Source organism: Yersinia massiliensis, assembly GCF_003048255.1.
Lineage (GTDB): Bacteria > Pseudomonadota > Gammaproteobacteria > Enterobacterales > Enterobacteriaceae > Yersinia > Yersinia massiliensis_A.
In genome coordinates this window covers 3,744,987-3,802,657 of record NZ_CP028487.1, presented here as the reverse complement: position 1 = coordinate 3,802,657, position 57,671 = coordinate 3,744,987, and the positions used below count along the sequence as shown (strand labels likewise).

Here is a 57,671-nt window from a genome sequence, read left to right as displayed (position 1 = left end):
ACCATTTTTACCCAAGGTATGGGCAGGGAAATGGGCGTCTGAGAAGATGATTTCATCACCGTGTCCCATTTCCGCTAATGTTTTTAGCAGTTGTGGTGACAGCAACGGCGAGAGGGTTTTAAGCATGACATTCTCCTTCCAAGGGCTGAGTTTCAGTTATCTGAGTCGGGCTGGCGATGAGTGCCTGATAAAGAGGCTGCTGTTGGCCCGGCTGATAATATTGGTAGCGATAATTCACCTGCGATCGGGCTTCTTCTGCGCTGGCGTAGTAGCCGGTGGCATGCCAAGCAAACAGTGCTGCACCCAACACCGTGGTTTCCGCTTCATCAATCACTTTTATCGGCAAGTTGAGGACGTCAGCTTTGATTTGATTCCATAACCCATTGCGGCTACCTCCGCCAACCAGCAGTAACTCTCGGGTACGAAACTCACCAATCTTTTCCAGCACGGCTAAGTTACGTTTTAATTGCCACGCCAGTGCTTCTAGTGCCGCGCGATAAAAATGCCCGCGCCCACTCGACAGTGAGACGCCTTGCCAGCCCCCCGATAAATGATGGCGTGTGTTACCCAGCAAATTGCAATCCATACGGACACCTTCTGCTCCCGGTGCGATAAGTTCTGCCTCGGCAATCATTTGCTGATAGACGTCAGTGCAGGCGGCATCGTGCCAATACAACTGCCGAACCCACTCTAAGACGCCTGAGGCGAGCCATTGCAAACCGGGGTTAAACAGTCGCTGGCAACTGTCTAACTCACAGGTGGAACCGGCAAATTTCGGCAGCAGGGCGGTGTTAACCTGCGGCGTGCGGACCATCAAAATTTCCCAAGTCCCCGATGACAGCACAGGTTGATCACACTCGGCACCGGAACCGAACAACGCGAATTGGGTGTCGTGACCGGCCGAGATCACTGGGATACCCGCCGGTAACCCCAATTTAGCAGCACTGTCGGGTAGCAGCGGGCCGATGATGTCACCGGCGGCTACCATCGGTGGGAATAAATCGGCGTGAACCCCTATTTTTTGTAAAATTTCACGGCTGAATTGTTCGCGTTTCACATCCAACAACTGGCTGGTGCCCGCCATAGTGCGGTCGGTGGTGAATTCCCCTGTGAGGCGCTGGTTGATTAAAGACGAAATAAAGAGCCAGGCATGGGCTTGCGCCACTAAATCTGGGCGGTTTTCTTGCAGCCAAATCAGTTTGTACAAGGTGTTAAAACTAAACTGACCGATGCCGGAGATTTGTTGTAGCTTTTCGGCGGGCATATAGCGGGCGATATCGTCCATGATGGCCACCGTTCTTGGGCACTTCCAACTGATTATCGGGTACAGCATGTTGCCCTTGGCATCGACTAACGCACCATCCACACCGAAGGTGGTGACTGTGACGGCATGAATCTTATCCTGATGAATTTGTGGCAATAATTGACGGCAACATTGGGCGAAACTGTCCAAAATACCGTCCAATGGCCAGAGTTGCCAATGGGGATTAGCCGGATCCGGTAAACTCTGGTTGGGCAAAACGGCTTTGGCGATGACGACGCCTTGAGGATCGACCGCAATCGCCCGGATATTGGTTGCGCCGCAATCCAAAACAATGACCACATCGCGCTTCATAAATGCTCCTGCTAACCGCAAGGATGATGAGCTGACTCAGGTATACGTTAGCGACACCTGAGTCAGGTTATTTCACTGATTTTTATTTATTGCACTGACTGCTATTCGCGCGACACATTATTTTTTGTATAACGGGCCGTAGTTCTGGCAAGCGCGATAATCCTGCCCTTCGATATCCATGCCGTGTGCGCCCCAAGCCGTTGGCCGATAGACACTTTCTTCTTCCACGTTGTGCATACAGACCGGAATACGCAGCATCGAGGCCAAGGTAATTAAGTCCGCGCCCACATGGCCGATGGTCAATACACCGTGGTTTGCTCCCCAGTTTGCCATCACGGAATACACATCACTGAAAGGCCCTTTACCGGTTAGGCGTGGCGCAAACCAAGTCGTCGGCCAGCTTGAGTCGGTACGTTTATCCAAGGTGTCATGGACCGATTTCGGCAATTCAACACTCCAACCTTCGGCAATTTGCAGTACGGGGCCGACGCCCTTAATCAGGTTGATACGGCTCATGGTGAATGGCACGCCGCCACGGGTGAGGAAGCGAGAAGAGAAGCCGCCGCCCCGGAAGTATTCATGGATAGCGGGGCACCATTCGGTCGCCGCTAAACAGGCATCGGCTTCTTGTTGGCTGACTTGCCAATGGGGCTTAATGGTCGGTTTGCCCTGAGCGTCGTTTTGGCGGCAAGTCCCGTCCAGCGCAGCGGAACCCGAGTTGATCAAATGAATGATGCCGTGCTGCGCTTCACCTTCCAGTTGATGCCCTGTGACCCGTTGTACTGCTTCGGGTGACCAGTAAGTGCGAACGTCGGCAAAGATTTGCGCGGTGCCCGTCAAGGTATGACCAAATAGCATCGCAACGCCATTGAGACTGTCATTTTCAGTGGCGATCACCATTGGCTCGCGCACCCCGTTCCAGTCAAATGAACTGTTGAGCAACGCTTCTGCGGTATCGCCGTTTGGATATTGATCCGTCCAGTGGCGTTGCCCTTGGAAACCGGCCGCAATGGCGTTATAGCCGAGTGCTTCTTCACCAAAACCTTTGGCCGCCAGTGAGGGATTACCCTGCATCATGTCGCGGATACAGATGGCCATTTGCAGACTTTCACGCAGTACTGTTCGGCTACTTTCGGCGGAACGACGGTACTGTTCGGCGTTTTTATCCGGCCCGTATTTGAAGTTGCTATCCGCCCATGACAGCGCCAGTTCTAACTCTTTTTCATCATAAATTTTGTTATCAATGCGGCGGCGCAATTCAGTCATATCAACCGCTTGTACTTTCATCCCTAACCAAGACTCAAAGAAGTTATGGTCAACAATTGAACCGGCAATCCCCATTGAAACCCCACCGAGGGAGAGATAACTTTTGCCTTTTAAGCTGGCAACCGCTAAACCTGCACGGGTAAAGCGCAACAGTTTCTCCTGCACATCGGCTGGGATACGGGTGTCGTTAGCATCTTGAACGTCATGGCCGTAAATAGAAAAAGCAGGTAAGCCTTTTTGATTATGCGCCGCCAGTGCCGCCGCCAAATACACCGCGCCCGGACGTTCAGTACCATTGAAGCCCCAAATGGCTTTTGGGCGGAACGGGTCCATATCAATAGTTTCACTGCCGTAGCACCAACAAGGTGTCACGGTGATGGTCAGCCCGATATTTTGTGCGCTGAACTTATCGTCGCAAGCAGCAGCCTCAGCCATTCCGGCGATGCAGGTATCGGCAATGACACATTCCACCGGTGTCCCGCAGGGATGGCGCACGACTTCTTGCAGAAATTCAGCCGTGGCGCGGGCCATTTTCATCGTTTGTTCTTCTAGTGATTCTCGCACCCCCATTCTGCGTCCATCAATTACAGGGCGAATACCAATTTTGGGTAATTTAGTGGTCGTTTTCATCATTGATCCTTGTGTTCTTTAGCGAAATTTAATTTTTCAGTAACCGATGGTATTAATTTATCGGCGCAGTTTTGAATTTGGCGAAAATAAAGATAATGGCGAAGCACAGTGCCGGAATTAGTTCGGCTGTTGGAATATTCCCCGCAGCATCACTGACCAGACCCATAATCGGGGTGACAATACCGCCACCGACAATGGTCATGACAATAATAGAAGCGCCATATTTTGTATCTTGATTCAGGTTCTTAATGCCTAATGAGAAAATAGTCGGATATTGTATCGACATAAACATACTGCATAATGTGAGCGCCAATAATCCGATGTGACCGCCAAATGCGGCAGAGACAATACATAACAACATGGAAATAAACGCATATGCCGCTAATACTTTTTCTGGTGCGAATCGAGTAATTAACCAAGTGCCGCTAAATCTACCGATAAAGAAACATACCATGGTCGCCGTGAGATAATTAGCAGCATAGCCTGGAGTGATATTCGGTAATTCTTCAATGGCATAACGAATTAAATAACTCCAGCAGGCGGTTTGAGCACCAACATAACAAAATTGTGCTAATACGGCCCAACGCCAATGACTTATTTTTAATAACCGTGGTAATGAAGAAAAGAAGGAACCATTATGAGTGTCGTCAGATTCACTTTTTATCGTTGGGAAACGGGTAATCAGAATTAATAGGGCAACAAAAATGACCACCGCCACAATAATCAGATAAGGTAATTGAACCGCTTTCACCAAACTATGATGGTAGCTATTTAAATCCTCGGCAGAGAGTTTATCTAAGACTTCCTGCGTTTGATGAGGAACATTAGACAGAATTAAACTTTGCCCGAATACCACGGCAATAATGGCACCGAAAGAGTTAAAGGTTTGGGCCAGGTTGATACGGAAATGACCGGTTTTCTCTGGCCCCAACACGGTAACAAAGGGGTTAGCTGCCGTTTCAAGGCAGCCTAATCCCGCTGCGATGATAAATAAACCGATTAAAAACAACGTGTAGTTCATGGTTTCAGCGGCGGGCCAGAATAGCGCGGCACCAAAAGCATAGAACAGCAAGCCGGTGATGATCCCTGCTTTGTAGCTGAATCTTTTCATCAAGATCCCCGCAGGAATCGGAATCAAAAAGTAGCCAAAATAGAAGGAAGATTGAATCAAACCAGCCTGAAAGTTCGTTAAGGTAAATGCCTGTTGAAACTGGGGGAGTAAGATATCGTTTAAATTATTTGCGACTGCCCAAAGGAAGAACAGTGAGCAAAGCAATGCAAAAGGAATCAGATACCTTTTTTTGTTGGCCGACTCGTCACTTACCGAGGCGGAAATTTTGGCACTATCTGTTTGTATGAGTATGTTTGCCATGATGCCCTCGTCAGATGTTTCACTATACCTTTCGTGCTTGACGTGTTTTTTGCTTCCCACCCGTCACGCCAATGTTTCGGGGTATAATTCGAAAATACTTAATGTTCGACAGAAGTTTTTTATTTAATGAATGATATTTCTGTTTCTCTGACGAATGGATATCGTCTGAATGACAACATTGAAAATATCCTCATTGCGTTAAGTCCCGTTCTTTATAAGGTAAAAATCGTTAAAAAGTATGAGCTGAATCACATAGGTAACTCAATGCTGATATTTTGTGATGATAGTCACTTTAAATAAAAACAATTCATGACCGTTTGAAATAAATTATGTTTCAAACACACAATGAGAATGACCGATTTATCTATTTCCATCACAAACGGTCAACAATGCTAAATAACAATTATTTAACCCGTAAACTGGGTGTTGACCGTTTAAATATATTGTTTTTTCAAACGGACATTTTATAAAAATAAATCATCATGAGTTTTTATTGGAATGCTGAATAGTCATGACATGGCTCACATTTTTATGTGATTTAGTTTTCACCTGAATTAAATAGGCGAAAGATAACGCCCATACTCACCATCATTAATGATCCTGAGCTCATATCCATTATTGAATTTATTTTATATTTCGGTATCTGCATCCAAAGAGAGGAACAAATGAAGAGAGAAGCACTGGCGCGCGATATTATTAATACTTGTCTGGAAATGACCCGCTTGGGTCTGAATCAGGGAACCGCCGGCAATGTTAGCGTGCGTTATCAAGATGGGTTTCTCATTACGCCATCCGGAATCGCCTACGACAAACTCACCGAGTCACACATCGTTTATATCGATGCGGACGGTCATCATGAGGAGGGTAAGGTCCCTTCCAGCGAGTGGCGTTTTCATCAGGTGGTCTATCAGACTCGGCCTGATGCTAATGCAGTGGTCCACAACCATTCCGTACATTGCACTGCCGTGTCGATTCTTAACCGCCCCATCCCCGCGATTCATTACATGATTGCCGCCGCGGGAGGCAACGATATTCCCTGTGCGCCTTATGCCACATTTGGCACCAAAGCGCTGTCGGAACATGTTGCCGTGGCAATGAAACACCGCAAGGCGACGTTACTGCAACACCACGGGCTGATTGCCTGCGAGGAGAATTTGGCGAAAGCATTGTGGCTGGCCCATGAGGTTGAAGTGCTGGCAACACTGCTATTGGCCATCCTGCCGATTGTCGATGAGGTGCCGGTGCTATCCAAAGAAGAGATCAGCGTGGTGTTGGAGAAATTTAAAACCTACGGCTTGCGCGTCGAAGCGTAAATTTGGGGCTAAAACGTGTGAGCCACAGATTAGCTTAGGGTTAAAAATACCGAGGAATCAATCATGAACAGAATGATTTTAAATGAAATGTCGTGGTTTGGTCGGGGATCATTAGCAGCACTGACCGATGAAGTTGAGCGGCGCGGCTATCAAAAAGCGTTAGTGGTGACGGACAAAATGCTGCTCGAATGTGGCGTTGCAAATCGCCTGCTCGACAGATTGACACAAGCGGGCTTGGATTTCGCCGTGTTTGATGCCGTGAAGCCCAATCCTACCATCAGCATTGTGCAACAAGGTGTCGCGGCCTTTCGCCACAGTGGCGCTGATTATCTGATAGCGTTGGGTGGCGGCTCACCGCAAGATACCTGCAAAGCGATTGGTATCATCATTAACAACCCTGAATTTGCCGATGTACGCAGTTTGGAAGGCGTCGCTGATACCCGTCAACCTTGCGTGCCGATTCTGGCGATTCCGACTACCGCAGGCACTGCGGCAGAAGTCACCATTAACTATGTGATTACTGATGAAGAGCGGCGGCGTAAGTTTGTTTGCGTCGATCCTCACGCCATTCCCGCCGTCGCGTTTATCGATGCCGACATGATGGACAGTATGCCACCCGCTCTTAAAGCCGCGACGGGTGTCGATGCGTTGACCCACGCCATTGAAGGTTATCTGACGAAAGGCGCATGGGAGCTGACGGATGCGCTGCATCTTAAAGCCATCGAAGTGATCAGTCGTTCATTGCGCGCCTCGGTAAAAGGGGAGGCTGCTGCGACAGAAGATATGGCGCTTGGGCAATATATCGCGGGTATGGGGTTTTCCAATGTGGGATTGGGGCTGGTGCATGGTATGGCGCATCCGCTGGGGGCGTTTTATAACATGCCTCATGGCGTCGCCAATGCCATTTTATTGCCTTATATCATGCGCTATAACGCGGCCTTTACCGGTGAACGCTTCCGCTATATTGCCATGGCAATGGGCGTCGAGAATGCATTGAGCTCACCATTGGAACACGTCCGAGAAAACACCATTGAGGCGGTCATCGCCTTAAATCGTGACATCGGCATTCCGTCCTCGTTGAGTGCGGTGGGGATGGTGGCGGAGGATATTCCGGCACTGGCAGAAGCTGCATTTGCTGATGTCTGTACGGGAGGTAACCCGCGTGATGCAACGGTAGATGAGATTAAGGCGCTATATCATCAAGCTTGTTGACTAGAACGGTTATTCATCACAAATCCAGCATAAAGCAGTGAGATAAGGACAATCCTCATTGCTTTATTGATACCAAACAACACCCGCCCCACCCAAAAGGGTTAGGTTCGAATGAGCGGGCGGTATTATTCATAAATCCTAAATATAACAACTGCTGTCGTGGCACTCTGCCGAAGATGCTCCCCCTCCCGCTGAATTACTCATTTTTTTGAATTAATCGGTGTTTATCTCTTACGGAGAAAGCCCCTTTTCTGGAATGCAACCAAGTGGGAATCATTATGAATGAGACCAACGAATCCCGGCTGTTAACGGCAGAAGTCACTCGCCGAAAACTGGTCCAAACAACTCTGGTCGGCGGCCTTGCCGTGGCAACGGGGGCGTTTTCGCTCCCCTTTAGCCGCACCGCGCAGGCTGTTCAATCCGCCATTAATCCAAGCAATGCCAACGATAACAAAGTGATCTGGAGTGCTTGTACCGTCAACTGTGGTAGCCGTTGTCCGCTGCGCATGCATGTGGTTGATGGCGAAATAAAATACGTCGAAACCGATAATACCGGCGATGACGATTTTGATGGACTGCATCAGGTGCGCGCCTGCTTGCGTGGGCGTTCTATGCGCCGCCGAGTCTATAACCCCGACCGATTGAAATACCCGATGAAACGCATTGGCGCACGTGGCGAAGGCAAGTTCAAACGAATTTCGTGGGAAGAGGCTTATGACACGCTGGCTGCCAGCATGCAGCACATCATCAAAGAGTATGGTAACGAGGCTATCTATCTGAACTATGGCACGGGGACCTTGGGCGGCACCATGACCCGTTCTTGGCCACCGGGTTCAACGTTAATTGCGCGTTTGATGAACTGTTGCGGTGGTTATCTGAATCACTATGGTGATTACAGTACCGCGCAGATTGCCGCCGGTCTGAATTACACCTATGGCGGCTGGGCAGACGGTAATAGCCCGTCCGATATTGAAAACAGCAAGCTGGTGGTGTTGTTCGGTAACAACCCCGGCGAGACACGTATGAGTGGTGGTGGAGTCACTTATTATCTTGAACAGGCGCGGGAAAAATCCAACGCCAAGATGATTGTGATTGATCCCCGTTATACCGACACCGCCGCAGGCCGTGAAGATGAGTGGATCCCCTTGCGGCCCGGTACCGATGCTGCGCTTGCCTCGGCTCTCGCCCATGTGTTGATCAGTGAAAACTTGGTGGATCAACCCTTCCTCGACACTTACTGCGTGGGTTATGACGAGAAAACGTTACCGGAAGGTGCGCCGGCCAATAGTCATTACAAAGCTTATATTCTGGGGCAAGGTGCCGATAAAACGGCCAAGACCCCGCAGTGGGCAGCCAGTATTACCGGTATTCCAGCGGCAAAAATCATTCAGTTGGCGCGGGAAATCGGTTCGGTCAAACCGGCTTATATCGCGCAGGGATGGGGGCCACAGCGCCACTCTAACGGTGAAAATACCAGCCGTGCCATTGCGATGTTGGCTATTTTAACCGGTAACGTAGGGATTAATGGCGGCAACTCCGGTGCCCGTGAAGGCTCTTATGGTTTGCCGTTTGTCCGCATGCCCACATTAGAAAACCCCATCAAAACCAGCATTTCCATGTTCTTGTGGACGGATGCTATCGAGCGTGGCCCAGAAATGACGGCGCTACGCGATGGGGTACAGGGGAAAGATAAACTGGATGTACCCATTAAGTTTATCTGGAACTACGCCAGTAACTGCCTGATTAATCAGCATGCTGAAATCAATCGTACCCATGACATTCTGCAAGACGATAAGAAATGCGAAATGATTGTGGTTATTGATAATCATATGACGTCCTCGGCCAAATACGCCGATATCATTTTGCCCGATTGTACCGCCTCAGAGCAGATGGATTTTTGCCTTGATGCCTCCAGCGGCAATATGGCGTATGTCATTTTTGCCGATCAGGTGATCGCGCCGCGCTTTGAATGTAAAAACATTTATGAAATGACCTCTGAGCTGGCGAAACGCATGGGGGTTGAGCAGCAGTTCACCGAAGGGCGCACGCAAGAAGGCTGGTTGCGTCATCTCTATCAGCAGTCGCAGCAAGCCATTCCTGAGTTACCCTCTTTTGAAGCATTCCGCGAACAAGGTATTTTCAAAAAACGCGATCCGGCAGGGCACCATGTGGCCTATCAAGCCTTCCGCGCCGATCCTATCGCCAATCCGTTAACAACCCCGTCGGGTAAGATCGAGATTTATTCTGCTGCGTTGGCGCAAATTGCCGCGACTTGGGAATTGCCACCAGACGACGTTATCGATCCACTGCCGGTGTATGCCGCCGGTTTTGAGAGCTTTGACGATCCCCTTAATCAGCAATATCCATTACAGCTCACCGGCTTCCATTACAAAGCCAGAACCCATTCTACTTACGGCAACGTTGACGTACTAAAAGCGTCCTGCCGCCAAGAGATGTGGATTAACCCGATAGATGCGAGAGAGCGTGACATCAAAAATGGCGATATCGTGCGCATCTTCAATGGGCGCGGTGAAGTGCAGATTAACGCCAAAGTGACGCCACGCATGATGCCGGGGGTTGTCGCGCTGGGTGAGGGGGCGTGGTACAGCCCCGATGAGAAACGCATTGATCGGGCGGGCAGCATTAACGTCCTGACCACGCAACGTCCTTCTCCGTTGGCGAAAGGGAACCCATCCCACACCAACCTCGTTCAAGTTACCAAGGCATAAGGAGCTAACTGATGACGCAATATGGTTTTTACATCGACTCCAGCCGTTGTACAGGGTGCAAAACTTGCGAGCTGGCGTGCAAGGATTTCAAAAACTTATCTACCGATGTCAGTTTCCGGCGTATCTACGAATATGCCGGCGGTGACTGGCAACAGGATAACGGCACATGGCATCAGAATGTGTTCGCTTACTACCTATCAATTGCTTGCAATCACTGTAGTGATCCGGCCTGCACCAAAGTCTGCCCCAGTGGTGCCATGCATAAACGGGACGATGGGTTTGTGGTGGTGAGTGAAGATATTTGCATTGGGTGCCGATACTGTCATATGGCCTGTCCATATGGTGCACCGCAGTATGACGAAACAAAAGGGCATATGACCAAGTGTGACGGCTGCTACGAGCGTGTCGCCGCCGGTAAGAAGCCTATTTGTGTCGATTCATGCCCACTGCGAGCGCTGGATATGGCCCCGATTGATGAGCTGCGAGAAAAATATGGCGAGTTGGCTGAAATTGCACCACTGCCTGCCGCCCATTTCACGCTGCCAAATATCGTCGTGAAACCGAATGCCAATAGCCGCCCGGTGCGTGATACCACCGGTCATTTAGCCAATCCGGAGGAGGTATAACATGGGTATGGGATGGCATGAGTGGCCACTGATGGTCTTTACCGTTTTGGGGCAGTGCGTAGTGGGGGGCTTTATTGTTCTCGGCTTGGCATTGATATTGGGCGATTTGAATCGTGGGCAGCAGCAGCGATTACATCGCAGTATGTTCGTATTGTGGGTGCTGATGGCGCTGGCCTTTATTGCCTCGACGCTGCATTTAGGCTCCCCGATGCGCGCGTTCAACTCACTGAATCAAGTGGGGGAATCTGCACTCAGTAATGAGATCGCTGCGGGTTCAGCCTTTTTCGCCGTGGCGGGGATTTACTGGTTGTTGGCGGTATTCGATAAAATGCCCGTCGTGCTCGGCAAGATATGGTTGGTGATTGCGATGATCTTGGGCGTGGTATTTGTGTATGCCATGTGTCGCGTCTATTCCATAGATACGGTGCCAACCTGGGACAATCTCTATACGCCGCTGGGCTTCGCATTAACTACGCTGATTATTGGGCCGATGTTGGGGTATCTATTGCTGCAATGGTCGGGGGTTAATGGCTACATGATGCAGCAACTGCCGCTGATCAGTGTATTGGCGGTGATTATCAGTGTCGCCAGTGTCATCATGCAGGCAGCAAGTTTGCCGATGATTTACAGCTCAGTCCAGCAGGCTACGGATCTGATCCCCTTGTACGGTACGCTAATGGTTTGGCGATTGGTGTTGTTGGTCTTGGGGCTAGGGTGCTGGATTTGTCCGCTGATCAGAGGGCGCGCGCCAATGACTCTCGGTATGGTCTTTGCCGTGCTGTTGATGATGGCCGGTGAGCTGATTGGTCGTGGTGTGTTTTATGGGCTACATATGACGGTTGGTATGGCGGTGGGTGGGTAAGTACTCACTGGGGGGATATTTTCCATTCTGGGTTGCGTGCTGCGCGCCCAGAATGGTTTTGCTGGTGATGGGCTGAACAGGGCATGTTTATCAATCATTTCATTCAAGGTGGTCATGAGTCATGGGAACGGATTTCAATTATCAACAGATTGCGCTGACAGGGCGGGTACTGGGTGCGCTGTTCTATTGTGAACCCGATAGCCCAGCATGCAGCGAGATTGTGGCGCAGTTACAAGCGGGCACATGGGTGAGCGAGTGGCCCTATGGCCTCGAGACCGAACTGATGCCTATTGCGGCGCGTTTAGCGCAAGTCTCGCCAGAAGAGACATTAGAAGCAGCATGGCAGCGTCTGTTTATCGGCCCCTATGCGCTGCCCGCGCCACCTTGGGGTTCGGTCTATCTGGATAAAGAGAATGTGCTGTTTGGTGATTCCACGGTAAAACTGCGCGATTGGATGGCGCAGCAGCAAGTGGAGGTCACTTTGGCGCAGCAAGAACCAGAGGATCATATCGGCTTATTGTTGATGATGGCCGCTTGGCTAGCCGAGCATCAGCCCGCAGATTTGCCCGTTTTACTGGCTGATCACTTGCTCCCTTGGGGGTATCGTTATTTGGCTTTATTGCAAGCGGATGCCAACCACCCGTTTTATCAAGGGTTGGCAGCGTTGACGACGTTGACGCTGACGCATTGGCAGCATCAGTTGCAGGTCACGCCAACGGTGGTTGAGTTATATCGTTGAATATTTATTTGCTGAGCTATTCGATCACGAGTGTGACTTTTTTACCAATATTTCCAGCCATGCTTATCAATGAATCAAGGGTGAATTTCTCAGTTTTTTGATTAACGACATCGGAAACTCTAGGGCGCGAAACATGTAAGAGTGTTGCTGCGTCCACTTGTCGTATTCCTTCTGATTTGATCCAACTGGCAATGGACGCCATCAGGGCTATTTTCATTGCTAAAGCCTGTTCAATTTCGGCATTTGATTCAGCCAATAACTGAGTCGCCTCTACATCAGAGAAACCTAAGTCAGTAAAAATGTTGTCTTCAGCCGTCGTAATATGACGTGATGCTGTATCAATTTTATCTGTCATTTTTTGTTCTCCGCTCATGAATAACTTCTTTGTAACGTGTTTTAATAATGTTGACATCTTTCTGGCTGGTATTTTGTGATTTTTTTTGAAAACTGTGCAAAACGTAAATTTTCTCTTCAAATTTAGCAATATACACTACGCGATAAGCTTTTGAATTATCGTCCAAACGTATCTCAATAACACCGGATCCCCAATTATTAATGGGTTTGAAGTCGTTAGGTTCTAGGCCATATTGGATATTTCGTAATTGCCTCCCCGCAACGGCACGTGCACTTTCCGGAAAAACCTTTAAATCTTCAAGTGCGCTGCCACGCCAATCTATTACTTTTCTACTCATTCATCACTCCTTGATGTTTGTATAAAATTTTATACATTAATGAGTGCCAATCAATTCATTTTTTCTCTGGTTATCGGCCCACAAAGCAAATTTTCGCCAACCTATCCCCACCCATAGTTGACCAATTTGTGACCGGCTTCTACTTTCCTTGCTCTCAGATTGGACAAGCAGAGCGGGGTTTGTATTATTAGATTGAATATAAATTTAATAGTGAATATATATTCAATGCGGAGAAAAATAATGAAAAATACCCTACTGAAATCCTGTCTTACCGCAGCATTGATCTCAATGGCGGGTGTTGCTGGTGCCGCCAGCAACGGTCTGATCGCCATCATCACCCCCTCACACGATAATCCTTTCTTTAAAGCTGAAGCGGAAGGTGCCAAAGCCAAAGCGACAGAGCTGGGATACACCGTACTGGTGGCTTCTCATGATGACGATGTGAACAAACAGAACCAATTGTTGGAAACGGCTATCGCGCGCAAAGCGAAGGCCATCATTCTCGATAACGCGGGATCTGATGCCACCATCGGGCCATTGAAAAAAGCCAAAGCAGCAGGGATCCCGACTTTCCTGATTGATCGCGAGATCAATGAAACAGGGATTGCGGTTTCACAGATCGTGTCCAACAACTATCAAGGCGCGCAATTGGGCGCAGAGAAGTTTGTCACCTTGATGGGCGGCAAAGGCAAATATGTTGAATTGCTGGGCCGTGAATCTGACACCAACGCCCATGTTCGCTCGCAGGGTTATCACGATGTGATTGACGAACATAGCGACATGAAAATGGTCGCCCAACAGACGGCAAACTGGAGCCAAACGGAAGCCTTCAACCGTATGGAGTCCATTTTGCAGGCTAACCCAGATATTACTGGGGTCATTTCCGGTAACGACACCATGGCATTAGGCGCTGAAGCCGCATTAAAAGCTGCGGGCCGTAATGATGTCATCGTGGTCGGTTTTGACGGCAGCGATTATGTCCGTGACTCCATCATCAACAAGGGCAACATCAAAGCGACTGTGCTTCAACCAGGTTGGGCACAAGCCCAGATGGCGGTGGTTCAGGCGGATAAATACCTGAAAACCGGTTCAACGGGTCAGGAAGAAAAACAACTGATGGATTGCGTATTGATTGATGAAAACAATGCCAAAAACCTGAATGTCTTTGCGCTGAAAGAGTAACCCTCTGAGTGGGTTAACTAAACGCGCGATGTAAAGGCTATGAGGGGCGTCACAGCCCCTCCTGACAGGAGGCAGTATGTGGTTCAGTACCCTATCGAAAGCAGGCGGTTTGTTGGTGATTAGCGCCGTGCTGGTGGCTTGTACTGTGGTGGATTTGGATGAAAACGGCAAACCGATCTTGCCGGTTGATCCCAATGCCGTCGTCAGTGACTACAACCAGCCCTCAGACAAAGTCGCCTCCACTATTTGGGTCAGCAAAGTCATGCCGTTCGCCAACAGCAATGCGCTCAGTTGGCAACAAGTGAAGCAACAAAGCCAGCCAGCAACAGGGAAAAATAGCCAAAGTCATTTTGTTCGCTTTAGCGGAAAAGTGGTGGCGGTAGACACAGAAGGGCGGGAAGGAACGATTAAAATCGCGGTGGAAGGCGATGAACAAGCGCTGCAATTGGGGCCAATCGTCAAAGGCAATGCTATCCGTGATGCGTCCACCTTTATCCGCTTCGAAGATTTTAAAAATCAAGTGCAATACGCGCAGCTTTCTAAGGCGCTCAGTAAACGTGCTTTGCAGGATGTGCCAAAACCAGATGGCAGTTGGGTGGGGCAACAAGTTGAGGTCTTGGCGGCGGTCACAGTAACCCCTACCGGCCTGAGCAATGCGGTGCCGCTCAGTTTGAATAAGGAGAACCCCTAATGGACCACAGACCTGACATCGTCATGCGTGCTGAGGACATTTCGATGCGTTTTCCCGGCACATTGGCACTCGATTCCGTGAGTTACAATGTTTATCGCGGCAAAGTGAATGTCATCATCGGTGAGAATGGTGCCGGCAAATCGACGCTAATGAAGATCCTCGCAGGGGTGCAGCAACAGACCTCTGGGCAAATCTACCTGAACGGGCAATTAGTGACGATTGCCAATACCCGCGAGGCGGCAGCGCTGGGTATCGGCATGGTGCATCAGGAATTAAATTTATCGGAAAACCTGAACGTCGCGGAAAACATCTTTCTAGGACGCGAGATCCAACAAGGGCTAAAACCGATTAATCAGGCTGCGCAGGAGTTGATCGCCGAACAATTGATGGTGCGTTTGGATCAGGCCATTTCCCCGAAAGAGATGGTGTCCAACCTGAAAGTAGGCCAGCAACAATTGATTGAAATTGCCAAGGCGCTGGCTGAGCAAGCGGACATTTTGATTCTGGATGAACCGACCTCTGCGTTGAGCAAAACCGAAGTCGACATTCTGTTTCGGGTGATCCGTGAACTGACTCGGCAAGGGGTTTCCATCGTCTACATTTCGCATCGACTGGAAGAGTTAATGGCGATCGGCGACTACATCACCATCTTACGTGATGGTCGTTTTCAGGCTGAAGCAGCCGTCAAAGACATCGATGTACCGTGGATTGTGCGCGAAATGTTGGGGAGCGATCCGGTATCGAGTTTCCTTCATCCCGACCGGACTTTTGGCGCACCCATGATGGAAGTGGATAACGTCACATTGATCAATGAGTCCGGTAACACGGTGGTGAATCAAGTTTCACTGCAAGTGCGGGCGGGGGAGATTGTCGGTATTTACGGTCTGATGGGGGCGGGGCGCACTGAATTATTTGAATGCTTGCTCGGTACTCAGCAGAACTATCTCGGCACGATCCGGCTCAATGGGACGGCGATTAATGGCAAAACCTCCACCGCAGAGCGTATTCGCTTGGGCATGAGTTTGGTGCCAGAAGACCGCAAAAAAACTGGGATTTTCCCTGTTTCTTCGGTGGCAAATAACCTCACCATTTCCAGCTTGTGGCGTCGGTTAAAGAACCGTTTCGCGATCTGGCAGGAAAGTGAATCGCAAGTGGTGGCGACGGTGATCGGTGACCTCTCCATCAAAGTCTCTTCGCCGGAGGTGGAGATTCAGGCACTCAGTGGCGGCAATCAACAGAAAGTAGTGATTGGCCGTTCGTTACTCACCAGCCCCAATATCTTGCTGCTGGATGAGCCGACGCGAGGGATTGATGTCGGTGCGAAAGCAGATGTGTTTGAAATGATGGTGAAACTCTCTGAGCAGGGGATTGGCATTCTCTTTTCTACCTCAGATCTGAAAGAAATCATGGCGGTATCTGACCGCATTTTGGTGATGTCGAACGGCAAATTGACGGCAAATGTCTCTCGTCAGTTAGCGAATGAATCGGCATTGGTTACGGCAAGCGCACAAGGGTTTGAATGATGAAAGCAACAACTGGCACTGCGTTGGCGAGTCACCAGCCCGGTGGAGCGTCGTGGTCACGGGAAAATATGCTGCTGCTTCTGCTCAAGATGCGCACCTTTATTGCCCTGTTCCTGATTCTTGGTTTCTTCTCGGTGATGGTGCCGGGCTTCTTGGCAACCGGTAGTTTGATCATCATGGTGAAGCATATTGCGATCAATGCTTTCCTCGCGTTGGGCATCACCTTTGTCATTATCACTGCCGGCATCGATCTGTCTATCGGTGCGACCTTGGGACTATGCGGCATGATTGCCGGCTGGATGATCACCCAAGGCATTGTATTACCGATGTTTGGCATTGCTATCTTCCCCAGTGTTTGGGTCGTGGTACCGGTGGTTTTGGTTATCGGCGCGCTGATTGGCGCGGTCAATGGCTGGATCATCACGCGCTATAACGTTGCCCCGTTTATCTGCACCCTCGGCACCATGTACGTGGTACGCGGCGCAGCGATGCTGATTTCCGGTGGCGAAACCTTCCCCGGTTTACAAGGGAATCCACAGCTGGGAAATACGGGGTTTGACTGGCTGGGTTCCGGCACGTTGTTGGGGTTGCCCATTGCCATCTGGATCATGTTCGTGTTGGCACTGGTGATTGCTTATGTGGCACGTCGCCTACCTTTTGGCCGCCACGTATATGCCATTGGTGATAACGAACGCGCCGCAGAGCTTTCTGGCGTCAAAGTTCGGCAGGTCAAAGTCTGGGTTTACACCATCTCTGGTTTTTGTGCTGCTATCGCCGGGATCATCGTTTCTGCGCAACTGGTGGCGAGCCATCCCGCCAATGGCAGTGGCTTTGAAATGAACGCCATCGCCGCCGTTGTTCTCGGTGGGACCTCACTCGCAGGGGGCCGTGGCACTATTCTCGGCACGCTGATTGGCGCATTTGTTATCGGTATCTTGGCTGACGGACTGGTCATGATGGGCGTCAGTGAATTCTGGCAAATGGTCATCAAAGGTATCGTCATCATTGTGGCGGTCATCATCGACCAAATGCAAAACCGCATGCAGCACAAAGCGGCGATCGTCTCGCAAAAATCAACCGCAGTGCCACCCGTAGGTAAGGGAGAGCAGCTAAAAAGTGAATAGGCGGGTCACACATCGGCAGCCATAACGAAAAAGCACAGCAGCAGAAAGTGTACGAACAGCCAGAAATGAACAAATAGCAGCAATGAACAAATAGTAGAACGCATAACGGGCAGACGGGTGATGCCGTGACCTGTAAGGCCACAGAGCACTGAAGATGTCATGCCGGAGGGCGTTTCCGGACAGGCTTGATGAAAGCTATTTTTTAGTGCCATCAGGAATAAATATTCGGTAATGAGTAAAAATTCATTGTCGGATGAAAATTAAAGAGAGGTAATGTCATGAATCCGTATTCACTGTCAGTCGATGAGCTGGTGAGAAAGGCGCGCGCTATCCGTCGCCGGATCGTCCTGCTTAATGCGAACAGCCCCGCAGGGGGGCATACCGGTGCTGATCTTTCGCAGGTAGAGATTCTGACCGCACTCTATTTTCGCCTCCTCAATTGTGCACCTGATCGTCTTGCTGATCCTGAGCGCGATATCTATGTGCAATCTAAAGGCCACGCGGTGGGCGGCTATTACTGCTGTCTGGCTGAAGCAGGCTATTTCCCTGAAGAGTGGCTGGCGACTTATCAGCACGCCAACTCTCATCTGCCGGGTCATCCGGTAAAACACAAAACGCCGGGCATTGAGCTTAATACCGGTGCGCTGGGTCATGGTTTGCCGGTTGCGGTGGGCATTGCGCTGGCGGCCAAGCGCGCCAACAGCAAACGCCGGGTCTTTGTCCTGACCGGTGACGGCGAACTGGCCGAAGGGAGCAACTGGGAGGCCGCGTTAGTCGCTGCTCACTACCAGTTAGATAACCTGATAATCATTAACGATAAAAACAAACTCCAGCTTGCGGGCACCACAAAATCAATCATGAACACCGATCCACTGGCAGATAAGTGGCAAGCATTTGGCCTACAAGTCACTGAATGTCAGGGCAATGACATGCAATCAGTGGTGGACACGCTGGAAGGGCTACAACAAAACGGTAAACCCAATGTGGTGATTGCTAACACCGAAAAAGGTGCAGGCATCTCCTTTATTCAAGGGCGTGTGGAGTGGCACCACCGGGTGCCAAAAGGTGCTGAAATTGATCTGGCACTGGAGGAATTAAATGATGAGTAATGCAGAACATTTGGCTTCAGTGATGGTGGAGCAGTTTATTAAAGCGGTGGATAACGGTGTCGATCTGGTGCCGGTGGTGGCTGACTCTACCTCGACAGCCAAAATCGGGCCGTTTATCACTCGCTTCCCTGACCGGTTAGTGAACGTGGGTATTGCCGAGCAGGCGATGGTGGGAACGGCAGTGGGGTTATCGATGGGCGGCAAAGTGGCCGTGACCTGTAACGCTGCACCCTTCTTGATTTCACGCGCCAATGAACAGCTGAAAATTGATGTTTGCTACAACAACAGCAACGTAAAACTGTTTGGCCTTAACTCAGGGGCCAGTTATGGGCCGTTGGCCAGTACTCATCACTGTATCGATGACATTTCTATCTTGCGCGGCTTTGGCAATATCGAAATCTATGCACCTTCTGATCCGCAAGAATGTCGCCAGATCATTGATTACGCCATTGCGCATCAGGGGCCGGTTTATATCCGTCTGGACGGTAAAGCACTGCCATCGCTGCATGATGAACACTACCAATTCACACCCGGTCAAATTGATGTTTTACAGCAAGGGCAGGATATTGCTCTGGTAGCGATGGGTTCAACAGTGCATGAGGCTGTCAGTGCAGCAGCCGTGCTGGCAGACAACAACGTTTCTGCTGCGGTGGTCAATGTTTCTTCGATCAGGCCGTGTGATACTCAACAGCTGTTAAGCATCCTCCAAAACAGCCAGCGGGTGATAACCATCGAAGAGCACAATATCAATGGCGGTGTGGGGAGTCTGGTGGCTGAAGTATTGGCCGAAGCGGGCTGTGGCATTCCGCTGGTCAGACTCGGTATTCCTGATGGCAGTTATGCGATAGCGGCCGATAGAGCCGATATGCGCGCCTATCATGGTTTTGATACGGCAGGCATTGTCGCGCATGCTCTGCGGTTTTGCCGAGGAGAGTAATGATGTCGATGCCGATTATTCTGGCGATTGATGAAGGAACCACCAATGCGAAAGCCATCGCGGTAGATACGGCTGGGCAAATTCTGGCGAAATCATCGGTGCCATTACAGTTGGACCACCCTAAACCCGGCTGGGCAGAGCAGGACCCGCTGGCTATCTGGCATGCGGTTGCGCAAGCAATAGAAGGCTGCCTGAGCCAATTAGCGGGGGCGCGGATTGCTGGCGTGGCTATCAGCAATCAACGCGAATCGGTACTGATTTGGGAACGTGAAACGGGAGTCCCATTAACGCAAGTCGTGAGTTGGCAATGTCGCCGCTCTGAGGCGTTCTGTCAGGCGTTAAGTCAGTTACCCGAAGCGGCCATTATCGCCGAGCGTACTGGCTTGCAGATTGATCCCTTGTTCCCTGCCGCCAAAATCCACGGCCTGCTTGCTGACATCCCACGGGGTGTTGAGCGGGCGGCTCACGGCGAATTGTGCGTCGGGACCATTGATTGCTGGCTGACTTGGCAACTCACGGGGGGACAAAGTTTCTCTACCGACTTTTCCAACGCGGCGCGTACTCAACTGTTTAATATCCATTTGGGGCAATGGGACCCTGATCTGCTGGCGTTATTTGGTATTCCAAGTCTTTGCTTGCCAGCAGTGTTGCCCTCGGCGGCGATTCACGGACACACCGGAAATACCGGTATTTTCGGTTTACCTCAGGGTGTCCCGATTGTGGCGCAAATTGGCGATTCACATGCAGCGCTGTATGGGCAAGGCGGTGACCGTGCCGGTGAAATCAAGGCCACTTATGGCACCGGTTCTTCCTTGATGACGACAATCAAACAAGCCGTCACACAGAATCATGGTCTGAGTACCACCATTGCGTGGCACGACGGCGAGTTACGTTATGCCCTTGAAGGCAATATCACGCATACCGGCTCCGGTGTGGCATGGGTTTCACGCATGCTGGGCATCACCGATTTCGCTCGCCTCACTGACATGGCGCAAAGCCAATCGGGTAATCAAGGGGTTTACTTCGTCCCAGCGTTATCGGGGTTAGGTGCACCTTATTGGGACAGTCAAGCGCGGGGAATGTTTTGTGGCCTGACCGATGCGACGACACCGGCAGTGCTCGCGCGCGCAGGATTAGAATCCATCGCTTATCAAATCGCGGATGTCTTTTTTGCCATGGAGCGGGCAGGGAATCATCGCCTTGAACGGCTGCGAGTCGATGGTGGTGCTACCAGCAACCACTGGCTGATGCAATTTCAAGCCGATTTATTGCAACGCACATTAATACGCAATCACACCGCAGAAGTGTCCGCATTGGGGGCGGCTTATTTAGGCGGGAAAACCCTTGGCTGGTGGCAGGACAGCCAGCAACTCGCGGCGCTCCCCCGCGAAGTGGAATACATCGAACCGCGCGCTCAAAGTGCGGAGATGCAAGATAACTATAGCCTCTGGCAAACGGCCATCGCGCGTGCGCGTTTTCAGCCGAAATAACCCACACTAGGAGTCAGCATATGTCAGCAATACCTCGTCAGTTAACTTTCGCGGTGATTATCGGCAATCGGGGTTTCTTTCCAAGTTATCTGGTCGCCGATGCGCGCCGTGATGCACAGGCGCTGTTTGAAAGATTAGGTATCAACATCATTATGCTCAATGAAGAGCAAACACCGCTGGGCGGCGTCGAAAACTGGCGGGACGCTAAAGTTTGTGCTGATTTGTTCCGCCAGCACAGTGAAGAGATCCACGGTGTGGTTGTGATTCTGCCTAACTTTGGCGATGAAAAAAGTGTCTCTGATGCTATCCGCCTGTCTGGCCTGAAAGTCCCCGTCTTGGTACAAGCAGAAGAAGATGCCCTAGACAAAATGGGATTGGCGACTCGCCGTGATAGTTTCTGCGGTAAAATTTCTCTGTGTAATAACCTGCGCCAATATGGCATTCCGTTCACCCTGACTAAACAGCATGTTTGTAGCCTGAACAGTGAGGTGTTCAGTCAGGATGTCGAGCAATTCGTGCAGTTGTGCCGTGTGGTTCACGCCATGAAACGGGTACGTGTTGGGGCTATCGGTGCGCGTCCGACTAACTTTAATACGGTGCGCTACAGCGAAAAGTTATTAGAGAATTTGGGGATTACAGTTGAAACCCTCGATTTATCTGAAGTGTTCTTCCGCGTCGCTAATCTCAGCGATGACGATATCCGTGTCGGGGAAAAATTGGCGCTATTAAAAGCCAATGGTGACACCCGCGCGATCCCACAAGATAAGCTGCACACCATGGCGAAGCTGTTCGTGGTCATCAGCGAATGGATTATCGCCAATGATATCGATACGACCGCGATGCAGTGTTGGACCTCGTTGCAACAGAATTTGGGGATCAACGTCTGCTCAATCATGAGCGTGATGTCGGGGCAGTTGATGCCAAGTGCTTGTGAGGTTGATGTGATGGGGGCGCTGTCGATGTATGCGCTAGCCAGTAGTTCGCTGGCACCGGCATCTATTGCTGACTGGAATAACAATTTTGGCGCTGAACGCGATAAATGCGTACTTTTCCACTGTGGTAACTTTGCCAGCGAAAGTTTGGAGAGCTCAACCATGGGGACGGCCGATATTATCGGTACAACGGTGGGTTGCGAGAATACCTGTGGGGCCGTCCATGGCCGCATGAAATCGGGTCCATTGACCTATTTCCGTCTCTCGTCTGATGATTTTACGGGGCAGGTACGGGCTTATGTGGGTGAGGGGCGTTCGGTCAGTGATGAGCTGGATACTGTGGGCTGCCGTGCCGTGGTGGAAGTGCCGCAACTGGAAAGTTTACTCACGCATATCTGTAACAACGGTTTTGAGCACCACGTGGCAATGAATCATTCTGCGACAGCTCAAGTGCTCCAAGAAGCCTTCAGTAAGTATTTGGGGATTGATTGCTACTGGCATGGCAAGTAAGGGCAAGGGCGCGAAACTGAAAGGTTAATTTACAGGGATTACGCAATAGCGCACCAAGGAGGGTGCGGCTATTCAGTAGGCGCTATTGAGTTGAGTGGACCGTTCTTTATTGGACTACAGCAAGCTCTCGGCTGTGACGCGATCGGTAATCAAAACATCAATATAATGGCCGGTGAGTGCACCGCGAATCGCCGCGCTTTTTCCTATTCCTCCAGCGAGTGCCACGACGCGTGGGCAAGCACGTAATTGCGGTAGAGACATGCCGATCACCGGATCTTCTTCGTCACTGAGAACGGCATTGCCCGCAGCATCAAAATAATGCAGACATAAATCCCCCACGGCGCCCCGTTCTGCCAGTAATTTAAGCATCTCTTCATGGTAATAGTTGCCCGAGTTTTTCAGCAACTGTGATGGCTCCAAATCACCAATCCCTACCAAGGCCAGATCAACTTCAGCAAATTTATTGACCACATCGGCAACTTCGCCGCTGGAGATAAGGCGTGCGCGGTCTTCGGTCGAGCGTTCAATGCTTTGTGCGGGGAGCAAGTAGGCCGGGCAATTTAAGATATTGGCTAAGGCTTGCGTTAATAAGGTGGCTTGCACGTTACCGTTCGGGCCTACGCCACCTAACAACTGAATCACACCGCTGGTTTTAATGTTAAGGGGGTGCAGATTATCGACCATCGCCCGAATAGTGCTGCTCCATGAGGAAATACCCACCATGTCATTGGGTCGAATACTGGTTTGCATGTAGTGGGCAGCCGCAGAGCCAATAGCCTGTTTTAACTGGGCGGGGCTGGCGTCATCAGCGACATCAACCACAATGGCCTGATCGATGCCGTAACGCTTTTGAATTTGCGATTCGATGCCAATAAACATATTGGGGGGTTGGATGACGCTGATTTTCACGACGCCTTCTTTGACGCAGCGGGTTATCGCGCGGGAGACGAAAGACTGAGACAAATGCAGGCTATCAGCAATCTCAGATTGCTTCATGCCTTCGGTGTAATACAGCGTCGCTATTTTCACCAATAACCGTTGTTCATCTTGTCTCGACATGGTTCCATCCCGCTAAATACCTGAGTCGGTATTTTTATTCAAAGCCGAATAAATAACAAGCAGTACCGAATTGTCACTTATCGACGCGGCAATCTGCAATCTGCAATCTGCAATCTGCAATCTGCAATCTGCAATCTGCAATCTTTACACTGTTTCGAGCCTGTTATCTGTCAGTACCTATGCTTACGAATTCAGAGGCTTGATAACGACCCTGACATCCATCAATAAAGACCACTACACCTCATTCATGGGGATCAACACACCTCTATCACGGCTCGAGGTCTTGCGCTTTACTTGTCCCAGCAACGGAATTGTTTTCCGATTCTTCAGTGATATCAGGTTGATCGAGCGGCGGCATGACATCGTGAATCATCTGTTCGTCAAAGCTGGGGTTCAGTGCGGGAGACAGTGGCGAACTGACGAGGCTATCGGGTATGGCCATGTGTGGCAGTGGCGCATCGTTAACAAACTCATCTTGATCTTGCTTCACGGTTCGACTGAGCGCGATTAAGCCCAAACCACACAGAGCAAAGAATGCGTACAGAATATTGCCCCCTAGCGGCGCAATCAGGGCACCAACAGCAAGTGGGCCGATACTGGCACCGACACCGAATGACATCAGTAAACATGCTGCCAGTGACACTCGCCGCTCTGGCGCAATAAGGTCATTCGCCAACGCGACGACCAGTGGATACAGCGTAAACTGCAGCATACTGACGATAAAACCCAGCACGAGCAGGAAATGAAATGCAATATGTGGCACCAGTGCTAGGGGGAGGGCGGTTAACGCTAACAATAACGCATTAATTCTGATCAATAACGTCCGGTTATAGCGATCGGATAACCAACTGAGTGGTAGTTGGGCCACTAAACCGGCAAAAATAGATAACGCCATAAACAGCCCGGTCTCTTGTGTTGATAGCGATTGTAGACTGGCGTAGACCGGTGCTAACCCATAAAACGAACCGACGATCATGCCCACCACTAAGGTTGACGCCAGTATTTTAGGAATTGAATGGATAAAAAATCTCAACTCCATGGGGGCTGGAGACATTTGCTGAGCATTGCTGCGAGTGGTGAGTGCGACAGGGACCAGACAAAGGGCAAAAAATAGCGCGATAATCATTAATGTGCTCAACCCTAACTCAGGCTGAAGCATTAAGACCACCTGACCTAATGCCATACCGGCGTAGGTCGCAGCCATATAAAAGCCAAATACTTTTCCGCGCTGACTAGATTCTGCCTGATCGTTAAGCCAGCTTTCCAGTACCATAAACTGGCACATCATACACAGGCCAATAATCAAGCGTAGAACGACCCATGCCGGGATATATTCGGTCAGCCCGTGAGTCAGCACAGCAGCAGTGATAATACCGGCACAAGCCACATAGGCACGGATATGGCCCACCCGAGCTATCAAGAAGTGACCGACTTTGCCGCCGATCACCAAACCAATATAGTTTGCGGCAATGATTGCCCCGATCAATGCCCCTGAGACATGGATAGCTGTCAAACGCAGCGAGATATACGTCGTCAGCAAACCAGAGCCAAGTAACATCAATACGGTCGCACTATAGAGAGGGAAGAAGGCGTTAAGAATTTTTTTCACTGTCACGTCCTTAGTTCATCATCCCGAAAAAGCTCATCATCCCGAAAAAATGACCGGCACCACAGATGTCGCCAACGGGAACCCTTTGTTTTGATACTAACAGCTGAGACCCTGAGGTAAAGCTTTGTCCCGAAAAGTACTTTTTTTCTTTATCTCCTGCGAAGTGTTTCGCATATCTGACAGCAGTTGTCGTTTGGGGCTAAAGAAGTGCTACTATCGGCGGCGATAGATTTAATGACTGCGGGGGCAACAATGAGCAAAACACAACTACGCCAACTCAGTATTGCAGTCGGTGATAAGTTGAAAGCGCGTGGCGCTTGGGTGACTTGTGCTGAATCTTGTACCGGCGGCTGGGTGGCTAAAGCGCTGACGGATATAGCAGGCAGCTCAGCATACTTTGACCGTGGCTTCGTCACTTACAGCAATGCCGCAAAACATGATTTGCTGGGTGTCGATGAAACCACGTTGGCAAATTATGGTGCGGTGAGTGAACCCGTGGTACGAGAGATGGCGCAAGGCGCATTAAGTGCTGCCAATGCAGATTTTTCAGTATCGATCAGCGGTATTGCGGGGCCAGAGGGTGGCAGCGTAGATAAACCGGTGGGGACAGTCTGGTTTGCTTTTGCCACGCGTGAAGGGCAGATTGAGGCGCATAAACAGGTTTTTTCTGGCGATCGTGATGCCGTGAGACTGCAAGCGACTGTTTTTGCACTACAAACACTGCTTAATGATTTTCTGTAAAAATAGGCTTGATACTGTATGATTGTACAGTATAATTAGCGTTAATTTCCTGTACAAAACAATATTCAGTGGTGATGGTTGGGGCAACCCTAGCATCCCAGAGAGGGAGTAAAAATGGCTATTGATGAGAATAAACAAAAGGCGTTAGCAGCAGCACTGGGCCAAATTGAAAAACAATTCGGCAAAGGCTCTATTATGCGTCTTGGCGAAGACCGCTCAATGGATGTTGAAACCATTTCTACTGGTTCACTTTCTCTTGATATCGCATTGGGGGCGGGTGGCTTACCAATGGGGCGTATTGTTGAGATTTACGGGCCTGAATCCTCAGGTAAAACGACGCTGACATTGCAGGTTATCGCTGCTGCACAGCGTGAAGGTAAAACCTGTGCATTTATCGATGCAGAGCATGCGCTTGATCCAATTTATGCCAAAAAATTGGGCGTAGATATCGATAACCTATTGTGTTCTCAGCCAGATACCGGCGAGCAAGCATTGGAAATCTGTGATGCATTGACCCGCTCAGGTGCCGTTGACGTTATCATCGTTGACTCCGTGGCTGCATTGACGCCAAAAGCTGAAATTGAAGGCGAAATTGGTGACTCTCACATGGGTCTGGCAGCGCGCATGATGAGCCAGGCGATGCGTAAATTGGCCGGTAACCTGAAGAATGCCAATACATTACTGATCTTCATTAACCAGATTCGTATGAAAATCGGCGTGATGTTTGGTAACCCTGAAACCACAACCGGTGGTAACGCGCTTAAATTTTACGCTTCTGTTCGTTTGGATATCCGCCGCATTGGTGCCGTCAAAGACGGTGACGTGGTAGTGGGTAGTGAGACTCGCGTCAAAGTGGTGAAGAACAAAATTGCTGCGCCATTTAAGCAAGCTGAATTCCAGATCCTGTACGGCGAAGGCATCAACATTAACGGCGAGCTGGTTGATTTGGGCGTTAAGCACAAACTGATCGAGAAAGCGGGCGCATGGTATAGCTATAACGGTGACAAGATTGGTCAGGGTAAAGCGAATGCCAGCAACTATCTAAAAGAAAACCCAGCGGTTGCTGCGGAGTTAGATAAAAAGTTGCGTGAACTGTTGCTCAACGGCGGTAACGGTGAACAAGCTGTTGCCACCGCAACAATTGCTGACGAGACGGATGAAACCAGCGAAGAGTTTTAATTCGTAGGTTTAACGGCATCAGTAAGTTGAATAGTTAACAAATGGCCCAATCTCTGGGCCATTTCAGTCTCTAGTGGTATAAAGCAGTCTTCCCCATCCCCGCATTCACACTCAAGACAACAAACCACCGCTATTTCAATCAGTCAGTGATTAGGGTAAATGAGAGTTACTAACACAGCTGCCACTTCAAGTAAGAAGGGTATTACCCAAAGTAATTGGAGTGACAGCAAGGCAGCAAACGAATAAATCCCGATGAGCTGACACCCGTCAGTGATTCGGGTGAATGAGAGTAGCTAACGCAGCTGCCACTTCAAGTAAGAAGGGTATATGAATGACCTACTAAATCGTGCCATGAGACTCCTCTCCTTGCGCGATCACAGCGAAGCTGAACTACGACGAAAACTTGCGATACAGCCATTTTCAGCAAAAGGAAATTGGGGTAAACGCACAACCAGTGACAACGCCAAACTCGCTGACGAGATTGACCCAAAAGTTATCGATCAAGTTATTGCCTATTGCTACCAACATGATTGGTTAGACGATGCGCGCTTTGCGACCCAGTATATTAATAGTCGCAGTCGCAAAGGATATGGCCCGCAACGTATCCGCTCAGAATTGATGCAAAAAGGGGTCGATAAAGATAAAATTCAGACCGCTTTTGAAATCAGTGAAATCGACTGGTGTATCCTCGCAAAAGAAGTCGCACAACGTAAATTTAGTGAAACTTTACCGGTTGAATGGAAAGAAAAGGCCAAAGTTCAGCGTTATCTTCTCTATCGCGGCTTCTTCCAAGAAGAAATTCAGTCGATTTACAATGATTTTGGCGAATGAATGCACGCGGGATTTTACTTCCCCTCGAAGAAAATTTATCTTATTCCCACTTTTTGTTCGTGAGCTTACACATCGTGTTGCCCATAATCGGTACGCGATAGCGTTCACGGACTATTCTTTTAGCTTGTTTCCGGGACAATTATGAGCAAGAGCACCGCTGAGATTCGTCAAGCGTTTCTCGATTTCTTCCATAGCAAGGGACATCAGGTTGTATCAAGCAGCTCTTTGGTCCCTAATAATGACCCTACGCTGTTGTTTACCAATGCCGGGATGAACCAGTTTAAGGATGTATTCCTAGGTTTGGATAAACGGGCCTATTCCCGTGCGACGACATCTCAGCGCTGTGTACGAGCGGGTGGTAAGCATAACGACCTAGAAAACGTCGGTTACACCGCGCGTCATCACACTTTCTTCGAAATGTTAGGTAATTTCAGCTTTGGTGATTACTTCAAGCATGACGCTATCAGTTTTGCTTGGGAGTTATTAACCGGTGAGCAGTGGTTTAATTTACCTAAAGAGAAACTTTGGGTCACTGTTTATGAAACTGACGATGAAGCGCATGAAATTTGGGCTAACGACGTAGGAATACCTCGCGAACGTATCATCCGTATCGGTGACAACAAAGGTGGCGCTTTTGCCTCAGATAACTTCTGGCAAATGGGCGATACCGGCCCTTGTGGCCCATGTACAGAGATTTTCTTTGACCATGGCGATCACATTTGGGGGGGCCCTCCAGGCTCAGCAGAAGAAGACGGCGACCGTTACATTGAGATCTGGAACATCGTCTTCATGCAGTTCAACCGGCAGTCAGATGGCACCATGTTGCCATTACCGAAACCGTCAGTTGATACCGGTATGGGGCTTGAGCGTATTGCCGCGGTATTGCAGCATGTTAACTCTAACTACGATATTGACCTGTTCCGTGATTTGATTGCTGCGGTAGCTGAAGTCACTGGTGCTACCGATCTTTCAAGTAAGTCACTGCGTGTTATCGCGGACCATATCCGTTCTTGTGCCTTCTTGATTTCCGATGGTGTGATCCCATCAAATGAGAACCGTGGCTATGTCTTACGCCGCATCATTCGCCGTGCAATTCGTCATGGCAATATGCTGGGCGCAAAAGAGACATTCTTCTATAAATTGGTTGCGCCACTGATTGCCGTAATGGGATCTGCTGCGGATGAATTAAAGCAGCAACAGGCCATGGTTGAGCAAGTCCTGAAAACTGAAGAAGAGCAGTTTGCACGGACATTAGAACGTGGTTTGACGCTGCTGGATGAAGAGCTCAGCAAATTAACTGGTGACACCCTCGATGGTGAAACTGCCTTCCGCTTATATGACACCTATGGCTTCCCGGTTGATTTAACCGCAGATGTCTGTCGTGAACGTAATCTTAAAGTGGATGAAGCCGGCTTTGAACAAGCGATGGAAGCTCAGCGCCGTCGTGCTCGTGAGTCTAGTGGTTTTGGCGCAGATTATAACAGCTTGATCCGTGTTGATAGCGCCAGCCAATTCTCCGGTTATGACCATGTTCATCAGCAAGCAACGGTTACCGCTTTGTTCCGCAATGGTGAATCAGTCGATGAAATCCATGAAGGCGAAGAAGCGGTTGTCGTACTGAATCAAACACCATTCTACGGTGAGTCTGGTGGGCAGGTCGGTGATACTGGTGAGCTGAAAAATTCGACCGCCACCTTTGCCGTCGCTGACACTCAAAAATATGGTCAAGCCATTGGGCATTTGGGGAAATTAACTCAAGGCACATTACGGGTTAACCACAGTATTGATGCTCAGGTTGATACTACTCGTCGTAACCGTATTCGTCTGAACCACTCAGCAACGCATTTACTGCATGCAGCATTACGCAAAACGCTCGGTGAGCATGTTGCGCAGAAAGGCTCTTTAGTGAATGACAAGTATCTGCGTTTCGACTTCTCGCATTTTGAAGCGATGAAGCCAGAACAAATTCGCTTGGTTGAAGATTTGGTTAACGAACAAATTCGCCGTAACTTGCCAATCCAAACTGAAGTGATGGAACTGGATGCGGCGAAAGAAAAAGGCGCGATGGCCTTGTTTGGTGAGAAGTACGATGATCAAGTGCGAGTCTTGAGCATGGGTGACTTCTCAACTGAACTTTGTGGTGGCATTCACGCCAGTCGTACCGGTGATATTGGCTTGTTCCGCATATTGTCAGAGTCTGGCACGGCTGCGGGTATTCGCCGTATTGAAGCTGTCACGGGTGAAGGCGCAATTGCACTGTTGCATCAGCAAAGTGACTTGCTTGAGGATGTTGCTCATCTGGTTAAGGGTGATACTCATAACCTGGCCGATAAAGTCCGTGCGGTGCTCGATCGCAGCAAAATGCTTGAGCGCGAGCTACAGCAACTCAAAGATCAGCAGGCGGCTCAGGAGAGTGCATCACTGTCATCCAGTGCAAAACTGGTTAATGGTGTGAAACTTCTGGTTAGCCAACTGGATAACGTTGAGCCAAAAATGCTGCGTACTATGGTTGATGATCTTAAGAATCAGCTAGGTTCGGCTATTATCGTGCTGGCAACAATAGCAGATGATAAGGTCAGCCTGATTGTTGGCGTCACCAAAGACCTAACGGGTAAAGTGAAAGCAGGTGAGTTAATCGCAGATATCGCCCAACAGGTAGGCGGTAAAGGCGGTGGACGCCCTGATATGGCTCAAGCAGGCGGTACGGATGTGCAAGCATTGCCATCAGCATTAGCCAGCGTAGAGGCATGGGTAGCATCTCGCTTATAAGCAAAATAATGATCGACTAAATCAATACGCCATATCACTGTGTTGGATATGGCGTTTTTCAATTTTCCTGTCATAGTTCGATAACAAAGTTAAACGCAAAGTTGTTTGCTTCAGCTAAACTTGCATTAGGTATTAGTTAAAGACTCGACCAAGCTACTTACATTTTATGTGAATGTGATAGCTTACGTTTTCACGGTGTATGATGGATAATGGCGGGGAAACTGAGAGACCCGACTCTTTTAATTTTTCAAGGAGCAAAGAATGCTTATTCTGACTCGTCGAGTTGGTGAAACACTCATGATTGGCGATGAGGTTACGGTTACTGTATTAGGAGTTAAAGGCAACCAAGTTCGAATTGGTGTAAATGCTCCGAAAGAAGTTTCTGTTCACCGTGAAGAAATCTACCAGCGCATCCAAGCAGAAAAGTCTCAACCGACGACTTACTGATTTTGAAGCAGCGTCTCGTGTTTCACGAGGCGCTACTGCTGTTTACTCCCCCCGTTCTGATGCTTTACTCCCTTTTTGTGTTTATCTTCTCGTTATCATTCCTTTTCTCGCTCCATTTAGTGAGCAATACGGATAATTTTATTTTTTATCCATGCCGCATGCATTTCAATAAACGCTATCTTGTCTGTTGATAAAACACTCTTTTAGCCGTCAAACTAGTCATGTTGCGTGCGAATTGTGCAAATGGACGTGAGTTGGGAAAAATTGTTTGACTTATAAGTGCGGGAAAGTAATATGTGCGCCACGCAGTGCCGATGAGCTTCTTCAAAAGCAAGTTAGGCACAATTCGAAAGAAGCGTATGGTGAGGTGGCCGAGAGGCTGAAGGCGCTCCCCTGCTAAGGGAGTATACGGTCAAAAGCTGTATCGAGGGTTCGAATCCCTCCCTCACCGCCATTTACTATGCACCCATAGCTCAGCTGGATAGAGTACTCGGCTACGAACCGAGCGGTCGGAAGTTCGAATCTTCCTGGGTGCACCATATTTTGCAGTATGGTGAAATAGTCAAATGAACATCAGGTAGTGTCAAAGAATTAATTGCACCCATAGCTCAGCTGGATAGAGTACTCGGCTACGAACCGAGCGGTCGGAAGTTCGAATCTTCCTGGGTGCACCATCTTCTAGGTCATACATCTTGTTGTTAAGTTTCACTCGCTGAAACGCCTCCGTAAAAACAGAAATAAAAATCGCACCCATAGCTCAGCTGGATAGAGTACTCGGCTACGAACCGAGCGGTCGGAAGTTCGAATCTTCCTGGGTGCACCATATTAAGAAACCTCGCTACGGCGGGGTTTTTGCTTTCTGAGCTTCGTATCGCTCAACTGTTTGAAATCATTTAACTCTCCTATCCTGCTACCTACTATCAAACCCACTGTTTTACCTAAAATAAATACGGCAACCCGACAATGAAAATGACTTTTTCTTCATAAAATTCATGTGATTATACAGTGAGCGACAATTTAGTTAGTTTGCGATAAAGTAGCTTTTCATTTTCTCCTTGGTCGTGGGGTCACGATGTACGATCATTATGATGGCCTGATTTTTGATATGGATGGCACCATACTGGATACAGAGTCCACGCATCGTCAGGCATGGCGTCAAGTATTATCACCTTATGGGATGCATTTCGACGAACAAGCCATGGTCGCTTTAAATGGTTCACCTACTTGGCAGATTGCTCGTGTCATTATCGCGAACCATCAGTCAGATCTGGATCCCCATGTACTGGCTGCGGAAAAAACTGCGCTGGTAAGAACGATGCTTTTGGATAATGTGAAGCCTCTACCGCTCATAGACGTGGTTAAAGCCTATCATGGGCGTAAACCTATGGCTGTGGGGACAGGAAGCGAACACGCGATGGCTGAGATGCTTTTACGGCATCTGGGGCTACGTGACTATTTCGATGTGATTGTTGGCGCAGATGATGTCACCCAACATAAACCAGAGCCTGAGACATTCTTGCGTTGCGCGCAATTGCTTGGCGTACGTCCGGAACAATGCGTGGTCTTTGAAGATGCTGACTTCGGCGTTGAGGCAGCGAAAAGGGCGAAGATGGCAATAGTTGATGTGCGCCTACTGTGAGTAGTACGCTAGCGATTGCTTCATTGTTTGGGAGTAGTTTTCTCAGCGCGACGCTCTTACCCGGAAATTCTGAAATTCTGTTAGTCACCCTATTAACCGCGGGCAGTGCACCCGCCATGATGCTGGTGTTATCTGCCACCGTCGGGAACACCTTAGGGGGGCTAACAAATGTTGTTATAGGCCGTTTATTACCGGAATTAAAGCCACAACGTGGGATGAGCACAGCACTTGGCTGGCTTCAACGTTTTGGCCCAGCAGCTTTGCTGCTGAGTTGGCTACCGATAGTGGGCGATTTGATGTGTGTGTTGGCAGGCTGGTTGCGTATGCCCTGGGGTCTTGTGGCTTTTTTCCTGTGTTTGGGAAAAGCGGTGCGTTATATCGTGTTAACGATAGTGACGCTGCAAGGCATTGCTTGGTGGCAGTAAAGAGTATGATAAACGTACATAGTCATCTCTATGCAGCTTCAGTATGCTGGCGAGTTATGGTTTTCAAGAGCGGGAGGTCGATTTGATCCCGGATGTATCAAACGCGCTAACTTGGTTGGAAGCGCACCCTAAAGCCCTAAAAGGGATCCGTCGCGGTATCGAGCGGGAAACATTGAGAGTGACTGCCGATGGCCAATTAGCCTCGACGGGCCACCCAGAATCCTTGGGTGCCGCACTTACACATCAATGGATTACCACTGATTTTGCTGAGGCATTACTGGAATTCATCACACCGGTTGATGGTGATATTGACCATCTGCTGACATTTTTACGTGATATACACCGTTATACAGCACGTAAATTGGGTGATGAGCGTATGTGGCCACTCAGCATGCCTTGCTTTATCGGCGCTGAGCAGGATATTGAACTCGCTAAATATGGCTCTTCTAATATTGGTCGCTTTAAAACGCTTTACCGTGAGGGTTTAAAAAACCGATACGGTGCGTTGATGCAAACGATTTCAGGTGTGCACTATAACTTCTCCTTGCCGCTGGAGTTCTGGCAGGCATGGGCGGGTGTCACCGATGAAAAAAGCGGTAAAGAAGAAATTTCAGCAGGCTATTTCCGCCTAATTCGAAACTACTACCGCTTTGGTTGGGTCATTCCTTATCTCTTTGGTGCATCACCCGCGATTTGCTCATCATTCCTGCAAGGGCGTGAAACCGCGTTGCCATTTGAACGTAATGATAAAGGGATGTGCTATCTACCTTACGCCACCTCATTACGGTTGAGTGACTTGGGGTATACCAATAAATCGCAAAGCAACTTGGGGATTACATTTAATGATCTTAATACCTATGTTGCTGCGCTGAAACGTGCGATTAAAACACCTTCAGAAGAGTATGCAGCGCTGGGGCTGAAAGATGGTGATCGTCATCTGCAACTGAATACCAATGTATTACAGATTGAAAATGAGCTGTATGCCCCTATCCGGCCTAAGCGGGTAACTCGTGCGGACGAGTCGCCTTCTGATGCGCTCTTGCGTGGTGGCATTGAATACATCGAAGTACGCTCACTGGACATTAACCCCTTCTCACCGATTGGTGTGGATGCGGTTCAAGCACGTTTCCTCGATCTATTCCTGATTTGGTGTGTGCTGGCTGATGCGCCTGAAATGAGCAGTGATGAGTTACTGTGTACTCGCAAAAACTGGAATCGAGTCATTTTGGAAGGGCGTAAGCCTGGGCAAACGATCGGCATGGGATGTAACGATACCCGTGAGCCACTGGAAAAAGTCGGCAAAGATCTGTTTGCGGATTTACGCCGCGTTGCAGAAGTATTGGACGGTAAAGAGAGTACGCAATATCAACAGGTTTGTGACGAATTAGTCGCATTCTTTGATGACCCGAGCCTGACATTCTCTGCACGTATTTTGCAAGCGATGAAAGACGGTGGCATTGGTGGTGTTGGCCTTGATTTAGCTGAGCACTATAGAACAATGCTGCAAAGTGAGCCTTTGGAATTGCTGACAGAAGAGCAGTTGGCCGAAGAAGGTGAAGCATCATGGCAACGTCAACGTGAGCTGGAACTGAAAGATAAGCTAAGCTTTGAAGAGTATTTGGTGTTGCACGGCGGCCAGTAAAAAGAAAAGGCCACATAACTTCTGTGGCCAAATTAACATCTCTGGTAAAACAGGGATGATGATAACAAATGCGCGTCTTTCACATATTAAGACGCGAGGGATAGAAAAAAGTTTCACTGGTTGCGAAAAAAGATCGAATAAAAATTACTTTTTTTATGAGGAGGTGACTAAATGCCATTATTGGATAGCTTTACCGTAGATCATACCATTATGAAAGCACCGGCAGTGCGTGTTGCTAAGACGATGAAAACCCCTCATGGCGACGAGATAACGGTATTTGATTTACGCTTCTGCGTGCCAAACAAGGAAGTGATGCCAGAGCGTGGGATTCATACGCTGGAACATCTGTTCGCTGGTTTCATGCGTAACCATCTTAATGGTAACGGTGTTGAGATTATCGATATCTCGCCGATGGGATGCCGTACCGGTTTTTATATGAGCCTGATTGGTACGCCGGATGAGCAACGGGTCGCGGATGCTTGGAAAGCGGCGATGGCCGATGTGCTGAAAGTAACTGATCAACGGAAGATCCCTGAACTGAATGAATATCAGTGCGGGACTTATCATATGCACTCGTTGGAAGAAGCGCAGGAAATTGCCAAAGGTATTATTGACCGTGGTGTTCGTATTAATCACAACGAAGAATTGGCATTGCCGAAAGAAAAACTGACTGAGTTGCATATCTAGTCTTCAGTCAATGTTGGTTTGATCGTGAGTTTCACGATGTGAAAAGACGCTGAAAAGCGTCTTTTTTATGGATATCAAAACTCGTGCTGCGCGCTTACTCTGCGTTGTTTATAGAACGGAATGCTCTTGATGAACAATCGGTTTTACCCTGACACGCTTAATCATATTTTCTTGTACATCCAGCACATCAATTAAATAGTGACCTATATGTACTTGGGCGCCAACTTGTGGAATATCTTCCAGTGCTTCCAATATCATGCCATTGATTGTGCGAGCATCGACGGGCAACGACCAGTTAAAGGCTTTATTAAGTTCTCGTACGCTGGCACTACCATCAATTAATACTGAACCATCACTTTGCGGGTTAACTTCTTCGGCAAGTGTCGGGGACATTGATGTCGTGAAGTCACCGACGATCTCCTCCAAAATATCTTCAACAGTAACCAACCCTTGAATATCGCCATACTCATCGACAATCATGCCGACTTTCTCTTTATTCCGCTGGAACTTCACCAACTGCACATTTAACGGTGTTCCTTCAGGAATAAAGTAAATTTCATCTGCTGCTCGCAGCAGATTTTCTTTGTTGAATTCTTTCTTTTCCGTCATGAGTCGGTAGGCTTCTCGCACTCGCAGCATGCCAATCGCATCATCTAACGATTGACGATATAACACGATACGCCCATGGGGGGAGTGGGTGAGCTGACGCATGATTGATTTCCAGTCATCATTGATATCAATACCAACCACCTCATTACGGGGAACCATAATGTCACCCACCGTGACTTTTTCCAGATCAAGTACGGATATCAACATATCTTGATTACGGCGAGAGATTTGGGATTGGGATTCATTCACGATGCTGCGTAATTCATCTTTGCTGACCGCATCACTGCTGTGCACATTTCCACGTATGCCACACAAGCGCATCAGCCCACGAGTGATGGTATTGAGCAACCATACCAGTGGCAGCATGATTTTCTGGAGAGGAGCTAGCAGAACACTACTGGGGAACGCAACACGTTCAGGATAAAGTGCTGCAATGGTTTTTGGCATCACTTCGGCGAAAATGAGTACCACAAAGGTCAATACCCCTGTCGCGATGGCAACCCCTGCATTTCCGTATAATCGGATACCGACAATCGTTGCAAGTGCTGAGGCCAGAATATTGACCAGATTATTACCAATCAACACTAAACTAATTAAGCGGTCAGGACGGCGCAGTAGTTTCTCAACTCGGCGAGCGGCGCGGTTACCTTGCTTAGACAAGTGGCGCAGACGATAACGATTAAGCGTCATCATGCCGGTTTCAGAAGCAGAAAAATATGCCGAAACCACGACCATGACGACAAGAATAATGATCAGCGTGCTAGTTGAAACATGATCCAACACAGTGTTCCTTTATGACGATAGGGACCCTGCAGGTCAAAGAGGGTCATGAACGATGGGTTAAGATAATAATTAAGGAACCATGATTTCCTGAACTAGGCGGCTGCCGAAATAAGCGAGTGTCAGGAGGAATGCACCTGCAAAACTAAACCAAATCACCCTACGCCCACGCCAGCCTTCATGGTAATGGCCCCACAATAAAACAATATAAACAAACCAAGCCATGATCGATAACACCGCTTTATGAACATTTTCTTTGCTGAATATGTCGTCCATGTAGAGCAAGCCAGTGCACAGCGTTAAAGTAAGCAACACGACGCCAATCTGAGTTATGTGGAACATTTTACGCTCAATACTCATTAATGGTGGCATGTCGCCATTAAAGGTCACTTTCTTATTTTTTAACTGGTAATCAAGCCAAGCCAATTGCAGGGCGTAAAGTGCTGCAATGATCAGTGTTGCGTAAGCAAAAAGTGCCAGCCCAATATGGATAAATATTGTTGGGCTCGTTTCGAGGTGGGTAATAAACTCACCAGGCAGTAAGCTGGCGAGCGCCAGATTGATCATGGCAAAACTATAAACAATCGGCAGCAGGAACCAACCCCGACCCTGCGAGGCGACGATGGTCATGATTGAACAGATCATCAACCCGACGATCGAACCGATATTTAACAAAGTGAGGTTTTGACCACCCCCAACATCAAATATCTGATGCTTCAGTGCAATAGCGTGGCACACTAGCGCTACGACAGCAGAAATCAGCGCTAACCGACGGTAAGCACTGTTTTTTTGCACCAGACTTGGGACAATCAAGCCCAAACTGAGTGAATAAGCGATCAAAGCCAAAATAGAGAACACGGGCATAGCGTTATATGAACATCGGCTAAGTGAATAATATTGCCAGTATAGCGTTGAGCGCGTCTCGCTCCAACCGTTCTCCGACGAGAGGGCAGAGATCGTTTAAGCTTCGTGTTATAATCCCCCCATTGTGTCGCCCGAGCGGCCTGTTTCCACGTTGAGTATGAGCCAATGTTTGAGAACTTAACTGATCGATTGTCGCGCACATTGCGCAATATCAGCGGCCGTGGCCGGCTGACAGAAGAAAATATTAAAGAAACGCTACGTGAAGTGCGCATGGCGTTACTGGAAGCTGACGTTGCTCTACCGGTTGTTCGTGATTTTATCAACCGGGTAAAAGAGCGTGCTGTTGGTCACGAGGTGAATAAAAGCCTTACGCCAGGGCAGGAATTCGTCAAAATAGTTAAAAATGAACTTATTGCCGCGATGGGCGAGGTCAATAACGAACTGAATCTGGCTGCGCAACCGCCAGCAGTGGTGTTAATGGCGGGTCTGCAAGGTGCGGGTAAAACCACCAGTGTGGCCAAGCTCGGTAAGTTCCTGAAAGAAAAGCACAAGAAGAAAGTACTCGTGGTGTCTGCCGACGTTTATCGCCCTGCGGCGATCAAGCAGTTGGAAACCTTGGCGCAACAGGTTGGAATTGATTTCTTCCCGTCTGATGTAAAAGAAAAGCCGATTGAAATTGTTAATCGTGCCCTCCAGCAGGCGAAGCTTAAGTTCTATGATGTCCTGATTGTCGATACCGCCGGTCGTTTACACGTCGATGAAGCGATGATGGACGAAATCAAACAAGTTCATGCCGCGATTAATCCGGTTGAAACCTTGTTTGTCGTTGATGCCATGACCGGCCAAGATGCTGCCAACACGGCAAAAGCTTTCAATGAAGCATTGCCCCTCACTGGTGTGGTACTGACCAAAGTTGATGGTGATGCCCGTGGTGGTGCTGCTTTATCCATTCGCCATATTACCGGCAAGCCGATTAAATTCCTTGGCGTCGGTGAGAAAACTGAAGCGCTAGAGGCGTTTCACCCTGATCGCGTGGCTTCCCGTATTTTGGGGATGGGCGATGTTATCTCTCTGATTGAAGATATTGAAAGCAAAGTTGACCGCGCTCAGGCGGAAAAACTGGCGACCAAGCTTAAGAAAGGCGACGGCTTCGATCTCAATGACTTCCTCGACCAACTCAAGCAAATGCGTAACATGGGTGGTATGGCCAGCATGTTAAGTAAAATGCCGGGCGCAGGTCAGTTGCCAGATAACGTAAAATCGCAAATGGATGACAAAGTGACCGTGCGCATGGAGGCCATCATCAATTCGATGACGCTGAAAGAGCGCGCTAAGCCAGAAATCATCAAGGGTTCGCGTAAGCGCCGTATTGCCACCGGTTCGGGAGTGCAGGTGCAGGACGTGAACCGCCTGCTTAAGCAATTCGACGAAATGCAGCGCATGATGAAGAAAATGAAAAATGGCGGGTTGGCCAAGATGATGCGTGGCATGAAAGGCATGATGCCACCGGGTTTCCCAGGCCGCTAAGCGTTATATTGCTCTGTGGGTCCACCAGAGTGATATGAGCAAAGATTTCCCGCTGAAAACAGTGGTAAACGAAGAAAATAGTACTCATTACAAAACTAGCGCGCAGGAATCTACGCTTTAGATTGCTTTTTGCGCCAAAATGAGTAAAATTTTCGGGCTTTTTATATTGCAACTGGACCCCGTTCCCCGATGGGGTCCAGTTGTTTTATTAACTAAAGAGGATGTTATGGTAACAATTCGTTTGGCTCGTGGCGGCGCTAAAAAGCGTCCGTTCTATCAAGTAGTAGTGACCGACAGCCGTAATGCTCGTGACGGTCGTTTTATCGAACGTGTAGGCTTCTTTAACCCGATCGCATCTGGTCAAGCTGAAGCTCTGCGTTTAGACCTGGACCGTATCGAACATTGGGTCGGCCTGGGTGCTACCGTTTCTGATCGCGTATCTGCGCTGATCAAAGACGCTAAGAAAGCAGCTTAATCTGTCGCGGTGGTGGTTATTATGAGCAAGCAACTCAATCCAGTGGTTCCCGATGAGCCGATTGTACTCGGTAAAATGGGTTCGACTTACGGCATTCGCGGTTGGCTCAGAGTATTTTCATCCACCGAGAACGCCGAAAGCATTTTCGATTACCAGCCGTGGTTTATCCAGCAGGCCGGTAAGTGGCAGCATGTCGAGTTGGAAGACTGGAAGCGCCACAGTCAGGATCTGATCATCAAAGTTAAAGGTGTTGATGATCGTGATGCCGCGAATCTACTGACTAATTGCGAAATTATCGTAGATTCAAAACAACTGCCCGCATTAGATGGGGATGATTACTACTGGAAAGACCTTATGGGCTGTCAGGTAGTAACAACCGCAGGTTACGAACTGGGGAAAATCATCGATATGATGGAAACCGGTTCTAACGATGTGATGGTCGTGAAGGCAAACCTGAAAGATGCATTCGGTATGAAGGAGCGGTTGGTCCCGTTTCTTCATGGGCAGGTTATCAAGAATGTCGATCTCACTGCTCAACGTGTTGAAGTAGATTGGGATCCTGGTTTTTGACCTCCGAATTAAACGGCAATGATGAGTGGAACAAAACAATGTGGATCGGTGTTATTAGCCTATTTCCAGAGATGTTCCGCGCAATAACCGATTACGGGGTGACTGGCCGGGCAGTAAAAAATGGCCTGCTGAGCGTGCAGTGTTGGAGTCCGCGTGACTTCACCTACGATCGGCATCGTACCGTGGATGACCGCCCTTATGGTGGTGGCCCGGGAATGTTGATGATGGTGCAACCGCTAAGGGAAGCCATTCATGCAGCAAAAGCAGCGGCAGGCGAGGGAGCAAAGGTGATTTATCTGTCACCTCAAGGGCGCAAACTGGACCAACAGGGCGTTTGCGAACTGGCGATGAACCCGAAAATGATTCTGGTTTGTGGCCGGTACGAAGGAGTGGATGAGCGCGTAATCAAAACCGAAATTGATGAAGAATGGTCAATCGGTGATTACGTTCTCAGTGGTGGTGAGCTACCAGCAATGACGTTGATCGATTCAGTCTCCCGACTTATTCCGGGTGTGCTGGGTCATCAAGCCTCAGCAGAGGAAGATTCTTTTTCTGATGGTTTGCTGGATTGCCCACACTACACTCGGCCTGAGGTGTTAGAAGGAATGGAAGTTCCGCCAGTATTACTGTCGGGCAACCATGCCGAGATTCGTCGCTGGCGCTTAAAGCAGTCGCTGGGCCGTACCTGGCTTAGAAGACCTGAACTTCTAGAAAGCCTAGCTCTGACTGACGAGCAAATGGTGTTGCTGGCTGAGTTCCAACGGGAACATAAGCCCTGAGCAACAGAACTATGAAAGGAACATTGCACTCAGTGCCAATTTTCCTGATATATCAGTTTACCTAGGGTAAGAGACTTATTATGAGCAATATTATCAAGCAAATCGAACAAGAGCAGATGAAACAGGACGTACCTGCGTTCCGTCCGGGTGATTCCGTGGAAGTTAAGGTATGGGTTGTTGAAGGTGCTAAAAAGCGTCTGCAGGCATTCGAGGGCGTGGTTATCGCTATTCGTAACCGCGGTCTGCATTCTGCGTTCACCGTTCGTAAAATTTCCAACGGCGAAGGTGTTGAGCGTGTATTCCAAACTCACTCCCCAGTAATCGACAGCATTACTGTGAAACGTCGTGGTGCCGTTCGTCAAGCGAAACTGTACTATCTGCGTGAGCGTACTGGTAAGTCTGCTCGTATCAAAGAGCGTCTTAACCGCGTTAACTAAGGTATAGCTCAGGCTTCATCCAAAAGTTAATAGTGATAAAGGGGTTAGCCATATGCTAACCCCTTTTTTATTGACTTTATCGCGAGACCGCGAGCGCTATTGCGCGATAAATAGTTGTGGGATAGGGAAGAAACGAGAGGGAACTAGCGTGGCATGACACCACGCTAAAATTGATTTTGAGTAATATAGATTTTGAGCTAATTACAGGCCGTAGACCAATGTGACAGACGTTGTGGTGTCAGTGTTTTTTGGCGCACTGGCAGGGGGCTTGGTGTTGTAGGTCACGATATAAGCTAAGCGCAGCGCGAAGCTTTTATTGATGGCGACATTCAACGCGGTCTCTGAGTTTAGCGTCGTTTCTTCGTTCGCTAATGCTGAAACCCCTTCACTGAATACTGTGTTATCCGTTAACTGATAAGTATAGTTTGCACCGCCATAAGCCAATGCTTTAGTCGCGCGTCCACCTTCGTAAAATTCATCATGGCGAACACCCGGACCAAATTCCACTCGCAGGTTATGCAGTGGCGTGGTCATGATCTGGCGACCATAACCTGTGGTCAATACAGAGCGGGAATCAAAACCGTTATAACGATCATTTAACCAACTCGCTTGGCCAAATAAATAATTGCTATCAGTCAGATTATAACGAGTACGTGCACCTAGCTGATAACGTTCAGAGGAACGCTGATCATTCGCACTGGTGTTACGTGCTGCTCCCCATAAGCTATAGGCCGTATTGGGCTGGAACCACGTTAATGTTGAGTTAGCGGTCAGTGTTGAGTTAGTCGTATTTCCTGACTGAGCGGTATAACCTGCCTCAACTGTCCCATCGAAGCTCTTTTTGGCTGTGGCTGGATCGTCTAAGGCAGTGAAGACAGTCGCGTCAGCAAGTACAGAAAGGCTGACGAGAGATAAAGCGAGTGTGCTGATATGGAACGGCAACGCCCTGGTATGACGCGAAGAAAACATAATAAGTCCATGGTGAAAAAAATGATGTTTGTGATGCGGCCCGCATTGTAGCAGTTGTGATCCAACTTATTCAGAAGATATTTCAGATTGAATAATTAATTATAATAAGGTGGTTTTAATGACGAGTTCATTCTTAAAATTTAGTAAAAAGCACAATGTAGAGTTTTGAATGAGCTTATTGACGCCATTAAAATAGCGCCTCTGCTGGTTGGGATTTTTCTGCCATATAAATAAAGAGACCAGAAATATTAACTGGTCTCTTTGCACATCATCAGTAAAAACTTTATGTCGTGATTACATAAAAGTCGTGACTAACAAGTAACCGGTGATACATGAGCAGATAACACCGATAAGCCCTGGAATGATGAAGCTATGGTTAATAATGAATTTACCAATCTTAGTCGTACCGGAGCGGTCAAAACCGATACAAGCCAGATCACTTGGGTAGGTTGGAAGCACAAAGTACCCATATGCAGCAGGGAAGAATGCGATCAGCATTTTAGGCTCCACTCCGAGTTGCAAACCCATTGGTGCGATTGCTGCTAGCGCTGCAGCCTGGCTATTCACAAGTTTGGAAACGAGGAAGAGAACAATGGCGTAGGTCCATGGTTGGCTTTTTACCACATCTTCCAATACTAACTTCAAATCTCCCATATGAGCTTGGAAGAAGGTATCACTCATCCAGGCAACACCGAATACTGAGAAGATGGCGACCATACCGGCTTTGAACACCGCACCGTTAGAAATATCGCTAGGTTTTACTTTACAGCCAATAAGAATCACTGCACCGGCAATCAGCATCATCATCTGAATAACCAGATTCATCGACAGTGCTTGCATCTTACCTTTAACTTCAAAGGCAGGACGTAGGTCAGCAAAGGCACCTAGCATCACCACGATGGCAATCGCGACGAAGAATATCCAAGTAGACCAATAAGCTTGCTTCGGAAAAACTTGGTTTAAAAGTGTATCTGTGGAGCCGTAAATGAAGGCGCGTTGCTCTGGATCTTTGATTTTCTCTTGAAAATCGGGATCTTTATCCAGATCTTTACCGCGGCGTAAGCTCCACAGTGCCGCCATCAATACACCAACTAATGAAGCAGGGACTGATACCGCTAGAATTTCCAAAATGCTATACGCATGACCGATACCGTGATTGGCCCCTATAATTGATACCAATGACACCACTGCGACCGAAACGGGAGAAGCCGTAATAGCCATTTGTGAAGCAACAGAGGCAACAGCCATTGGCCGCTCTGGCCGAATACCTTTCTTAATCGCAATATCTGAAATAATAGGGAACATGGTATAAACAACATGCCCTGTACCGCATAAGAAGGTTAATGACCAGGTTGTGAATGGAGCTAGCAGCGTAATATGCTGAGGATGACGACGTAATAATCGCTCAGCAAATTGCATCATGACATTTAATCCACCCGCAGTTTGTAATACAGACGCACAGCCAATGACAGCTAATATTGTCAGCATCACATCAACAGGGGGTTTACCGGGTTCCAGGCCAAAAATAAAGGTTAGAATAAATAAGCCGATGCCGCTTATTAACCCCAACCCCATACCGCCATAGCGTGTACCCACCAATAAGCATAGAATTATAATTATAAATTGTAGTGTTATCATAATATTACCTTGCTTCCAACATGAATAGAATTCGGTTGTGTATTCACTGGTTTTAAGCAATGAGTAAGGCTCTTACTTCATTTTCTCTATCAGAGCACAGATCGCATTGATTAAAACTTGGTTAATATCAAGGGAGTATTGTTTAGTTATGTAATTAATTAAATCTGCGACCTGTCTCTATTTTTATGTCAGACCAGACTTTTCTAATTAATTAAAGTGGCACTAATTGTGTGGATTAGAATATAAAGATGGGTTGTAAAAGTAATGTATTAATATTGTTTTAAATTAATGAATGAAATAATTATCTGATAACGTCTACTGACTTTACTTTCTCTGTTCTCGTTTTTATGCACCATTCATTCATCTTATCTAAATTGAGTACTCTCTATTTCAGCCTTCTTCCCTAGGCAGGCCGATATGATGATCAATTAACAGATTCATCGAAGCAAGATTGAGTTTGTTGGACGTAGAAAGTTATTCAACTAATCCCTAATTTTTCCTTCAGGGATTTCAAGTAGCGGCGACTGACAGGAATGTGCCTACCGCTGCGGGTAATGACTTCGGCAGCGCCATTGTCCATAAGCTGAATCTCCCCCAATTGCTCGGTATTGACCATATATTGCCGATGACAGCGGATAAACGGGGTTTTCTCTTCCAAAGTTTTCAGTGATAGCTGGGTATAGCCTGATTGTATCGTCCCAACAACATGTACCCCACTAAGCTCAGAACTGAGATATTCCACTTCTTCAATCTTCAGCAAAAAAATACGGTTATGCCCAGAGCAGGGAATATGCCGAAGCATGGGTTCGGTGATTTTATGTAAATTATTATTTACACTCATGCCGCGTCTTAAACGATTCAACGTTTTTACTAGGCGTTGATGATCGAGTGGTTTTAGCAGATAGTCAAAAGCATGCTCTTCAAAAGCTCGGATGGCATATTCATCATAAGCAGTCACGAAAACAATGTGCGGCATACTTTCAGGGTTTAGCATTGATGCCAATTCCAAGCCATTAATTCTGGGCATTTGGATGTCGAGAAATACCACATCAGGTTGCAGGCGCTGGATAGCGGGGATAGCTTCTAATGCGTTGCTGCATTCGGCGACGATCTCAATATCTTGTTCTTCAATCAATCTTTCGCGTAAATCTTCACGCGCGGGTTGTTCATCGTCGACGATGATGACTCTTAACATACAGCCTCCACAAATTTCCCGCATCTTATCATGGTGTCAAAAGGACAATGGGACCATCTGCAGAAACTGCGACTCACCGCAAAAGTCGCGTTGAAAGAGTCTGTAAAATTAGCGGTAATTATTTATTTACACATATGGATTGAAAACTTTACACACCATGGTATTGTGGTGACCTCAAACCGATATACACGCTAAACTAGCATCCGCTAAACAGAGACAGGTAAAGAATATGATCATGCAAAAAGATGCGCTCAATAATGTCCATATCAGTGCCGAACAAATACTGATAACTCCGGAAGAACTGAAAAATCAGTTCCCTTTGAGCGACGATGATCAGTATGCGATTGCCAACGCCCGCAAAACCATTGCTGATATTGTTCAGGGTAAAGATTCACGCTTATTAGTCGTGTGTGGCCCGTGTTCGATCCACGATGTGGATGCTGCTTTGGACTATGCGCGTAGCTTGAAAAAACTCTCTGCCGAATTGAGTGATAGCCTGTATATCGTCATGCGCGTTTATTTCGAAAAACCAAGAACGACAGTCGGTTGGAAAGGGCTAATTAACGATCCTGCTATGGATGGTTCTTTCGATGTCGAAGCTGGGTTACATATTGCTCGCCGGTTACTGCTTGATTTAGTGGGAATGGGGTTGCCATTGGCAACTGAGGCATTGGACCCTAACAGCCCGCAATACTTAGGTGACCTGTTCAGTTGGTCTGCAATTGGTGCCCGTACCACTGAGTCACAAACCCACCGTGAAATGGCTTCAGGTTTGTCTATGCCCGTTGGTTTTAAAAACGGGACCGATGGCAGCTTAGGCACGGCAATCAATGCAATGCGTGCAGCGGCTATGCCACACCGCTTTATGGGGATTAACCAATCAGGGCAAGTTTGTCTATTGCAAACTCAGGGCAACCCGCACGGCCATGTCATTTTACGTGGCGGCAAAACGCCTAACTACAGTGCACAAGATGTCGCTCAGTGTGAAAAACAGATGCAGGATGCGGGACTCATTCCATCCTTAATGATAGATTGCAGCCATGGTAATTCGAATAAAGACTATCGCCGTCAGGTTGCGGTCGCTGAATCTGTGGTTGAGCAGATCAAAGCGGGCAATCGTTCTATCACGGGTGTGATGCTGGAAAGTAACATCCATGAAGGTAATCAATCTTCTGAGCAACCTCGTGCTGCGATGCACTACGGTGTTTCAGTGACCGATGCTTGTATTAACTGGGAAAGCACCGAAACGCTGTTACGGAGCATGCACCAGGAATTACGTTCAGCGCTGGCGGCCCGGACTGTAGAGGAATAGTAAGTATGGTGGCTGAACTGACCGCTTTGCGCGATCAAATTGATGAAGTGGATAAAGCACTGTTGGATTTGCTGGCTAAGCGCCTGCATTTGGTTGCTGAAGTCGGTGAAGTTAAGAGCCGCTATGGCTTGCCTATTTATGTGCCAGACCGTGAGGCGGCGATGTTGACCTCACGTCGACAGGAAGCTGAGGCTTTAGGCGTACCACCTGATTTGATAGAAGACGTATTGCGTCGGATAATGCGAGAGTCTTATACCAGCGAAAATGACAAAGGTTTTAAAACCTTATGTCCTAATTTGCGACCTGTCGTCATTATTGGTGGGCACGGGCAGATGGGGCGCTTGTTCACTCGGATGCTGAATTTGTCGGGCTATCAGGTGAAGACGCTGGAACAGCAAGATTGGCCACAGGCTGAGTCGATTCTGGCAGATGCTGGAATGGTGATTGTCAGTGTGCCCATTCATACCACTGAAGAAGTGATCGGCCGGTTACCTAAATTGCCATCAGATTGTATTTTATTGGATCTGGCTTCCGTGAAAAATAAGCCGCTGCAAGCCATGTTGGCAGCCCATGACGGGCCTGTTGTGGGCTTGCATCCGATGTTTGGCCCGGATGTTGGCAGCTTGGCGAAGCAAGTCGTGGTGTATTGCGATGGTCGTGACCCGCAAGCTTATCAGTGGTTGCTAGAGCAATTGCAGGTATGGGGGGCGAGATTACACCGCATTAGTGCCGTCGAACATGACCAGAACATGGCATTTATTCAGGCATTGCGCCACTTTGCGACCTTTGCATACGGTCTGCATCTGGCAGAAGAAAACGTGCAGTTAGAGCAGTTGCTGGCTCTGTCTTCACCCATTTACCGTTTGGAGCTGGCGATGGTAGGGCGTTTGTTTGCGCAGGATCCTCAGCTTTACGCTGACATTATTATGTCATCCGAAGATAATTTGGCGTTGATTAAGCGTTACTATAAGCGCTTTGGAGAAGCAATTACCTTGCTAGAACAAAGTGATAAAAAGGCCTTTGTCAAAAGCTTCCAAAAAGTTGAACACTGGTTTGGTGACTATGCAGAGCGTTTCTTAGTCGAGAGCCGTTCATTACTGCGTCAGGCTAACGATAACCGCCAGTAATTGATATCAGTGAGTTGTTCGGCGAGTTTAATGAGTCATCCCAAAAGTGTTGGGATGACTTTTTTGCATTTTAGTTTGGATTTACCGGCACGACGTTTTCGCTTGGGTAGCAGCCTAATACTTTTAGTGAGCGAGTCATCGGCGTCAGATTAGCCAATGCTTTTTGCATGGCTTCAGAACGTAAATTCGCCTGTACATCGATATAAAACATCTCTTCCCACGGATTGCCATTGATTGGCCGAGACTCCAATTTTGTCATAATGATGCCATGATCCCTCAGCACCAATAGCGCTTCAACCAATGCACCTGATTGCTGGCCTGTGGCCATAATTAGGGTTGTTTTGGCTGGAATCTGCTCAGAGACATCAATGGATTTACGAGCAAGAACAATGAAGCGGGTGATGTTTTGTTGCTGATTTGCCAGATTATGTTCCAGTACCTGCAAGTCATAAAGTGCTCCGCCAGCCTCACTGCCCAATGCAGCCGCTGTTGGGGAATTCAGTTGTGCCACCTTTTCCATCGCTGCCGCAGTACTCTCGCAATACTCAATTTTCCAATGAGGGAAGCGATTGATAAATTGGCTACATTGCTGGAAGGGCTGTGGATGACTGTAAACAGTTTCGATTTTGTCTAGGTCGGTATCGGTTGCTACCAGTACGCAGTGGTCAATAGGAATAGTGATTTCACCGACGATGGACAGGCTAGTGTGTTGCAGTAAATCATATACGTCATTAATCGAACCGGAACTGGTGTTCTCTATCGGCAAAACAGCGTAATCAGCTTGCCCAGTCTCAACGTGGGTAAAAATATCTTGGAATTTATGGCAACCGCACTCAATCAACTGCTCGAAATGCCGTGCTGCATACTGACGGGCCGCTAGATGGGAATAAGAGCCTTTTGGGCCAAGAAAAGCGATACGGGCAGAATGCAGTGTGGTTTGATTAAGTTGATGTTGCAACAATGCCTGCTGCGTCAATACAGAGTCTTCAATAATCAGTTGGAACAAGCGTGTAACATAGAATCCATCTAGATCATATGGTTTTGCCGCTTTTACCAGCGCTTCTAGCAAGTCACGTTCACGCTCTTTATCGCGAATCGGGCGATGGTGGAGTTGCTTCGCTTTAGCAACATCCACGGCTAATTCTCGCCGTTCAGCCAGCAATGCCAGCAATTTTAAATCGAGTGCGCTGATGCGTTCACGTAGCACCAGTAACGGATTATCGCTCATAGGGTTTGCCTTCTATCATCCTGAAAGTTATTTGCAAAATCGGTATAAAAAAAGCCCCCCGTTTTGGGAGGCTTTGTTGTTCGTCTTCGCATTCTTTATCACACGACGAAACGCCTCCCAATCAGGGGAAGGTAAAAAAGAATGCGAAGAAAAACACTTTATTGATCATCGTTATTGGCGACCTGTTTTGATATGGGTAGTTAATAGATTGCCTCTAAACTAACCGCGAGCCTGAATTGCTGTCAATAAAAAACGCGCCCGAAAGCGCGTTAGATCCGAAATAAGATGGAATGGCTGGACTATTGCTCTTGTTCCGATTCTTCTTCCTCTGCATCGACTGACGCCAGATTAGTCTCTTTAACACTGTTTGCCGCGCGACGAGCTTCACCTTTGTGTTGAACTTTATTTAATTGACGTTCTAGTTTAGTGATTAGTTCGTTAATTGCAGCATACATATCATCATGCTTGGCACTGGCAACCAAGGGGCCCATCGGTGTACTGATAGTTGCATCGGCAACGAATCCCTGTGGATCTTTGGACAGTACAATATGCGGGTTTATCAACTGGGCCTGCCATTTATCCAGTTTGGTGAGACGGTCTTCAACATGTTTACGAATTGCTGGGGTGATATCCATTTGCTTACTGGTAATGTTGACTGTCATATGGCTTACCTCTCTGTCTACTCCGTCTTGGATAACTTCAGCATACCCCGCTTTTTCCTAAAATGTATGATCAAGGTCACTTTTTTTTGTCACTTTTTGCAAAGGTCATGGGAACTGTGAGTTAGCGTCAGAAATAGGGGGGAGGGGCTTGAATCATTGATTACAATGTCGCATTATCGATAAGTTATATTGCCTGAATATAGATAAAAAAGACGCTATTTTTCTGTTTTGGCTATGGTGTCAGTGCATCCGTTTGATGTCTCCCATCCCCTTATTTTCTACTCGCAATAGCCCAAATTGAAAACGGCAGCCTAGGCTGCCGTTTGGTATCTTAACTATCCAAATCACAAGTCATTCAAATGGTTTGTGATTTAGATAAGTTGTGATCTAGATAATATCAAGCTGGGTTCGCCGCAATTATCTTGGCCACTTTGTCGGCTTCAGCATTGAGCTGTAGCTGCTTATAAGCATTTTCCATCAACGGCAACGCATCACGTGTTGCTTGAGTATCAGGATAATCTCTCAACATTTGCTCTACGCGATTAACTACCGCGACGTAAGCGCCCCGTTTAGTGTAATATTGCGCCACGGCCAGTTCATGCTTGGCCAGACGATTTTTCAGGAACACCAAGCGTTTTTGCGCATCGGTTGCATACTGGCTGTTCGGATAGCTTTGAATCAACTGGTTAAAATCGCGGAATGCGGCTTTAGCATGTTGTGGATCGCGATCTGAACGGTCAATCCCGAAGAAGCCTTGTAATGCGCTGTCATCCAGAGCCATGTCAGTCAAACCACGCATATATAATACGTAATCGATGTTAGGATGTGTGGGATTCAGGCGCATAAAGCGATCAATTGAGGCTTGAGCCAACGGCAGATCAGCAGATTTATAATAGGCATAAATTAAATCAAGCTGAACCTGTTGGGAGTAAGGCCCGAAAGGATAGCGGTTATCTAACGCTTCTAGTTGCGTAATGGCTCCCTTAAAGTTACCGTCCTGCAGTTTTTGCTGAGCGGTAGCATAGAGCTCAGAAGGTGGGTTATCGGGAACCACATCCTTGTTACTGGAGCAACCGGTCAGCACCAGGCTCAACGTGGCGGCAGCCACCAGATATTTCATACGCGTCATGACGTTTTGATTATCCTCGAAGTGTTATTCCGGGAGACTGTCCGTTAAGCTCCCGACAAAGATCTAGATACAATAGCACATTATATTAAACGGCATCGCCGTCAAAACCCAACGTTAACGAACAAGAAGCTGCATATGGCACAACAAGTACAACTCAGCGCAACGGTGGCCGAATCACAACTCGGTCAACGGTTAGATCAGGCTTTGGCCGAATTGTTCCCTGATTATTCAAGATCTCGCATAAAAGAGTGGATTTTGGAAAACAAGGTCACAGTCGACGGTAAAACAATTAATAAGCCTAAAGAAAAAGTGTTGGGTGGTGAGCTCGTCGCAATTGACGCGCAAATTGAGGAAGATGCCCGCTGGGCGCCCCAAGAAATCCCACTGGATATTGTCTATGAAGATAGCGATATTTTGGTGATTAATAAACCCCGCGGTTTAGTGGTTCATCCCGGAGCAGGTAATCCGGATGGAACTGTCTTGAATGCGTTGCTCTATTATTATCCAGAAATCGTTGATGTTCCTCGGGCGGGTATCGTCCATCGTCTGGATAAAGATACGACTGGCTTGATGGTGGTAGCGAAAACAGTTCCTGCGCAAACCCGTTTGGTTGAAGCATTGCAAGCACGCGAAATCACGCGTGAATATGAAGCTGTGGCTATCGGTAATATGACGGCAGGTGGGCGAGTTGACGAGCCTATTTCACGTCACTCCACCAAACGAACTCATATGGCTGTGCATCCAATGGGTAAGCCAGCGACGACCCATTATCGCATCATGGAGCATTTCCGTGCCCATACCCGTTTACGCCTGCGCTTAGAAACGGGTCGTACGCACCAGATTCGCGTTCATATGTCCCATATAAACCATCCGCTAGTCGGTGATCAGCTATATGGTGGCCGCCCTCGTCCACCAAGAGGGGCTTCTGACGACTTTATCGCGATTTTACGCGGTTTTGATCGCCAAGCGCTGCATGCAACCATGCTGCGTTTGTATCATCCAATCAGTGGCATTCAAATGGAATGGCATGCTGCATTACCAGACGATATGGTTGAGCTGATTAACGCGCTGAAAGCCGATACTTTGGAATTTAAAGATCAAATGGATTGGTAATGAACGAGCTGATACTCCCCAACTGGCCGATGCCTGCAGGCGTGAAGGCATGTAGCACGACACGTCATGGTGGTATCAGCACCCCGCCTTATGATTCATTAAATCTCGGCACCCATGTGGGCGATGTCACTGCAAGTGTGATCGCCAATCGCCAGCGTTTAGTTGCGCTGGCGGGCTTACCGCAAATGCCTGTGTGGCTAGAGCAGGTACATGGCACTCGTGTCTTGCATCTGGACGGCGAAGTTACCCCTGATGTACGGGCCGATGCGGTTTATAGCCGTGTCGCTGGGCAAGTGTGTGCTGTCATGACAGCCGATTGTCTGCCGGTGCTATTTTGCTCTCTAAAGGGTGATGAAGTTGCGGCTGCCCATGCGGGGTGGCGTGGTCTATGTGCTGGCGTCCTTGAACAGACGCTTGCGCAGTTTAATGTGGCACCTGCTTCTATTATGGCCTGGTTAGGCCCAGCTATTGGCCCACAACAGTTCGAAGTGGGTGAAGATGTAAAACAAGCATTTAGTGATATCGATACTCAAGCCGCTTCAGCTTTTATCCCTTCCGGTTCCAAATATCTTGCGGATATTTATTCATTGGCTCGCATGCGCCTACAGGCTGCGGGTATTCATGCTATTTATGGTGGTGATCACTGTACAGTGACTGAAAAACAGCAATTTTTCTCTTATCGGCGAGATGGGATGACTGGACGTATGGCAAGTTTAGTCTGGCTGATATAACCTACTGAATTAGGACGATCCGCAGGCGCATAACGAATTACTTTAAATATAGTGTCAAAATAACCTTGAAAATTTGAGGTATGACCTCATCTAATCTCCAGTAGCAATTTTGACCAATATTGGAGGTGTTATGCGTCTGGATCGTCTTACCAGTAAATTCCAGCTTGCCCTCGCCGATGCACAATCTTTAGCGCTTGGGCGCGATAATCAATTCATTGAACCATTACATTTGATGAGCGCATTGCTCAATCAGGATGGGGGTACGGTTCGCCCATTACTGGCCTCGGCGGGGATTAATGTTGCTAATTTACGTAGCGATATTGAGCAAGCCTTAGGCCGTCTTCCACAAGTTGAGGGGACCGGCGGTGATGTTCAACCATCAAACGAGCTGGTACGAGTACTCAACCTTTGTGACAAATTAGCGCAAAAACGCGCAGATAAATTTATCTCTTCAGAGCTGTTCGTTCTGGCAGTGCTGGAAGATCGTGGCACTTTAACTGATATGTTAAAGGCTGCGGGGGCAACAACTAATAATATAGATAAGGCAATTGAAAATATGCGTGGTGGTGACAAAGTCGATGACCAAGGGGCTGAAGATCAGCGTCAGGCATTGAAAAAATTCACTATCGACCTGACTGAGCGTGCGGAGCAAGGCAAGCTCGATCCGGTCATTGGCCGTGATGAAGAAATTCGTCGTACTATTCAAGTCTTACAGCGCCGTACCAAAAATAACCCCGTGTTAATTGGTGAACCCGGTGTCGGTAAAACGGCTATCGTTGAAGGTCTGGCGCAACGTATCGTTAATGGTGAAGTGCCTGAAGGTTTGAAACATAAACGTGTCCTTTCCCTTGATATGGGTGCACTGATCGCTGGTGCGAAATATCGTGGTGAATTTGAAGAGCGTTTGAAAGGTGTACTGAACGATTTATCGAAACAAGAAGGTAGCGTCATCTTGTTCATTGATGAGTTGCATACCATGGTCGGCGCTGGGAAAGGTGACGGGGCAATGGATGCCGGTAACATGCTGAAACCAGCGTTAGCACGCGGAGAACTGCACTGCGTAGGGGCAACAACACTTGATGAATATCGTCAGTATATAGAAAAGGATGCGGCGCTTGAGCGGCGTTTCCAGAAAGTTTACGTTGCAGAACCTAGTGTTGAAGACACGATTGCTATTTTGCGTGGGTTGAAAGAGCGATATGAACTGCATCACCATGTGCAGATCACTGACCCAGCAATTGTTGCCGCGGCAACATTGTCACACCGCTATATTGCGGATCGTCAGTTGCCGGATAAAGCTATCGACCTTATTGATGAAGCGGGTTCTAGCATCCGCATGCAGATGGATTCAAAACCAGAATCCTTGGACCGATTGGAACGCCGGATTATCCAGTTGAAATTGGAACAGCAGGCGCTGAAGAAAGAGTCCGATGATGCCAGTAAAAAACGTCTGGAAATGCTCAATACGGAATTAGAGCAGAAAGAGCGTGAATATTCTGAGTTAGAAGAAGAGTGGAAAGCAGAAAAAGCCTCACTCACTGGGACCCAGAATATCAAAACAGAACTAGAACAAGCCAAAATCACATTAGAACAGGCTCGTCGTGTCGGTGATTTGGCGCAAATGTCAGAGCTTCAGTACGGTAAAATTCCTGAGTTGGAAAAACAGCTTGCAGCGGCAACTGCGCTGGAAGGGAAAACCATGAAGCTGTTGCGTAATCGCGTCACCGAGGTGGAGATTGCGGATGTTCTGGCGCGCTGGACCGGTATTCCTGTGTCTCGCATGTTGGAAAGTGAGCGGGATAAGCTGCTGCGTATGGAACAAGATCTCCATAAGCGAGTCATCGGGCAGGATGAAGCGGTTGAAGCAGTATCCAATGCTATCCGCCGTAGTCGTGCTGGTTTGTCAGATCCGAATCGCCCAATTGGCTCCTTCTTATTCTTAGGGCCGACTGGGGTAGGTAAAACCGAACTGTGTAAAGCGCTGGCCACATTCTTGTTCGACAGCGACGATGCCATGGTGCGTATTGATATGTCCGAGTTTATGGAGAAACACTCTGTCTCTCGGCTGGTGGGTGCACCTCCAGGCTATGTTGGCTATGAAGAAGGTGGATATCTGACAGAAGCAGTACGTCGTCGTCCTTATTCTGTGATTTTATTAGATGAAGTGGAAAAAGCGCATCCAGATGTTTTCAACATACTCTTGCAGGTGTTGGATGATGGGCGTTTGACTGACGGGCAGGGTCGAACAGTCGACTTCCGCAATACGGTTGTCATCATGACATCTAACCTAGGGTCAGATTTGATTCAGGAACGTTTCGGCGAAAGAAATTATACCGAAATGAAAGATATGGTGATGGAGGTCGTCAGCCATCATTTCCGTCCTGAATTCATTAACCGTATTGATGAGGTTGTTGTATTCCATCCGTTAGGCCGAGCACATTTGGCGGCTATCGCCAATATCCAACTGGAGCGGCTGTATAAACGGTTGGAGGAGCGTGGCTACCAAGTCACTATTACTCAGCCTGCATTAGAGTTCTTGGGCGAAGCTGGTTTCGACCCTGTGTATGGTGCGCGGCCATTGAAACGCGCTATCCAGCAGGAAATCGAGAACCCGCTGTCACAACAGATACTTTCTGGCAAGTTGATACCAGGTGTACCTGTGATTTTGGATGTAGAGAATGGGCATATTACTGCCAAACAGTAATGCTTAAAACAAGAAGGGGCGAGAAATCGCCCCTTCTTGTTTTATATTTCGCCATTAATGATGTTTTTGCTGAATTAGTGAGCGGTTGAAAAGTTTTTTGAAATTAGGGGTTGCAGCCTGTCAGGAACTCCCTATAATGCGCCTCCACTGACCGGGAACAACGAAATAGACTTCGCCGGGTTAGGAAGAGAAAAGAATTAGTTTGAGTTCGAAAGAAAGCAAATAGGACCTTGACTCTTCAGCGGGAAAGCGTATTATCTGCCTCCCGCGTTACCGTCAGATTGACCGCAAGGTTAACAGGTAACGAACGCTCTTTAACAATTTATCAGACAATCTGTGTGGGCACTCGCAAGACGATATCGAAGCCTGTTTCGGCAGGCAGAAGCAATATCAAAGTCTTGAAGAGTGACCAAAGCAGTAAACATTTGAACCTCGGTTCGAATGCATATTTGCAGAAAGTAATCTTTGAGCATCGCTACTTCGGTAGCAAATCAAACAAATCTTAAATTGAAGAGTTTGATCATGGCTCAGATTGAACGCTGGCGGCAGGCCTAACACATGCAAGTCGAGCGGCAGCGGAAAGTAGCTTGCTACTTTGCCGGCGAGCGGCGGACGGGTGAGTAATGTCTGGGGATCTGCCTGATGGAGGGGGATAACTACTGGAAACGGTAGCTAATACCGCATGACCTCGAAAGAGCAAAGTGGGGGACCTTCGGGCCTCACGCCATCGGATGAACCCAGATGGGATTAGCTAGTAGGTGGGGTAATGGCTCACCTAGGCGACGATCCCTAGCTGGTCTGAGAGGATGACCAGCCACACTGGAACTGAGACACGGTCCAGACTCCTACGGGAGGCAGCAGTGGGGAATATTGCACAATGGGCGCAAGCCTGATGCAGCCATGCCGCGTGTGTGAAGAAGGCCTTCGGGTTGTAAAGCACTTTCAGCGAGGAGGAAGGCATTGTGGTTAATAACCGCAGTGATTGACGTTACTCGCAGAAGAAGCACCGGCTAACTCCGTGCCAGCAGCCGCGGTAATACGGAGGGTGCAAGCGTTAATCGGAATTACTGGGCGTAAAGCGCACGCAGGCGGTTTGTTAAGTCAGATGTGAAATCCCCGCGCTTAACGTGGGAACTGCATTTGAAACTGGCAAGCTAGAGTCTTGTAGAGGGGGGTAGAATTCCAGGTGTAGCGGTGAAATGCGTAGAGATCTGGAGGAATACCGGTGGCGAAGGCGGCCCCCTGGACAAAGACTGACGCTCAGGTGCGAAAGCGTGGGGAGCAAACAGGATTAGATACCCTGGTAGTCCACGCTGTAAACGATGTCGACTTGGAGGTTGTGCCCTTGAGGCGTGGCTTCCGGAGCTAACGCGTTAAGTCGACCGCCTGGGGAGTACGGCCGCAAGGTTAAAACTCAAATGAATTGACGGGGGCCCGCACAAGCGGTGGAGCATGTGGTTTAATTCGATGCAACGCGAAGAACCTTACCTACTCTTGACATCCACAGAACTTAGCAGAGATGCTTCGGTGCCTTCGGGAACTGTGAGACAGGTGCTGCATGGCTGTCGTCAGCTCGTGTTGTGAAATGTTGGGTTAAGTCCCGCAACGAGCGCAACCCTTATCCTTTGTTGCCAGCACGTAATGGTGGGAACTCAAGGGAGACTGCCGGTGACAAACCGGAGGAAGGTGGGGATGACGTCAAGTCATCATGGCCCTTACGAGTAGGGCTACACACGTGCTACAATGGCAGATACAAAGTGAAGCGAACTCGCGAGAGCAAGCGGACCACATAAAGTCTGTCGTAGTCCGGATTGGAGTCTGCAACTCGACTCCATGAAGTCGGAATCGCTAGTAATCGTAGATCAGAATGCTACGGTGAATACGTTCCCGGGCCTTGTACACACCGCCCGTCACACCATGGGAGTGGGTTGCAAAAGAAGTAGGTAGCTTAACCTTCGGGAGGGCGCTTACCACTTTGTGATTCATGACTGGGGTGAAGTCGTAACAAGGTAACCGTAGGGGAACCTGCGGTTGGATCACCTCCTTACCTCACGATACGCATTGCGTAGTGTCCACACAGATTGTCTGATGAATGTAATAGAGCAAAGCACCTGTTGATGTCGTGAGTTTCGACTCATGCTGATGCGAAACGGTTAGATTTCGGTTTAATCGGTATTTTCGTGTCCCCATCGTCTAGAGGCCTAGGACACTGCCCTTTCACGGCTGTAACAGGGGTTCGA

The 57,671-nt window shown here is 48.4% G+C and carries 49 protein-coding genes, 5 tRNA genes, 1 rRNA gene and 1 other annotated feature (2 of these 56 cut by a window edge); of the genes, 39 read left to right on the top strand and 16 right to left on the bottom strand.

Annotated elements, in window-relative coordinates:
- From fucU to fucP, 4 genes are all read right to left on the bottom strand, one after another.
- Nucleotides 1-126: the start of an L-fucose mutarotase gene (gene fucU, locus DA391_RS17730; protein WP_050285915.1), read on the bottom strand. Its footprint begins 315 nt before the window's first position; 126 of the gene's 441 nt are visible here — the first part of the coding sequence; it begins with the start codon at nt 124-126; the stop codon falls past the left edge of the window.
- Nucleotides 119-1,615, bottom strand: a complete 1,497-nt coding sequence (gene fucK, locus DA391_RS17725; protein ID WP_050872584.1) for an L-fuculokinase — start codon at nt 1,613-1,615, stop codon at nt 119-121. The genes fucU and fucK overlap by 8 nt, the downstream gene beginning before the upstream one ends.
- A gap of 117 nt (nt 1,616-1,732) precedes the next feature.
- Nucleotides 1,733-3,511, bottom strand: a complete 1,779-nt coding sequence (gene fucI / locus DA391_RS17720) for an L-fucose isomerase (protein WP_050285917.1) — start codon at nt 3,509-3,511, stop codon at nt 1,733-1,735.
- A 52-nt stretch (nt 3,512-3,563) separates the two neighbouring features.
- Complete coding sequence (fucP, locus tag DA391_RS17715) at nt 3,564-4,883, bottom strand: L-fucose:H+ symporter permease (protein WP_019210905.1); 1,320 nt, start codon at nt 4,881-4,883, stop codon at nt 3,564-3,566.
- A 665-nt stretch (nt 4,884-5,548) separates the two neighbouring features.
- Here fucP and DA391_RS17710 point away from each other — a divergent pair.
- From DA391_RS17710 to dmsD, 6 genes are all read left to right on the top strand, one after another.
- Nucleotides 5,549-6,196 (top strand): L-fuculose-phosphate aldolase, encoded by a 648-nt coding sequence (locus DA391_RS17710; protein ID WP_050285918.1) that lies wholly within the window; start codon nt 5,549-5,551, stop codon nt 6,194-6,196.
- Nucleotides 6,197-6,259: 63 nt separating this feature from the next.
- Complete coding sequence (fucO, locus tag DA391_RS17705) at nt 6,260-7,408, top strand: lactaldehyde reductase (RefSeq protein WP_108088031.1); 1,149 nt, start codon at nt 6,260-6,262, stop codon at nt 7,406-7,408.
- A 278-nt stretch (nt 7,409-7,686) separates the two neighbouring features.
- Nucleotides 7,687-10,137 (top strand): dimethylsulfoxide reductase subunit A, encoded by a 2,451-nt coding sequence (gene dmsA / locus DA391_RS17700; RefSeq protein WP_050872590.1) that lies wholly within the window; start codon nt 7,687-7,689, stop codon nt 10,135-10,137.
- Between the two features lie 8 nt (nt 10,138-10,145).
- A complete protein-coding gene (locus DA391_RS17695) occupies nt 10,146-10,763 on the top strand; it encodes a DMSO/selenate family reductase complex B subunit (RefSeq protein WP_042806608.1) in 618 nt (205 codons plus the stop codon).
- A gap of 1 nt (nt 10,764) precedes the next feature.
- Nucleotides 10,765-11,625: a dimethyl sulfoxide reductase anchor subunit family protein gene (locus DA391_RS17690; RefSeq protein WP_050285920.1), complete on the top strand. Its 861-nt coding sequence runs from the start codon at nt 10,765-10,767 to the stop codon at nt 11,623-11,625.
- Between the two features lie 121 nt (nt 11,626-11,746).
- Nucleotides 11,747-12,364 carry a Tat proofreading chaperone DmsD gene (dmsD, locus tag DA391_RS17685; RefSeq protein WP_050080397.1) on the top strand — a complete coding sequence of 206 codons (618 nt, stop codon included), beginning with the start codon at nt 11,747-11,749 and terminating at the stop codon, nt 12,362-12,364.
- 16 nt (nt 12,365-12,380) lie between these two features.
- On the opposite strand, the gene DA391_RS17680 is transcribed toward dmsD, so the two are convergent.
- Both DA391_RS17680 and DA391_RS17675 read right to left on the bottom strand, forming a co-directional pair.
- Nucleotides 12,381-12,719, bottom strand: coding sequence for a helix-turn-helix domain-containing protein (locus tag DA391_RS17680; RefSeq protein ID WP_108088030.1), 339 nt, complete (start codon nt 12,717-12,719; stop codon nt 12,381-12,383).
- Nucleotides 12,709-13,056 carry a type II toxin-antitoxin system RelE/ParE family toxin gene (locus DA391_RS17675; protein ID WP_098904229.1) on the bottom strand — a complete coding sequence of 116 codons (348 nt, stop codon included), beginning with the start codon at nt 13,054-13,056 and terminating at the stop codon, nt 12,709-12,711. The genes DA391_RS17680 and DA391_RS17675 overlap by 11 nt, the downstream gene beginning before the upstream one ends.
- Nucleotides 13,057-13,296: 240 nt before the next feature.
- Here DA391_RS17675 and DA391_RS17670 point away from each other — a divergent pair, with 240 nt between their 5' ends.
- The 8 genes from DA391_RS17670 (at nt 13,297) to DA391_RS17635 (ending at nt 22,554) form a co-directional block, all read left to right on the top strand.
- Nucleotides 13,297-14,238, top strand: coding sequence for a D-ribose ABC transporter substrate-binding protein (locus tag DA391_RS17670; RefSeq protein WP_019210898.1), 942 nt, complete (start codon nt 13,297-13,299; stop codon nt 14,236-14,238).
- A 76-nt stretch (nt 14,239-14,314) separates the two neighbouring features.
- A complete protein-coding gene (locus DA391_RS17665; protein ID WP_050080398.1) occupies nt 14,315-14,929 on the top strand; it encodes a DUF2291 family protein in 615 nt (204 codons plus the stop codon).
- The gene (locus DA391_RS17660) at nt 14,929-16,452 is read left to right on the top strand and encodes a sugar ABC transporter ATP-binding protein (protein ID WP_049604686.1); all 1,524 of its coding nucleotides are present in this window, start codon (nt 14,929-14,931) and stop codon (nt 16,450-16,452) included. The genes DA391_RS17665 and DA391_RS17660 overlap by 1 nt, the downstream gene beginning before the upstream one ends.
- A complete protein-coding gene (locus DA391_RS17655) occupies nt 16,452-17,576 on the top strand; it encodes an ABC transporter permease (protein ID WP_050080399.1) in 1,125 nt (374 codons plus the stop codon). Before DA391_RS17660 ends, DA391_RS17655 begins: the two co-directional genes overlap by 1 nt.
- A gap of 278 nt (nt 17,577-17,854) precedes the next feature.
- Nucleotides 17,855-18,685: a transketolase gene (locus DA391_RS17650; protein WP_019210894.1), complete on the top strand. Its 831-nt coding sequence runs from the start codon at nt 17,855-17,857 to the stop codon at nt 18,683-18,685.
- A complete protein-coding gene (locus tag DA391_RS17645) occupies nt 18,678-19,622 on the top strand; it encodes a transketolase family protein (protein WP_050872622.1) in 945 nt (314 codons plus the stop codon). The genes DA391_RS17650 and DA391_RS17645 overlap by 8 nt, the downstream gene beginning before the upstream one ends.
- Before the next feature lie 2 nt (nt 19,623-19,624).
- Nucleotides 19,625-21,112 (top strand): FGGY family carbohydrate kinase, encoded by a 1,488-nt coding sequence (locus DA391_RS17640; RefSeq protein WP_049604683.1) that lies wholly within the window; start codon nt 19,625-19,627, stop codon nt 21,110-21,112.
- A 20-nt stretch (nt 21,113-21,132) separates the two neighbouring features.
- Nucleotides 21,133-22,554, top strand: coding sequence for an L-fucose/L-arabinose isomerase family protein (locus DA391_RS17635; RefSeq protein ID WP_019210891.1), 1,422 nt, complete (start codon nt 21,133-21,135; stop codon nt 22,552-22,554).
- A gap of 114 nt (nt 22,555-22,668) precedes the next feature.
- Here the strand turns inward: DA391_RS17635 and DA391_RS17630 are convergent, their stop codons facing one another.
- Together DA391_RS17630 and DA391_RS17625 are read right to left on the bottom strand one after the other, a co-directional pair.
- Nucleotides 22,669-23,613, bottom strand: a complete 945-nt coding sequence (locus DA391_RS17630) for a sugar-binding transcriptional regulator (protein ID WP_050080401.1) — start codon at nt 23,611-23,613, stop codon at nt 22,669-22,671.
- Between the two features lie 268 nt (nt 23,614-23,881).
- Nucleotides 23,882-25,222 carry an MFS transporter gene (locus tag DA391_RS17625; RefSeq protein ID WP_050080402.1) on the bottom strand — a complete coding sequence of 447 codons (1,341 nt, stop codon included), beginning with the start codon at nt 25,220-25,222 and terminating at the stop codon, nt 23,882-23,884.
- 252 nt (nt 25,223-25,474) lie between these two features.
- Here DA391_RS17625 and pncC point away from each other — a divergent pair, with 252 nt between their 5' ends.
- The 13 genes from pncC to luxS all read left to right on the top strand — a co-directional run bounded on the left by pncC (nt 25,475) and on the right by luxS (nt 35,582).
- Nucleotides 25,475-25,963, top strand: a complete 489-nt coding sequence (gene pncC, locus DA391_RS17620; protein ID WP_050080404.1) for a nicotinamide-nucleotide amidase — start codon at nt 25,475-25,477, stop codon at nt 25,961-25,963.
- Between the two features lie 114 nt (nt 25,964-26,077).
- Nucleotides 26,078-27,142 carry a recombinase RecA gene (recA, locus tag DA391_RS17615; RefSeq protein ID WP_049604679.1) on the top strand — a complete coding sequence of 355 codons (1,065 nt, stop codon included), beginning with the start codon at nt 26,078-26,080 and terminating at the stop codon, nt 27,140-27,142.
- A 327-nt stretch (nt 27,143-27,469) separates the two neighbouring features.
- The gene (gene recX, locus DA391_RS17610; RefSeq protein WP_057650393.1) at nt 27,470-27,973 is read left to right on the top strand and encodes a recombination regulator RecX; all 504 of its coding nucleotides are present in this window, start codon (nt 27,470-27,472) and stop codon (nt 27,971-27,973) included.
- A gap of 141 nt (nt 27,974-28,114) precedes the next feature.
- Nucleotides 28,115-30,742 (top strand): alanine--tRNA ligase, encoded by a 2,628-nt coding sequence (alaS, locus tag DA391_RS17605; protein ID WP_050285924.1) that lies wholly within the window; start codon nt 28,115-28,117, stop codon nt 30,740-30,742.
- A gap of 261 nt (nt 30,743-31,003) precedes the next feature.
- Nucleotides 31,004-31,189 carry a carbon storage regulator CsrA gene (csrA, locus tag DA391_RS17600; RefSeq protein WP_002209449.1) on the top strand — a complete coding sequence of 62 codons (186 nt, stop codon included), beginning with the start codon at nt 31,004-31,006 and terminating at the stop codon, nt 31,187-31,189.
- A 361-nt stretch (nt 31,190-31,550) separates the two neighbouring features.
- Nucleotides 31,551-31,643: transfer RNA gene (locus tag DA391_RS17595), tRNA-Ser, on the top strand.
- Nucleotides 31,644-31,651: 8 nt separating this feature from the next.
- A tRNA-Arg gene (locus DA391_RS17590) sits at nt 31,652-31,728 on the top strand.
- 58 nt (nt 31,729-31,786) lie between these two features.
- Nucleotides 31,787-31,863 (top strand) — tRNA-Arg (locus DA391_RS17585).
- A gap of 72 nt (nt 31,864-31,935) precedes the next feature.
- A tRNA-Arg gene (locus DA391_RS17580) sits at nt 31,936-32,012 on the top strand.
- 249 nt (nt 32,013-32,261) lie between these two features.
- Entirely contained in the window at nt 32,262-32,828 is a 567-nt protein-coding gene (gene yqaB, locus DA391_RS17575; protein ID WP_050080408.1) for a fructose-1-phosphate/6-phosphogluconate phosphatase, read from the top strand.
- Nucleotides 32,825-33,253: a YqaA family protein gene (locus DA391_RS17570; protein WP_050080409.1), complete on the top strand. Its 429-nt coding sequence runs from the start codon at nt 32,825-32,827 to the stop codon at nt 33,251-33,253. The genes yqaB and DA391_RS17570 overlap by 4 nt, the downstream gene beginning before the upstream one ends.
- A gap of 43 nt (nt 33,254-33,296) precedes the next feature.
- Nucleotides 33,297-34,895 (top strand): glutamate--cysteine ligase, encoded by a 1,599-nt coding sequence (gene gshA / locus DA391_RS17565; RefSeq protein ID WP_172440366.1) that lies wholly within the window; start codon nt 33,297-33,299, stop codon nt 34,893-34,895.
- Between the two features lie 171 nt (nt 34,896-35,066).
- On the top strand, nt 35,067-35,582 hold the full coding sequence (gene luxS, locus DA391_RS17560) for an S-ribosylhomocysteine lyase (RefSeq protein ID WP_004877244.1): 516 nt from the start codon (nt 35,067-35,069) through the stop codon (nt 35,580-35,582).
- Nucleotides 35,583-35,690: 108 nt separating this feature from the next.
- Here the strand turns inward: luxS and DA391_RS17555 are convergent, their stop codons facing one another.
- Complete coding sequence (locus DA391_RS17555; RefSeq protein ID WP_167311359.1) at nt 35,691-36,971, bottom strand: HlyC/CorC family transporter; 1,281 nt, start codon at nt 36,969-36,971, stop codon at nt 35,691-35,693.
- Between the two features lie 72 nt (nt 36,972-37,043).
- Nucleotides 37,044-37,835 (bottom strand): cytochrome C assembly family protein, encoded by a 792-nt coding sequence (locus tag DA391_RS17550; RefSeq protein WP_019210880.1) that lies wholly within the window; start codon nt 37,833-37,835, stop codon nt 37,044-37,046.
- Nucleotides 37,836-38,000: 165 nt separating this feature from the next.
- Between DA391_RS17550 and ffh the strand changes: the two genes are divergently transcribed.
- From ffh to rplS, 5 genes are all read left to right on the top strand, one after another.
- The gene (ffh, locus tag DA391_RS17545) at nt 38,001-39,362 is read left to right on the top strand and encodes a signal recognition particle protein (RefSeq protein ID WP_050080411.1); all 1,362 of its coding nucleotides are present in this window, start codon (nt 38,001-38,003) and stop codon (nt 39,360-39,362) included.
- Between the two features lie 226 nt (nt 39,363-39,588).
- Nucleotides 39,589-39,837 (top strand): 30S ribosomal protein S16, encoded by a 249-nt coding sequence (gene rpsP / locus DA391_RS17535; RefSeq protein WP_004712517.1) that lies wholly within the window; start codon nt 39,589-39,591, stop codon nt 39,835-39,837.
- Nucleotides 39,838-39,858: 21 nt separating this feature from the next.
- Complete coding sequence (gene rimM / locus DA391_RS17530) at nt 39,859-40,407, top strand: ribosome maturation factor RimM (protein WP_019210877.1); 549 nt, start codon at nt 39,859-39,861, stop codon at nt 40,405-40,407.
- 38 nt (nt 40,408-40,445) lie between these two features.
- Nucleotides 40,446-41,186 (top strand): tRNA (guanosine(37)-N1)-methyltransferase TrmD, encoded by a 741-nt coding sequence (gene trmD / locus DA391_RS17525; RefSeq protein WP_050080412.1) that lies wholly within the window; start codon nt 40,446-40,448, stop codon nt 41,184-41,186.
- A gap of 80 nt (nt 41,187-41,266) precedes the next feature.
- The gene (gene rplS / locus DA391_RS17520) at nt 41,267-41,623 is read left to right on the top strand and encodes a 50S ribosomal protein L19 (protein WP_019210875.1); all 357 of its coding nucleotides are present in this window, start codon (nt 41,267-41,269) and stop codon (nt 41,621-41,623) included.
- Between the two features lie 201 nt (nt 41,624-41,824).
- Here the strand turns inward: rplS and DA391_RS17515 are convergent, their stop codons facing one another.
- The 3 genes from DA391_RS17515 to btsR form a co-directional block, all read right to left on the bottom strand.
- Nucleotides 41,825-42,592, bottom strand: a complete 768-nt coding sequence (locus tag DA391_RS17515; protein ID WP_019210873.1) for a DUF481 domain-containing protein — start codon at nt 42,590-42,592, stop codon at nt 41,825-41,827.
- Between the two features lie 294 nt (nt 42,593-42,886).
- On the bottom strand, nt 42,887-44,230 hold the full coding sequence (locus DA391_RS17510; RefSeq protein ID WP_049604673.1) for an anaerobic C4-dicarboxylate transporter: 1,344 nt from the start codon (nt 44,228-44,230) through the stop codon (nt 42,887-42,889).
- Between the two features lie 478 nt (nt 44,231-44,708).
- A complete protein-coding gene (gene btsR / locus DA391_RS17505; protein ID WP_050285925.1) occupies nt 44,709-45,425 on the bottom strand; it encodes a two-component system response regulator BtsR in 717 nt (238 codons plus the stop codon).
- A 235-nt stretch (nt 45,426-45,660) separates the two neighbouring features.
- On the opposite strand from btsR, the gene DA391_RS17500 reads away from it, so the two are divergent.
- Both DA391_RS17500 and tyrA read left to right on the top strand, forming a co-directional pair.
- Nucleotides 45,661-46,737: a 3-deoxy-7-phosphoheptulonate synthase gene (locus DA391_RS17500; RefSeq protein WP_108088302.1), complete on the top strand. Its 1,077-nt coding sequence runs from the start codon at nt 45,661-45,663 to the stop codon at nt 46,735-46,737.
- A 5-nt stretch (nt 46,738-46,742) separates the two neighbouring features.
- A complete protein-coding gene (gene tyrA, locus DA391_RS17495) occupies nt 46,743-47,864 on the top strand; it encodes a bifunctional chorismate mutase/prephenate dehydrogenase (RefSeq protein WP_050285926.1) in 1,122 nt (373 codons plus the stop codon).
- Nucleotides 47,865-47,934: 70 nt separating this feature from the next.
- Here tyrA and pheA read toward each other — a convergent pair whose 3' ends face one another.
- From pheA to bamD, 3 genes are all read right to left on the bottom strand, one after another.
- A complete protein-coding gene (gene pheA, locus DA391_RS17490; protein WP_049604670.1) occupies nt 47,935-49,092 on the bottom strand; it encodes a bifunctional chorismate mutase/prephenate dehydratase in 1,158 nt (385 codons plus the stop codon).
- 44 nt (nt 49,093-49,136) lie between these two features.
- Nucleotides 49,137-49,262: a sequence feature (Phe leader region), on the bottom strand.
- 129 nt (nt 49,263-49,391) lie between these two features.
- Nucleotides 49,392-49,754 carry a ribosome-associated translation inhibitor RaiA gene (gene raiA, locus DA391_RS17480; protein ID WP_019210867.1) on the bottom strand — a complete coding sequence of 121 codons (363 nt, stop codon included), beginning with the start codon at nt 49,752-49,754 and terminating at the stop codon, nt 49,392-49,394.
- A gap of 397 nt (nt 49,755-50,151) precedes the next feature.
- Nucleotides 50,152-50,883, bottom strand: coding sequence for an outer membrane protein assembly factor BamD (bamD, locus tag DA391_RS17475; protein WP_019210866.1), 732 nt, complete (start codon nt 50,881-50,883; stop codon nt 50,152-50,154).
- Nucleotides 50,884-51,018: 135 nt separating this feature from the next.
- Between bamD and rluD the strand changes: the two genes are divergently transcribed.
- The 5 genes from rluD to DA391_RS17440 form a co-directional block, all read left to right on the top strand.
- Nucleotides 51,019-51,996, top strand: a complete 978-nt coding sequence (gene rluD, locus DA391_RS17465) for a 23S rRNA pseudouridine(1911/1915/1917) synthase RluD (protein ID WP_019210865.1) — start codon at nt 51,019-51,021, stop codon at nt 51,994-51,996.
- On the top strand, nt 51,996-52,727 hold the full coding sequence (yfiH, locus tag DA391_RS17460; protein ID WP_057650399.1) for a purine nucleoside phosphorylase YfiH: 732 nt from the start codon (nt 51,996-51,998) through the stop codon (nt 52,725-52,727). The genes rluD and yfiH overlap by 1 nt, the downstream gene beginning before the upstream one ends.
- A gap of 130 nt (nt 52,728-52,857) precedes the next feature.
- Entirely contained in the window at nt 52,858-55,431 is a 2,574-nt protein-coding gene (gene clpB / locus DA391_RS17455; RefSeq protein ID WP_050080418.1) for an ATP-dependent chaperone ClpB, read from the top strand.
- Nucleotides 55,432-55,935: 504 nt separating this feature from the next.
- Nucleotides 55,936-57,478, top strand: a 16S ribosomal RNA gene (locus DA391_RS17445).
- 135 nt (nt 57,479-57,613) lie between these two features.
- Nucleotides 57,614-57,671, top strand: a tRNA-Glu gene (locus DA391_RS17440); it runs 18 nt beyond the window's last position.

Excerpts from the sequence above, each read along its gene's own strand:
- fucK (WP_050872584.1), bottom strand. The coding sequence starts at position 1,615 with ATGAAGCGCGATGTGGTCATTGTTTTGGATTGCGGCGCAACCAATATC.
- fucI (WP_050285917.1), bottom strand. The coding sequence starts at position 3,511 with ATGAAAACGACCACTAAATTACCCAAAATTGGTATTCGCCCTGTAATT.
- fucP (WP_019210905.1), bottom strand. The coding sequence starts at position 4,883 with ATGGCAAACATACTCATACAAACAGATAGTGCCAAAATTTCCGCCTCG.
- DA391_RS17710 (WP_050285918.1), top strand. The coding sequence starts at position 5,549 with ATGAAGAGAGAAGCACTGGCGCGCGATATTATTAATACTTGTCTGGAA.
- fucO (WP_108088031.1), top strand. The coding sequence starts at position 6,260 with ATGAACAGAATGATTTTAAATGAAATGTCGTGGTTTGGTCGGGGATCA.
- dmsA (WP_050872590.1), top strand. The coding sequence starts at position 7,687 with ATGAATGAGACCAACGAATCCCGGCTGTTAACGGCAGAAGTCACTCGC.
- DA391_RS17690 (WP_050285920.1), top strand. The coding sequence starts at position 10,765 with ATGGGTATGGGATGGCATGAGTGGCCACTGATGGTCTTTACCGTTTTG.
- dmsD (WP_050080397.1), top strand. The coding sequence starts at position 11,747 with ATGGGAACGGATTTCAATTATCAACAGATTGCGCTGACAGGGCGGGTA.
- DA391_RS17680 (WP_108088030.1), bottom strand. The coding sequence starts at position 12,719 with ATGACAGATAAAATTGATACAGCATCACGTCATATTACGACGGCTGAA.
- DA391_RS17675 (WP_098904229.1), bottom strand. The coding sequence starts at position 13,056 with ATGAGTAGAAAAGTAATAGATTGGCGTGGCAGCGCACTTGAAGATTTA.
- DA391_RS17670 (WP_019210898.1), top strand. The coding sequence starts at position 13,297 with ATGAAAAATACCCTACTGAAATCCTGTCTTACCGCAGCATTGATCTCA.
- DA391_RS17665 (WP_050080398.1), top strand. The coding sequence starts at position 14,315 with ATGTGGTTCAGTACCCTATCGAAAGCAGGCGGTTTGTTGGTGATTAGC.
- DA391_RS17660 (WP_049604686.1), top strand. The coding sequence starts at position 14,929 with ATGGACCACAGACCTGACATCGTCATGCGTGCTGAGGACATTTCGATG.
- DA391_RS17655 (WP_050080399.1), top strand. The coding sequence starts at position 16,452 with ATGAAAGCAACAACTGGCACTGCGTTGGCGAGTCACCAGCCCGGTGGA.
- DA391_RS17650 (WP_019210894.1), top strand. The coding sequence starts at position 17,855 with ATGAATCCGTATTCACTGTCAGTCGATGAGCTGGTGAGAAAGGCGCGC.
- DA391_RS17645 (WP_050872622.1), top strand. The coding sequence starts at position 18,678 with ATGAGTAATGCAGAACATTTGGCTTCAGTGATGGTGGAGCAGTTTATT.
- DA391_RS17640 (WP_049604683.1), top strand. The coding sequence starts at position 19,625 with ATGTCGATGCCGATTATTCTGGCGATTGATGAAGGAACCACCAATGCG.
- DA391_RS17635 (WP_019210891.1), top strand. The coding sequence starts at position 21,133 with ATGTCAGCAATACCTCGTCAGTTAACTTTCGCGGTGATTATCGGCAAT.
- DA391_RS17630 (WP_050080401.1), bottom strand. The coding sequence starts at position 23,613 with ATGTCGAGACAAGATGAACAACGGTTATTGGTGAAAATAGCGACGCTG.
- pncC (WP_050080404.1), top strand. The coding sequence starts at position 25,475 with ATGAGCAAAACACAACTACGCCAACTCAGTATTGCAGTCGGTGATAAG.
- recA (WP_049604679.1), top strand. The coding sequence starts at position 26,078 with ATGGCTATTGATGAGAATAAACAAAAGGCGTTAGCAGCAGCACTGGGC.
- recX (WP_057650393.1), top strand. The coding sequence starts at position 27,470 with ATGAATGACCTACTAAATCGTGCCATGAGACTCCTCTCCTTGCGCGAT.
- alaS (WP_050285924.1), top strand. The coding sequence starts at position 28,115 with ATGAGCAAGAGCACCGCTGAGATTCGTCAAGCGTTTCTCGATTTCTTC.
- csrA (WP_002209449.1), top strand. The coding sequence starts at position 31,004 with ATGCTTATTCTGACTCGTCGAGTTGGTGAAACACTCATGATTGGCGAT.
- yqaB (WP_050080408.1), top strand. The coding sequence starts at position 32,262 with ATGTACGATCATTATGATGGCCTGATTTTTGATATGGATGGCACCATA.
- gshA (WP_172440366.1), top strand. The coding sequence starts at position 33,297 with ATGCTGGCGAGTTATGGTTTTCAAGAGCGGGAGGTCGATTTGATCCCG.
- luxS (WP_004877244.1), top strand. The coding sequence starts at position 35,067 with ATGCCATTATTGGATAGCTTTACCGTAGATCATACCATTATGAAAGCA.
- DA391_RS17550 (WP_019210880.1), bottom strand. The coding sequence starts at position 37,835 with ATGCCCGTGTTCTCTATTTTGGCTTTGATCGCTTATTCACTCAGTTTG.
- ffh (WP_050080411.1), top strand. The coding sequence starts at position 38,001 with ATGTTTGAGAACTTAACTGATCGATTGTCGCGCACATTGCGCAATATC.
- rpsP (WP_004712517.1), top strand. The coding sequence starts at position 39,589 with ATGGTAACAATTCGTTTGGCTCGTGGCGGCGCTAAAAAGCGTCCGTTC.
- rimM (WP_019210877.1), top strand. The coding sequence starts at position 39,859 with ATGAGCAAGCAACTCAATCCAGTGGTTCCCGATGAGCCGATTGTACTC.
- trmD (WP_050080412.1), top strand. The coding sequence starts at position 40,446 with ATGTGGATCGGTGTTATTAGCCTATTTCCAGAGATGTTCCGCGCAATA.
- rplS (WP_019210875.1), top strand. The coding sequence starts at position 41,267 with ATGAGCAATATTATCAAGCAAATCGAACAAGAGCAGATGAAACAGGAC.
- DA391_RS17515 (WP_019210873.1), bottom strand. The coding sequence starts at position 42,592 with ATGTTTTCTTCGCGTCATACCAGGGCGTTGCCGTTCCATATCAGCACA.
- DA391_RS17510 (WP_049604673.1), bottom strand. The coding sequence starts at position 44,230 with ATGATAACACTACAATTTATAATTATAATTCTATGCTTATTGGTGGGT.
- btsR (WP_050285925.1), bottom strand. The coding sequence starts at position 45,425 with ATGTTAAGAGTCATCATCGTCGACGATGAACAACCCGCGCGTGAAGAT.
- DA391_RS17500 (WP_108088302.1), top strand. The coding sequence starts at position 45,661 with ATGCAAAAAGATGCGCTCAATAATGTCCATATCAGTGCCGAACAAATA.
- tyrA (WP_050285926.1), top strand. The coding sequence starts at position 46,743 with ATGGTGGCTGAACTGACCGCTTTGCGCGATCAAATTGATGAAGTGGAT.
- pheA (WP_049604670.1), bottom strand. The coding sequence starts at position 49,092 with ATGAGCGATAATCCGTTACTGGTGCTACGTGAACGCATCAGCGCACTC.
- raiA (WP_019210867.1), bottom strand. The coding sequence starts at position 49,754 with ATGACAGTCAACATTACCAGTAAGCAAATGGATATCACCCCAGCAATT.
- bamD (WP_019210866.1), bottom strand. The coding sequence starts at position 50,883 with ATGACGCGTATGAAATATCTGGTGGCTGCCGCCACGTTGAGCCTGGTG.
- rluD (WP_019210865.1), top strand. The coding sequence starts at position 51,019 with ATGGCACAACAAGTACAACTCAGCGCAACGGTGGCCGAATCACAACTC.
- yfiH (WP_057650399.1), top strand. The coding sequence starts at position 51,996 with ATGAACGAGCTGATACTCCCCAACTGGCCGATGCCTGCAGGCGTGAAG.
- clpB (WP_050080418.1), top strand. The coding sequence starts at position 52,858 with ATGCGTCTGGATCGTCTTACCAGTAAATTCCAGCTTGCCCTCGCCGAT.